Consider the following 57,671-nt stretch of genomic DNA (forward strand, 5'->3'; position numbering starts at 1 on the left):
TATTTATCTCATTTTCGTATTGATCCTTCTCTTCCAGATCCTTTACTTTGGCCTGCTGCTCTTTATACTTGCCATATCCCAAATTTAGCTTAAGGCCACCAGCTCTTGAAACATTAGGTTTACCTTTATAATCATCCGCCTCAACCCTTTTAAATTCTTTAGCCTCAGGATCCGGAGCTAAAATTGTAGGATTTATTTTTGCACTTAAGATCTTTACCTCCTTTAAACTGGTTGAACTGCCAGGAAGGAATACTGTTTTTGGAGAAAGGTTGGTAAGATAAAGTGTGTCTTTATGGTAACCATTTAAAGAAAACTCCAATACATCCCCAATCTTAGCTGCAAGCGAAAAATTACCCGAAGCTTTCGTTTTTGTGCTTTGGTTATTATTAAAATTCTTAACATTTACCTCCTGAAGCGGCAAAGTCTTTATCTCAAAATCATAAACAGTTCCCGAAACAACATCTTGCGCCCAAAGTGATAGAGGAGCCATTAAAATCAATGCAAACAAAAGTTTCTTAAGCATATTCAAATATAACGCTGTTTAAGTGTCACGTTAACTATTTAACAAACATTAACAGCAAAATGTTCCTTTATTAAGATGATTTTTTCGAAATACTATTTTAAAGCGTTTTGGTAATTTTCTTCACTAAAGCTAATTAAAATGGGCTTTCCATCAACTTCTATTATTGGACGTTTAATGGCACTAGTATAAATCATTAAAACTTTAATAGCACTTTCTTTACTGTTTACCTCTTGTTGTTCCTCGGTACTTAGTTTTTTCCAGGTAGTACCTTTTTTGTTAAGTACATTTTCCCAACCAAATGTATCACACCAGGTATTTAGTTTTTCGGCACTGATTCCCTTTTTTTTAAAGTCATGAAATTCAGGTTTAAATCCATTTTCAGTTAACCAGGTCATGGCTTTTTTAACAGTATTGCAATTTGGTATTCCGTATACGATCATAATGGCAAACTTAAAAAAAAGATTTCAAATCATAATTCGTCACATTTTTTAAAGGTTTCATCACATTTTAAATTTTGTAACCCATAGTCGTTGTACTATTGCATCAACAAAGTGTATTGAAAATTTAAAAGTATTAATCAACAACAAATGAAATTATCAGAACTAACGAAGGTTGAATTTTGGATAGCTACCAGCCTTTATGGGTTTGCCATCCTTTTACTGGTTTCAAATTCGGGAGACAGCACTCCAAGTCACCTGGAGTATTTAGCCAAAGGTGCCAATATGCAGTATTCATATGTTTCGAATTATCTTATTCCGGAACTGTTCCGTTTTTCAATACTATATTTTAGTTTTCTCTTATTGAATTTCTGCATTATACCTGCTCTTTTTAAACCAAATAACAGAGCCTTGTCGCTGGTTATTTTAGCAGGCCTGTTTCTGGGGATCGGATTAATCACCAGCATCACCTATACCTATAGCAAGGTATATATGTTCCCCGATTTCAATAGCACTCAGGATGCCTACAACCACTTCTTTTTTAAAGGATTTACGTACTCTGCATGGTTGATATTAGTCATTACCATCTATGTAGCTCTTAAAAAACTGATTATTAGTATTAAGGAAAATGAAAATACAGGTAATGATCCGTATAACCGTACTAAGTTAGAGGCAGTTTTCGGAGCAGCATTTTGGTTTGTGGGCCTGTTGTTACTAATAGCTACATCATCGCCGTTTGAGGTTATAGTATGCTGGACACTTGTGATTTGTTCAACAATAGCTCTTGTTATCTTTTCATTATACTATCTTATCCCCCAGGTCAAAGAATCTGGAAAGCGCTTTTGGAACTACTTCTGGAAGATATTTTTCATTACCATCGCATCTTGTCTTCCACTAGCGCTTATTGCACTAATGTTTAGCAACCATGCCGAAATGGCTGGTGTTGTAATAGCCTTCCATATCCCTACCCAACTCATTATAAGCGCACCACTATCTTGGTATATTTATAAAAAAAGGAATGATTCTAACATAGAGCTTAACAGCTTAAAAACTGAACTTGGAAAGTCTGATGCGAGCTTAAGTTTCCTGCGATCGCAAATTAATCCACACTTTTTATTTAATGCACTAAACACGTTGTACGGAACTGCTTTGCAAGAAAAAGCAGAACGTACCGGCGAGGGTATTCAGAAATTAGGCGATATGATGCGGTTTATGCTTCAAGAGAACCTACAGGACAAAATTTCCCTGACCAGAGATGTGGATTACCTTAATAACTACATTGCTTTGCAGAAGTTAAGAACTTCCCGTTCAGCTTCGATTTCAATAGAAACTCAAATTGAAGAGCAACTAAACAGTCAGCAGATTGCTCCCATGTTACTCATCCCTTTTGTAGAAAATGCCTTTAAACATGGGGTTAGTTTACAGCATCCATCGCATATAAAAATCACATTGCAGACCAAAGAGAACACCCTGTATTTTGATGTAAATAACAGCATCCACATTAAACCGGATAATGACCCCGAGAAACTTAAAAGTGGTATCGGCTTACAAAATGTAAAACAAAGACTTGCACTGCTGTATCCTCGGAAGCATGAATTGATCATTAGGGAAAGTGCCAATGAGTTTTTTATTCATTTAACATTACAATTATAATAATTACACCAAGGCAAACTTATTAAAGATGTGTTATATTGTGCCAACAAAAGCTCTACTATTAGATAACAAATGATATTAAAAAATGCTGGCAATAGCAATTGATGACGAACCGATAGCACTGGATATAATAGAATCGCATGCGTCTAAAGTTCCGTTTATTGAACTCAAAGCTACATTTGTAAATGCTTTTGAGGCTATCTCCTATCTGCAAAACAATAAAATCGATTTAATTTTTCTAGATATAAAGATGCCCGATATTAGTGGCATTGATTTTTTGAATAGCCTAACGAACCCTCCAATGGTTATTTTTACAACCGCATATTCTGAACATGCGGTTAAGGGTTTTGAACTAGACGCTGTAGATTATTTATTAAAGCCATTTTCACTTGCCCGCTTTTTAAAAGGATGCAACAAAGCTCAAGAATTCTATAACCTTAGAAATAAGACAGAAAATGAAGAGCAACCTGCTGCCATTTTTATTAAAGACGGCTATGAGCAAATAAAGGTACAAATTGAAGACATATTATATATAGAGGCTTCGGGTAACTATACCCTTATTCACCTTGCAAACAAGCCACTTCTTAGTACTCGGATCCCTATAGGTGAAATGCTCCTGTTGCTTCCTGCAAAATCATTTATTAGAACACACCGCGCTTTTATAGTTTCAAAGGACAAGATTAGTAAGTATGATCGCACTCAAATCTGGATTGGCGAGCAAATTATCCCAATTGGGGTAACTTATAATCAATGTTTAAGGGAATTACATTAAATTTATCTTACAATAGTTAGTCAACTTGTCTTAACAAGTACTATCATTGTATTTATTTTTTAAGAGCTTCAATATTTATTAACTTAATATATGTTTAAATTATCTTTTAAACAACAAGTGTTAACAGGATTTGCTGTATCCTTGTTATTTGTTTTGGTATCAGCAATCACATCCTATCTAAGTATTGATAAGCTAAATCAAGATACAAAATGGCAGGGCCATACTTACGATGTGATCAATCTGATAAAAGACGTCGAGTTTCAGGTTTTAAACTCAGAAACCAGCATCAGGGGGTTTGTTTTGTCTGGCGACAAACAATACCTTAAGCCTTACAATGCCAATGCATCAAAGATTCTACCTACAATAGCCGAATTAAAGAGGTTAACAAATGACAACGCTGAGCAACAGATCAGAATTGATTCTCTAAACCAATATGCGCACGCTAAAACTGAAGAGATGAAAGGGGTGCTTAGCGCTTATGAATCAAATGGGAAAGAAGCTGCCGTATCCCGTGTAATGGCAGGGCTAGGCCAGCTTTATAAAACTCAAATCTTAAAAACAGGCAACAAAATAATTGAAACCGAGCTTAACCTCCTTGCCAAAAGAAAAGCCGCCATTGTAAATAGCAGCAAGCAAAGCGAAGGAGTGGTTATGATAAGTGCGGTAGTCATTTTTTGTTTAATCTTGTTTCTATTCTCCTATATCAGAAGAACTTTTGACCAGCAAAAACTAACAGAAAATCACATCAGAGACTCTAATATAGAACTGGAACGGATTTCGGCTGAAAACGAACAAAAAAACTGGTTGCTATCTGGCGCAACAGCTGTAAATGAGGCTATGCGTGGAGAGCAGGGGGCTGATGAGCTATGCACAAAAATAATAACCTCAATATGTAATTATATACATGCACCTGTTGGTTCAGTATTTCTGGTTAATCGTTCAAAAAAAACCATCAAATTTATTGGTGGTTATGCATTTGAAAATACAAAAGGAACCATAAAGGAATATCAATTTGGTGAAGGATTGGTTGGACAGGCAGCTCTTGAGCAGCAATCCAAACTGCTTAACAAAGTTCCTTCAGATTATATAAAGATTCAATCGGGATTAGGCAGCACCCCTCCAAGCCATATCTTTCTGCTTCCAATACTCTTCGAAAACGAAACGCTGGCGGTAATAGAGTTAGGTTTAAATAAAGAACCAGATTCATCTACGCTAGTGTTTTTAAACACAATTGCCGAAAGCATTGGTGTAGGAATAAACAGTGCAGTAGCACGTGTTAAATTAAGGGCCTTGTTTGAACAAACTCAACAGCAGGCCGAAGAGTTGGAAAGTCAGCAGGAAGAGCTTCGCACAACAAATGAAGAACTGGTGTATAAATCAGAACAGCTACAGGCATCAGAAGAAGAACTTAGGGTACAACAAGAGGAACTGCGCCAAACCAATGCCGAACTGGAAGAAAAAGCTCAATTGCTTGAAGAACGTAATATTCTGGTAAACCAGGCCCGGGAAGCAATGAGCTTAAAGGCTGAAGAGCTGGAAGTTTCAAGCAAATACAAATCTGAGTTTTTGGCCAATATGAGTCACGAGTTAAGAACTCCTTTGAATAGCATATTGATTCTGGCAAGAATATTAAAAGAGAACAGACCTGAAAATTTAAACGAAGATCAGATTAAATATGCAGGGGTTATACATAATGCGGGCTCCGACCTGTTAACGCTTATTAACGATATTCTTGATCTTTCGAAAATTGAATCAGGCAAAATAGATCTGACAATAGAACACGTCTCGCCTAATGCCATTCAACAAGATATGGATGCATTGTTTAGCGAATTGGCCAGAAGTAAGAAAATCACTTTTAAAACCACTCTTGAACAAAACTTACCCGAATCTATATTTACTGATCAGGCAAGGCTGGAACAAATTGTAAAGAACCTCCTTTCAAATGCCTTTAAATTTACTCCAGAGCATGGAGAGATATCTTTAAATCTAAGCAGTGCGGCAAAAGGGACGAAGTTCTACTCTGAGCAGTTGAGAAACTTAAATAAAAATATAATAGCTATAACGGTAAAGGATTCTGGAATTGGAATACCGGAAGATAAGCAGAAGCTAATATTTGAGGCATTCCAACAGGCCGATGGATCGACAAGCAGAAAATATGGTGGCACGGGCTTGGGCTTATCTATTAGCAAGGAACTTGCATATATACTGGGCGGCGAAATTCAGGTAATAAGTAATCCTGGTTTAGGAAGCACCTTCACACTTTTTATCCCTGAGGAAAATACCTCAAATAATCCGAAAGAGATAATTAACCAAATAAATGAAGAGGCTAAAATTATTCCTTTAATTCCTGAGCCTGTACTACTTCCAGTCAAGAACGGCACAGTTCAAACATTACTAATAGTGGAAGATGACGTTGTCTTTGCAGACGTACTGAATGATTACGCTATAGAAAAGGGTTTTAAACCTCTTCTTGCTCATAGTGGAGATGTTGGATTGGAAATGGCTATATCTGAACTTCCAGATGCTATTGTTTTGGATATTATGCTGCCCGTTATGGACGGATGGACAATACTTAAAAAGCTAAAAGAAAACCCCAAAACAAAACATATCCCTGTACACATGATGTCGGCAGGTAATGAAAAGGAAAGTAAGGCAAAAAAAGAAGGCGCAATAGGCTTCCTCAAAAAACCTATTGAAAAGGATAGACTTGACGAGGCGTTTGAACTATTGAGTTCAGCGTACATAAAATATAATTTTAATACAGTCTTAGTAATTGAAGACCAGGAGCTTCATAGTAAAGTTTTAACCCAGCAGCTTACCGATAAAGGTGTTGATGTAAAACAAGCCTTTACAGGTAAAGAGGCATTAGCCCTGCTGGAAGAACATACATTTGATTGTATTATCCTCGACCTAAAGCTTCCAGATATTTCCGGATTCGATCTGCTGGATACGATTAAATCGCAACCGGCCCTTGCCCACGTGCCTGTAATCATAAATACAGCGATGGAATTAAGCGATGAAAAAATGGCTCATATCATGAGATATACAGAAGCCATGGTTCTGAAATCAAACAAATCAAATGACAGATTAATTGATGAGGTCAGTCTTTTCATGAACAAGCTTAAACAAAGCGACCGATCCACGATTCAAACACAAAATAAAAGTAAGGGCCTATCCACTATTGAAAAAGCATTAAAAGACAAAACCATTCTAATTACCGATGATGATATGCGTAATATTTTTGCTCTTTCCAGTGCCTTGCAACTCTACGATATAAATATTGTAATTGCAAACAACGGAAGAGAGGCGCTTGAACGATTGGCCGAGAACGAACAGATTGATTTGGTTCTAATGGATATTATGATGCCCGAAATGGATGGATACGAAGCGATGAAAGCAATTAGAAGCGAGAAGCGCTTTTCGAAACTTCCAATTATTGCTTTAACAGCAAAAGCCATGAAAAACGATAGGGAGAAATGTATTGAGGCGGGTGCCAATGATTACATATCTAAACCGGTAGATATGGATAAACTGCTATCAATGCTAAGAGTTTGGTTAAGCTAATATGGATCAATCATCAGACACAATAACATACGAGCAACTAACCGATCTGGTAGATTTTATCAGAAATGTTCATGGTTTTGATTTTGGAGATTATTCTGCTGCTTCTCTAAAAAGAAGGGTTACCAGAATTATGCAACTTCAAAGGCTATCGCTGTTTGACCTGCGCATATTATTAACAAATGATCCTGATTATTTTGAGAATTTTTTAGTCGAAGTGACGGTAAACGTAACTGAAATGTTTAGGGATCCTTTATTTTTCAAATCAGTAGCTACTAATGTAATTCCTTATTTAAGATCTTATCAAAGAATCAAAGTTTGGAATGCTGGATGCTCTACCGGAGAAGAACTTTATTCTTACGCCATACTTTTCTCTGAAGAAAACTTGTACGAACGATGCTTTTTTTATGGGACAGACATCAATGTAGATGTTCTGGAATATGCCCGGAATGGAATCTATGATTTGCAAAAAATGAAGCAATATTCTGAAAATTTCCATAAAACCGGCACAATACATACACTGTCTGATTATTATACGGCAAAATATGATGCTGCAAAAATTAATCATTCTTTAAAGAAAAATGTGCTATTCTCTGTTCATAATTTGGCTTCTGATGGGGTATTCAACGAATTTCAAGTAATATCCTGCCGGAATGTACTTATCTACTTTAATACAGACTTACAAAAAAGAGTAATTGAATTATTTTACAATAGTTTAGCTAATTTTGGCTTTTTATGTTTAGGATCCAAGGAAACATTGAGAAGCACTGAAATAGGCAGATTTAAAATCATAGACAAAAAAAACAACATTTACCAGAAAATAGGTTAACATTAACACTCAGATAAGATAAAACATGGAGAAGATTAATATATTGATTGTTGATGACAGGCCTGAAAACATAATAGCGCTTGAGGCACTACTACAGAGAAATGATATTAATATAATTAGTACCACAAACCCAAATGAAGCACTTAGAATTTCCTGGGAAATGGATATTGCAATTGCTTTGGTTGATGTTCAAATGCCAGAAATGGATGGATTTGAACTTGTTGAAATACTAAAAAGTAATCCTCGAACAAAAGACATATTAATCATATTTGTAACAGCAATTTCTAAAGAAACAAAATATGCGGTGAAAGGATTAAATTCCGGCGCTGTTGACTATTTATATAAACCATTAGATCCGTTTATCACTTCAGCTAAAGTTGATTCTTTTATACAATTTATAAGAAACCAACGTGAGATAAAAACAAAGAACAAAGAACTGGAAGCTTATCAAAAGGAACTTATAAAAGCTAAAGAAGAAGCTGAGCAGGGCAAAAGAATAAAAGAAAATTTTCTTGCCAATATGAGCCATGAAATCCGCACTCCTATAAACGGGATCATTGGTCTTGCCCATCTGCTGGAAAGAACCACTTTAACCGAGGAACAAAGAGAGATGATTTCATTACTTGAAATATCTTCTAGTTCATTGTTGGGCGTTATTAATGACATATTGGATTTATCAAAAATTGAGGCTGGCAAATTTAGAATTAATAGAACTCCAACTGATATCCAAAACGTTTGCAATTCAGTTATTAATCTTTTACGTATAAGGGCAAAAGAGAAGAAACTGAATTTAGAAATGGAATTAGCCCCTGAACTTCCAGTCCATGTACTTGCAGATTCATTGCGTTTAAACCAGATTTTAATGAATCTGATAGGTAATGCAATTAAATTTACATCTCAAGGCAGTGTTACATTAAGGGTAGAAATTCTTAATAGCAAAGGGAATAATATTCAGGTTAAATTTTCTGTAATTGATACAGGCATTGGAATAGCTTCGGAAAACATTGAGAAAATATTCGAGACGTTTGAACAAGCCGATGAGCAAACTACGGTAAAGTTTGGCGGCACAGGTTTGGGGTTATCTATAGTAAAAAACCTTGCCAAACTCAAAGGTGGCTACCTTGAAGTATTTAGTGAAGAAAATAAAGGAAGCACATTCTGTTTTACAAACTGGTACGAAATTGTAAAAGAAACACTACCCATTCAGAAAGTAGCTAAAGAAAATTTCACTCCTTTCGATAATGTCAAAATTCTTGTAGCAGAAGATAATCCAATCAATAAATTTCTTATTGTGAAGATATTAAAGGATTGGATGATTGATGCAGACGTTGTAGAAAACGGGAAAGATGCAATAAACAAGCTAAAAGAGAATCATTATGACCTTATCTTGATGGATACCTTTATGCCTGTTTTAAATGGCTTAGACGCAATCAGGATGATTAGAAATGGTTATGCCAAAGGGAAAGAAAACATCCCAATAATTACATTTTCGGCTGCAGTTATGGAAACGGATACTAAAACTGCTATGGATGCGGGGGCAAATGATGTAATAAGCAAACCCTTTGAACTTGCCACCCTACATGAAAAAATAACCAAATATACTACAGTTACTTATTAAAGGCTGTCATAGTTTTTGCCGGGCCAATGGTTACAAAGCTTTTAATTAGTTCTACGCTTGTATCTATCAGTGCTGGCAATTCCGGCTGCTCTTCTTTATAAAAGTTTGAAAGGACATAATCGGCTTGTCTACCTTTGGGAAAATCATCACCAATCCCAAAGCGTAAACGAGGATATCCTTGTCCACCGCACAAACCTTCAATGCTTCTTAAGCCATTGTGTCCTGCGCTGCTGCCCTGCATCTTTAATCGCAGCTTGCCAAGTGGCAAGGCAAGATCATCTACAATAACCAGAACATTTTCTAAGGGGATACGCAGCTCCTGCATCCAATAATTTACTGCCTTACCACTTAAATTCATAAAAGTAGTTGGCTTTATTACGTGTAGCTTCTTGCCTTTAAACGAAACTTCAGAATAATAGGCAAGCCGTAAATTAGAAAAAGTACCACCGAGCTGCTTAACTAACTCATCAGCTATATTAAATCCAATGTTATGCCTTGTATAAGCATATTCAGGTCCTATATTTCCTAAACCAACTATTAAGTATTTCATTGCTGCAAAGATAATAGTTTACGCGACATGCATTTTCTGTAATTCTATTTTCACAAAAAAGCAGCACTAATTATCTTAGTGCTGCTTTTTTATATTTAGCTAATTCGAATTATTTCTTGTTAGCTTCTTGCTCTGCTTGTTTTAATGCTCTTGACATACCTACGGAAACGATAGTATCTTCAGGAGTGTTAGTAATAACGTATGCGCCTTTTTGAAGGTCACGAACACGGAATAAATTACCCACTTCTAATTTCGCAATACTTACTTCAACTGTTTGCGGCATATCTTTAGGCAATGCTTTAACACGAAGTTTACGTAATTTTTGAACTAATTTACCACCCATTTTAACACCTGGAGAAGTGCCGGTTAATTTAACAGGGATTTCCATTAGAATTTCTTTGTCATCAAATAACTGAAGAAAATCTACGTGTAATAATAAATCAGTTAATGGGTGAAATTGTAATTCTTTGATAATAGCTTTGATTTTCTTACCACCTAAGGTAATCTCAACAAAGTTAGCTTCTGGCGTATAAATAGCATCCTTTAATTCAGTTGTTACTACAGCAAAATGTGCTTGTTCTTTACCACCATACAATACTGCAGGAACTTTGCCTTCATAGCGAAGCTCTTTAGCATCGCGTTTCCCTACGTTCTCTCTTGGAGAACCGCTAATTGCGATTGTTTTCATTTTTTTGTTTTTTAAATGTTTTGAAACCTTAACGGCTTCATTATATATAGTTATTAATATTAAACGTTAAAAAGATCACTAATTGATCCATGCTCATTCACATTAGCAATTGCTTTTGCAAACAATGGAGCTGTTGAAAGCACCCTTATTTTTGGGCTATCTTGTTTCAAAGGAATCGTATCTGTTACAATCAATTCGGTTAGCATCGAATTTTCAACAGTTTCATATGCCTTACCTGATAATACCGGATGTGTACAAACCGCTCTTACACTTTTCGCACCCTTTTCCATAATTAAAGCTGCAGCCTTAGCTAATGTACCTGCAGTATCACAAATATCATCAATAAGCACAACATCTAACCCTACTACATCTCCAATTATAGACATAGATTCTATTTCATTAGCACGCTTACGGCGCTTATCGCAAATCACTACCTCAGCATTAAAGAACTTAGCAAAAGTACGCGCACGGTAAGATCCACCCATATCTGGTGATGCTATGGTTAAGTTTTCAAGCCCTAAACTCTTTATGTAAGGAACAAAAATTACTGAACCATCAAGGTGATCAACCGGAATATCAAAAAATCCCTGAATCTGAGCTGCATGTAAGTCCATGGTCATGATCCTGTGGATACCTGCAGATTTTAAAAGATTTGCTACTAATTTAGCTCCGATTGCAACCCTTGGTTTATCTTTCCTATCTTGTCTGGCTAATCCATAATAAGGAACAACCGCAGTTATATAATGTGCAGATGCTCTTTTTGCAGCATCAATCATTAATAACAGTTCCATTAAATTATCAGAAGGCTGATAGGTAGATTGGATAAGAAATACATCACACCCCCTTACAGTTTCATCATAAGAAGGCTGAAACTCACCATCGCTAAACTTGCTTAAGGTTACATTACCAAGAGGCTTGCCGTAACTTTCGGCAATTTTATGTGCTAAATCTTTAGTGCCGGTTCCGGCAAAAAGTTTAACTGGGTTAAATTGCAATGGCATTATTGAAAAGTTTCAATACTGGTTAAAAAAAATCGGATTGCGGTTTAATTCACAATCCGAATATTGTTTAGTTGTCCGACCTGGATTCGAACCAAGACAAACGGTACCAAAAACCGTTGTACTACCCTTATACTATCGGACAATCTTCCATTAAAAAGGTTGCTTTGAAATGGAATGCAAATCTACGCACATTTTTCAATTTTGCAAGGGGCAAATAAAAAAAATATAAAATATTTTATATCAAATAGCCCACCCTGCTTATTACTCCCAATAAATCAATCAGTTAATCTAATCATATTTTTATAATTATTTTTTCACCACATGAACGTTACTTAAATAATGTATACAGCATATACTAAGGAATAAAGCCATGTTTTAATCTAATCGTACATTTTTACAATAACTGAATTCATACAATATCGTCTATATTATATGTAGTGATTATCTTAAGCAGGAACGTTAAATTTGTTAAACACAGCTTTAGATTATACGATTATCAATCTTATTCTTTATTTTCGGACGCAATTAATTGCCTTTACATTAGTAACTACTTGATAACGAAATGAATTATTCAAAAATCAATAACATTACCGGTTGGTTCTGTTTTGCCATTGCTACCTTAACCTATATTTTAACTCTAGAGCCCTCTGTTAGTTTTTGGGACTGTGGCGAATTCATAGCTTCTGCTCTAAAAATGCAGGTGGTGCATCAACCAGGAGCCCCTTTATTTTTAATGATCCAGAGATTCTTCTCTTTACTTGCTCTTGGCGATGTTACTAAAGTAGCATATTTCATGAACGTGGGTTCTGCAGTTGCAAGTGGTGCTACTATATTATTTTTGTTCTGGACAATTACTGCCCTAGCCAAAAAGATCTTAATAAAAGATAAAGAAGAGATTTCTAAAGCCAACCTAATCTCTATTATGGGAGCTGGTGTTGTTGGAGCCCTTGCTTATACATTCTCTGATAGCTTCTGGTTTTCGGCAGTTGAATCTGAAGTATATGCGCTATCTTCACTATTTACAGCTATAGTTTTCTGGGCTATATTAAAATGGGAAGCACATGCCGACGAACCTCGTGCTGACAGGTGGTTGTTATTTATCGCCTACATTATGGGGCTTTCAATAGGCATCCACTTACTAAACTTGCTAACCATACCTGCAATTGCTTTTGTTTATTACTTTAGGAAAACTAAAAAAGCTACTACTTCAGGTATTGTAAAAACGGGATTAATTGGCATTCTAATTTTAGCCTTTATACAATACGGCATCATTCAATACCTGGTTTCTTTCGGTGCTTATTTTGACTTGTTCTTTGTAAACACCTTAGGTTTTGGTTTTGGGTCGGGTGTTATTTTCTTTGCAATATTATTAATAGGTGGTATTGTTTGGGGTATTAGATATTCGATAAAACACCAAAAGAAGATCCTCAACCTTGCGCTATTATCTACAGTATTAATCATATTCGGATATGGCTCTTTTGCAATGATCATTATTCGTGCGAAGGCAGATCCTAATCTAAATAATAGTGATCCCGATAATGCTTTTTCATTTCTGGGATACCTTAACAGGGAACAATATGGCGATAGACCATTACTATTTGGGCCTAACTATAACTCACAAAAGGTTGATATTAAACAGGGTAAAACCCTATACAGAAAAGGTGCTGAAAAATATGAAGTAGCTGGAAGAAAAACTGATTACGAGTACGACAGAACTACACCTTTTCCGAGAATGTATAGTGATGATGCGCGACATATAGGTTATTATAAGGATATGATGGGCTTTGATGATACCCATTTCCCTAATCTTATAGATAATATTGGATTCTTTTTTGGCTATCAGACCGGCCAGATGTACATGAGATACTTTATGTGGAACTTTGTTGGTCGTCAAAATGACGATCAGGGACAAGGAAGTTTGTACGAAGGTCAATGGTTAAGTGGGATTAAACCGATAGATGCTGCTCGCCTGGGCGATCAAACTCACCTCCCTCCAACTATAACCGACAATAATGCATACAATAGATTCTTCTTTTTGCCGCTTATATTAGGACTGCTGGGAGCAATATGGCATTTCCAACGTAATCAAAAAGATGCAGGTATAATAGCCTTGTTATTCTTCTTTACTGGTATGGCTATTGTATTGTATCTTAATCAAAAGCCTATGGAGCCAAGGGAGCGGGATTACGCCTATGCCGGATCCTTTTATGCCTTTGCTATATGGATAGGTCTGGGAGCATTGGCTTTAAAAGAGTGGCTATTTAAGAAGGTCACCCCTGCTACAGGTGCTGTTCTGGCAACAGTTGTTGGATTGTTTGCTGCACCCGTAATTATGGCGGCACAAGGATGGGATGATCATGATCGTTCTACTAAGCTTGTTGCTCATGATATAGCGGTTGATTATTTAGAGTCTTGTGCACCAAATGCAATTCTATTTACCTACGGTGATAATGATACCTATCCGCTTTGGTACATACAGGAAGTTGAAAATGTTAGACCAGATATCCGTCTGGTAAACCTAAGCTTATTTGATACTGATTGGTATATAAATGGAATGAAGCGTAAGCAAAATGAATCTGAGCCATTGCCGATAAGCATGAAAGAATCTCAATATGTACAAGGCAATAGAGATGTAATGTATTATCAGGATTATAAAATTGCAGGTTCAATTGAACTGAGTAAGATTTTTGAAGTATTAACTTCTGATAATGATGAAGATAAACTTCCCTTAAATGACGGTACAAAAGAAAACTTTATCCCAACCAAAAATTTTAAACTTACTGTAAACCGTGCTGACGTTATTAAAAACGGGGTAGTTAGTGCCGCAGACTCAGCTAAAATTGTTCCTGCTCTTGAATGGAAATTTAATAAGAACTACGTTACTAAAGGTACTTTAGCAATGTTTGACATCCTTGTTCACAATAACTGGAAAAGACCAATTTATTTTGCCAGTACAGTGCCTTCAGAGCAATACAATGGCCTGGACAACTATTTATATAACGAAGGGCTTGCGATACGACTAATGCCTTTAAAAATAGATAGCGCCGCTGGAAAAAGCGATTTGGTAAATACGCCTGTTCTATACAATAACCTGATGAATAAATTCAAATGGGGCAATGTAAAGAATGCGCGTTATCTTGACACGCAATCATCAGACGATATCTCTATTTTTACAAGCATGTTTAATAATGCTATTACCGGTCTTGTTAAAGAAGGAAAAATTGAAGATGCTAAAAAAGTTGCGAACCGTTATTTCGAAGTAATGCCTGATAAGTTCTATGGTATGCGTTCTATGATGGGGGCATATTTTATGGCTGAGAATCTGTATACTTTGAATGACAGCAAGAGAGCCAATGCTCTAATCGAAAAATCTGCAGCCTATATACAAAAGGAACTTACTTACCTTGCCGATGTATCTAAGAGCAAAAACAAATTTATTGGCGGACAGAACGTACAACTTGGTATGTCGTTCCTAAATCAAATGGCAAAAATAACTGAGGCAAATAAGGAGACTAAATTAAGTCAGAGTTTGACAAAACAATTCAATGAATTAGAAGGAAGGTTTTCACAATATTTTGCACAACAATAAGAGGTAAGCTCTCATTCTGCTCCCCGGCTGCATTAATTTGGCTCAGAAAAAGAGCCAAATGAACGCTAGGTCGGTTCACAGAAAACTCGCTTACTACCAAACAAAAACAAATCAGGAATGAGTGCTGATTAATTAGCCAGATCCCTTTCCAAAATTTAGAAAATTATTAAAAAACATAACAGAAAAAGGCCCCGAAATTTTATCGGGGCCTTTTTCTGTTATTACAAATTTAATTATATAATCCTTTGATTATTTTAGGCGGTAGTAAGCGAGTTTTCTGTGAACCGACCTAGCGTTCATTTGGCTCTTTTTCTGAGCCAAATTAATGCAGCCGGGGAGCAGAATGCGAGCTTACCCTTCTACAACAACTCCCATTGCGCAGAATTTATCAATCCTAGTGGCAATCATCTTCTCAGTTTTCTCCTTAGTAAGCGTTTTCAAATCATCGAGAATCTGCTTTTTAATAGTTCCAGCCATTTGTTCTGGGTTTTGATGTGCACCACCAAGTGGTTCTTTTATAATACCATCGATAAGTTTGTTTTCGAACATATCATCAGAAGTCAGCCTTAAACATTCTGCGGCTCTTTCTTTATAATCCCAGCTTCTCCATAGAATTGAAGAACAAGATTCCGGAGAGATTACCGAATACCAGGTATGCTCTAACATATACACTTTATCTCCAATACCAATACCCAAAGCTCCCCCAGAGGCACCTTCACCAACAACAAAACAAAGGATTGGTACTTTTAGCACAGACATCTCTAATAAGTTTCTGGCAATTGCCTCTCCCTGCCCGCGCTCTTCAGCCTCAAGCCCAGGATATGCACCCATCGTATCTATAAAAGAAATAACAGGTTTGTTGAACTTCTCAGCCAGTCTCATTAGGCGAAGTGCTTTTCTGTAGCCTTCAGGATTAGCCATTCCGAAATTACGGTATTGACGCTCTTTTGTGTTTTTCCCTTTCTGATGGCCGATAATCATCACCGTTTTACCATCAATAGTAGCAAATCCACCAATAATTGCTTTGTCGTCTCCTACAGTCCTGTCGCCATGCATTTCAATAAAATCATCGCAGATCATGCTGATGTAATCTAAAGTCTGAGGCCTTTCCGGATGACGAGACATTTGAACTTTTTGCCAGCCTGTTAAATGGCTGTAAAGTGTCTTCTGCGTTTGTTCCAATTTTTCTTCAAGCTCTGCCAAGGTAGCAGACATGTCTACTTTTGTCTTATCAGCAACCTGTTTAACCTTTTCAATTTGCTGAACAAGTTCAGCTAAAGGTTTTTCAAAATCAAATGATGTTTTTATCTGTTCCATAAGCGGGCTGTAAAAATAGGTATTTTATTTTACCTGTTCAACTCCTTTTTATTGTAGATACAAGTTTACGGTAAGTTTATAATCAGGTCAACCTTTATGTTATAAATCTGTACTTACATGTTTAATAACCTTTGGATCAGTAATCAGAAAATTAGCCAACCCTCCGATAATTAATGAAGTGCCTGCAAGTAACATGGCATTAATAGCTTCCTTACCAAAAATTAAATGATAAAGAAAATTTAACCCTCCAGTTGCCGCTATAATTTGTGGAATAACAATAAACATATTAAAGATCCCCATATACATCCCCATTTTCTTTGCATGTATCGCACTTGAAAGCATCGCATAAGGCATAGAAAGTATACTACCCCACGAAATTCCGATTAATATAAAAGAATAAATCAGATATTCCGGATCACGAATAAAGTACATCGAGATAAACCCAATGCCACCTGCAAGCAAGCTAATCATATGAATATATTTTCTATTGATATCCCGCTTTGCCGCATATAGTGTTAATATTAAGGCAAAAGCCATCGATGATAAGCCATACATCCCCATACAAGAACCTACAAGATCAGCCGCATTGTTATATGCCTTACTGGCATCAGCAAACAGTGCTTTTGATGCAACATTACTCATATTATAGGCTTGTTCCATAGGCAATGGTGCTTTAAAAACATGATCAGTTAATGCGGGCGTAGCCAAACTCCACATAGCAAAAAAAGCGAACCAGCTAAAGAACTGTATTATTCCAAGAAGTGCCATAGTTTTTGGCATATTGGATATACTTTGAAAAATTTCCTTAACTCCGTTTAAAAGTCCCCTACTCTCATGGTTTGACTTCTTTAGTTCTGCGAGATCTTCCGGAGGATATTCTGAGGTCGTAAAAATGGTGTATAATATTGATAAGAGAAAGACTGCTCCTCCTATAGCAAATGCTATTTTAATTGAAAGAGGAACTATGCCAGGATCAGCAACATTTGATACACCTAATTTATTCACTAACCAAGGTAAATTACTAGCGATCCATGTGCCTACCCCGATAATTAAAGTTTGCATTACAAAACCGTAAGACCGTTGAGATTCAGGCAACTTATCGGCTACAAGGGCTCTAAAAGGCTCCATACTTATATTTATAGATGCATCCAGAACCCACAAACATCCCGCTGCAACCCAAAGTACAGGTGAATGTGGTAAAAAGAATAAGGTTAAGGTGCTTAAAATGGCTCCTATTAGAAAGAAAGGTTTCCTGCGTCCCCACGTTGGGTGCCATGTCCTGTCGCTTAAATAACCAATTATTGGCTGCACAAGTAAACCTGTTAGCGGCGCAGCTACCCAAAGCATCGGAATTTCGCCTTCGCTTGCCCCCAGGGTTTGGAAAATTCTTGACATGAACCCACCTTGTAATGCAAATCCAAATTGTATTCCTAAAAATCCAAAGCTCATATTGAAGATATTCCAAAAGGATAATCTTGGTTTAGCTAGTTTAATGCTACTCTTTTCCATATTAAAATTCAATCATTTGTGCAGATGAAGACATAACTTTAACTCTTATCATACCACTGTTCCATTATAAGAAATCACCTTTTCACCTTTGGGAATACTATATAATTCATTGAATATAAGCACTTCAAGGGTTTGCTCTGAATTGTTGATGATGATAATTTGGCGTATAGTTATCTTTATTTTTAATTGTACTCCTCTAAAACCAATGGTAAACGAAAAAGAATCCCACTGTTTAGGTAAAAACGGACTGAACTTTAGTTGATTGTTTCTTACACGCATTCCTGCAAATCCTTCAACAATACTCATCCAGGTACCTGCCATAGAAGTGATGTGCAGGCCGTCTTCTGTATCATTATTATAATCATCCAAGTCCAAACGCGCTGTACGTAAGTAAAATTCATAAGCTCGTTGCTCGTCGTTAAGTTTTGCTGCTAATATGCTATGCACACAGGGTGAGAGCGAGCTTTCATGAACAGTTCTGCTTTCATAAAAATCGAAGTTCTTCCTTAAGGTTTCCAATTCATAATCATCTTCAAAGAAATACATTCCCTGTAGCACATCCGCCTGTTTAATGAAACCCGATCGTAATATTCTATCCCAACTCCATTTTTGATTAAGAGGCCGTTCTTCCGCCGCCAAGTCCTTAACCAGAATCTGCTCCTTATCCATAAAACCATCCTGTTGTAAAAATACTCCTGTATTTTCATCATAAGGATAATACATATTGGTAACTATTTTGGTCCAGTCGGCAAACTCCAGCTCCGCATTCAGATTTGCATTTAATATTACGTTCTGGTATTGCTCAGGGTATTTTTCCTTCACTATTTCCGCCACTTCAACAGTATATTTCAGGCACCACGCTGCTAGTGTATTGGTATACCAGTTGTTATTAACGTTATTCTCGTATTCGTTTGGCCCAGTTACCCCCAGCATTACATACTTATTCTTTTCTGTACTCCAATTAACCCTTTGTTTCCAAAAACGAGCAATGCCAATCAAAACTTCTAATCCATATTCACTTAAGTAACTTTCATCACCAGTATAACGGACATAGTTAAATATGGCAAAAGCTATGGCTCCATTTCTATGAATTTCTTCGAAAGTTATCTCCCATTCATTGTGGCACTCTTCTCCGTTCATTGTTACCATCGGATATAGCGCGGCCCCATCTTTAAAACCAAGCTTTGATGCGTTTTCAATTGCCTTTTGAAGATGTTTATAGCGATATACCAATAAGTTTTTAGCTACTTCCTGAGGAGCTGTTGATAAATAGAAAGGAATACAATAGGCTTCGGTATCCCAATAAGTTGAGCCACCATACTTTTCTCCCGTAAACCCTTTAGGTCCGATATTTAACCTTGCATCTTTACCCGTATAAGTTTGATTTAATTGAAATATGTTAAATCTAATTGCTTGCTGAGCAGCAACATCACCAGCAATGACAATATCGCTTTCCTGCCATTTAACTGCCCACGCATCTGAGTGTTCTTTCAGCAACTGTTCAAAACCCTTGGCAGAAGCTTGATCGATTACTTGTTTTGATCTTTCAATTAGCACCTGCTTCTCGTGATTCTCGGAAGTTAGATTGGATACAATTTTATAAACATCAATCACATCGCCCTGCTTAACATTTACCTTAACTGTTTGGCCAAGGTATTTTTCACTCACAACCGGACTTAAGCTTACACTTTCATTATTTATCAGTATGGTTGATCTTGCACTCGTGCAAACATCAAAATCAGTTTTTTTTGTTTTTAGTAATAAATAATCGGTATTCTTATCCTGCTCTTTACTTACCTCATTCCAGAACTTTTCATCATAATTGGAGTCTTCATTCTTTACATCTCCATCAATAAAAGAAGTAACAGATAATACAATGTTTTCAAAGTTTAGTGGCACCAATTGATAATGTAATGCTCCCACTTCATCATCTATAATACTGCAAAATCGTTTGGCAATAACTTTAACAGCTTTCCCATTTTTATTTTCGGCAATAAATGAGCGTGTAAGATACCCCTCCTTCATATTTAATACACGTTTGAAGGCTGTAACCTTACAGTTATTGAGGTCAAGGGTCTCATCCCCAATCCTAATGTCAATACCTACCCAGTTTGTGGCATTAAGAACTTTAGCAAAATATTCAGGATAGCCATTTTTCCACCATCCAACACGGGTTTTATCTGGATAATAGATTCCTGCCACATAATTTCCCTGAAGGGTTTCTCCTGAATAAGCTTCCTCAAAATTAGCACGCTGTCCCATCCGACCATTGCCGATGCTAAAAATGCTTTCTGATATTTTATTTAAATGTGGATCAAAGCCTTCCTCTATAATATTCCATTCATCTGGTTTTATATAATTCTTCATCGTCTATTCTTCTCTGGTAGTTAATGTTAATTGGCCTTATGCATTTTCAAATTAATTATTCCTTAGGGCAAGGATTTTACTAAGTGTAATCTCTGACAAGTCTTTTGCTATTAAGTGCGTTTCTTTCAGATGTTCTTCATCACCTATTCCAATAACTTTCATATTTCCAGCAAGTGCAGCCATTACCCCTGCTTGCGCATCTTCAAATACAACACAGTTTTCAGGTTCTGTATTTAACATTTCTGCCGCTTTCAAAAAAACTTCTGGATCTGGTTTGGAGGTTGTTACTGAATTACCATCCACAATTGCATCAAAGAAATGTGCAAGATTGGTACGCTGTAAAATAATAGATGAGTTTTTACTTGCCGATCCTAAAGCGATTTTTATACCTGAAGATTTTAATTCGGTTAATAATGTTAAAGAACCAGGCAGCACCTCATCTGTTGTCATTTTATTGATCATAGCTACATACCATGAATTTTTGAGACTTGCTAATTCTTCTTTTTCTTCAGCAGATTTCTGCATACCACCCCAATCCAAAATCATTTCTAATGAACGCATTCTGTTTACTCCTTTTAATTGCTCATTTTGCAATTGAGTAAAATCAAAGCCCAATGAATTGGCCAGCTGTTTCCATGCTTTATAATGATAAACTGCTGTATCTACCAATACTCCATCAAGATCGAATATGCAGGCTATTTGTTGTGTATGTTGCATCTAGTTTAATTCTAAAACAAGTGTTGTTTTTGCGGGAACTGAAATGGTTTTAATACTGCCTAATTTTTCTTTTGTGAGGACATTAGTGGCAGAAGTAAACTTTGAGAGACGCTGCTCAAAACGAGAGGTATCTAACTCTTTTACTTTATCTTCCGTGTTAACAACAATCATGACATCTTTTTTACCAACTTCAGTATATCTGAAATAAGTGTACAATCCATCTTCAGGTACAAATTGCATTAACTTACCTGTTTGCAATGCTATACTCCCTTTTCTATAGTTGGCAAGAATACTGATATGATTCCATGCTTCATTTTCCTGAACCGTGCGACCGTTCTTTGTAAATTTATCAGTCTTATCTCCCTCCCATCCACCTGGAAAATCAGAGCGCACCAATCCATCAGGGTTAGAAAAGTTTTTCATTAGTATTTCTGTGCCATAATAGATTTGAGGTATTCCGCGCATGGTTAATAAAATAGACATACCTGTTTTGAATTTATTAAGGTCTTCACCAACCATAGAATAAAACCTACTCATATCATGATTGTCAAGGAAGACTACATTCTGGTCTGCATCCTTATAAAGGAAGTCTTGAGCAATGGTGGTGTAAAGCCTAAAGATCCCATCAGTCCATCCCGACTTCCCATTCAAGGCTTCATAAATTGCATTTTTGATAACCGCATCGGTTATTCCTGGCAATTCGGTATCAAAGCCTGGCCTTACGGTGCTTCCCCCAGTAAAAAAAGCTTGAGCTGCAACAGAATTCACAAGCGTTTCACCAAAAATAGATAGGGTCGGGAATTCGGCCTTTAGTTTTTTAGCCCAATCTCTCATATATTCAGGTTCATTATACGGATAAGTATCTAATCTTAATCCATCAATACCTGCATATTCAATCCACCAGATGTGATTTTGAGTAATGTAATTTTGAACGTATAGGTTTTTCTGATTGAAATCTGGCATTGAAGGCACGAACCACCCGTCAAGCATTTTTTTCTTATCTGTTTCAGAAGCATGCGGATCCATTACAGGCTCATCACGATAGCTGGTTTGTGTATAAGTCGGCCATTGATTAACCCAATCTTTCATTGGCATATCATTATAGAACCAATGACCGGTTCCCATATGGTTATGCACAACATCCTTAATCACCTTTAGCCCTTTTTCGTGTGCTTTATTAACATATGTTTTGTAAAGCTCTAAGGTGCCATAGCGCGGATCAATTTTATAATGATTGGTAGCAGCATAGCCATGATATGAAGCAAGTGGCATATCATTTTCAATTTCCGGTGTCATCCAGATGGTGGTAATACCGAGGTCTTTTAAATAATCGAGTTTACCAATTAATCCTTGCAGGTCACCACCATGACGGTAATACATCGAATCGCGATTCAACTTAGTTTCGCGCATGCCCTTTATTACATCATTAGATTTATCACCATTTGCAAAACGGTCTGGCATTAACAGATAAATAAGATCTTTACTTGTTACTCCCTGAATTCGGGACGAAGATTGTTCTTTGTTTTTAAGTTCGTAAACATATTGCAGCTTCTTTTTGCCATTTTTATTAAATACAATCGGGAATTTACCTGCCTTAGCTTCTGCGGATATTTCAAGATCAAGGAAAAGATAATTTGGGTTTTCAACTTTATGAATTTCTGCAAGTTTCACTCCAGGATAGTTGATCTCTGCCTCTAAAGCAGCTATCTCAGTGCCATGTACAAGAAGTTGTAACTTGGGATTGTACATTCCAACCCACCAAAACATAGGTTCAACACGTTCTAGCTTTTGGGCATTAACCCTTGTCGTTAATAAGACTAGAAACAATAGAATAAATGATTTCCTCATTTTTTAAGTTTAATCGGTTATAAAAAATATGAGATTAGGCGATATATACCCCGCAAAGATTGAGCATTGCGGGGTAATATCTATATATGAAAGTTAGTTTTTAACCAGGGTATACTTCAAATTGTTTACGTCGAATGTAACGGTATAACTACCTCCCGAAGTAACTTTAATATTGCCTCCATTAAAAACTGCAGTTCCACCACTACCGCCATAGTTCACATCCCATTTATGATCTTGCCTGAATTTCATTTCACCAATTTTTAAATCAGCTGTAACTGTCCAAACGCCATGGGCATAGGCCATATCTGTATCTCCATCCCATCCTTTTGGTGTTGCATCTCCAATAAGTGCAAACACTATTGGAGTAATTTCTATTTGATTTTTGTTTAAATCAACAAAAAGCTGAAATGCACCTGCAGCAGGAGCTTTAAAATTATCACCTGCAGTCGGACTTATTTTACCACCCCCCGCATCTCCATAAGCAATATCCCATTTTTTAGCTGGCGTAATTTTAAATTCAAGATTACCCGGAGTAAATCCAATTACGCCCTTAAATTCACCATTCCCTGTAGGAGAAATTAGGCTGTCTGCTGTTTGTGGATTCCAGCCCTGATATGCACCAGGAACATAAATCCATGTAGTTAACGGGAACGGTCGTGCACTAAGTGTTAATGCATTACTGTAAACCGGCGCTACAGCACTGGAAATTGACGACTTAATCCTCATTTCTATTTCTGAATTTTCAGTAAATGATAAATTCAGTGCCAGCAACAAATTATTAAAATCAACACCCTTAAATACTTTAGAGAGTGCATTTGCTTCTAAGGCAACTTCTTTAGGTGTTTTAAAGTCCGTCCCTTTAACTGCCAATTGAAGCACATTTGTAATACCAGCCTGATATCCGAATGATGCATTAGTTAAATCAAGTGTAATTACATCGGTATTTAGCTTAGCCTTATCCAATACCAATGTAGATACAGATGACTTTAAAGTTCCCGGGGTACCCGAGGAGGCAACTACCTTTGTTTCCTCTTTTTTACAAGACCAAAGCCCTATGGTTATTAAACCTAAAGCAATGGATTTTATGATTAGTGATTTCATCTCAATAATTCTTCTTTATGTTAAATTAATAACCTGCGTTTTGGACTAAATTTGTATTAGCAATAAGATCTGCAGATGGTATCGGGAACAAATTCCTTGTATCAGATACTCCGGTACCAGCTTTAGCACCACCTTTAAATGGCCATACATACGAAGCATTTGTATATTTACCATAACGGATTAAATCTGTTCGACGAAAACCTTCCCAATACAACTCCCTGGCTCTTTCATCCAAGAAAAAAGGAATTGATAGAGAGGCCACATTTCCGGAAGTGTTACCATAAGCACGTTCACGTAGGTTATTTACATAAGTAAGGGCCTGAGCTGCATTACCGCCAGAGCCTCCTCTGGTAACAGCTTCGCTATAAATCAAATATTGTTCAGCCAGGCGGAATAATGGAAAATCAAGAGAAGAAAACTTGCCCTCAATCGAAGGAGCTGGAACCCCTGCTGAGTTTACATTTCTAAATTTAGTAACTCTTAAACCATCAGAGAAAACACCCATTTCATCGTTGGCAAGCTTTGTTCCAAAGAACATCGCTCTTTTATCAGTGTTACCGCTGTAATCTCCAAAAATCAGAGGAAGGGGGTTCTTAGTACGGTTGCCCGCCCACCCACCGGTTGGCACACCAAAAGAAGCGGGGTTCATATCTCCATTGATAGCTGCGTTGATAAGATATGTTGTTCCTCCATCATTCTGAGTATGAATGCCATCATAATTAATGGTTAGAATTAATTCATTTTTACTTGTAACGTTATTATCTGTTAGAAATAGGTTTTTATAAGTACTGGCAAGAGAATAACCGCCATTAATAACTTTACTCGAATAGGTAATTGCTTCTGTGTATTTTGCCGTGCCGGTGTATATTTCTGCATTTAGATATAGCCTTGCCAATAGGGCCCAATCAGCACCTTTATCAGCTCTGCCGTATTCATTCGTTTGGGCATCAGCAAGATCAGATTCAATTGCTTTTAGTTCTGATTCAACATAATTAAACAAGTCTGTACGCTTGATTTGTTTAGGCGGAACTTTACCAATAACATCGTTTTCAGTTATAAACGGAGGATTCCCAAAACCATCTAATAATACCCAATACTGAAATGCTCTTAAGAATCGGGCTTCGGCGCGGTATTTCTGAATAGCCGTAGCATCAGCCCCTGAAATCCCTCTTGATGAAAGTTTCTCTGGTGTACTTTCACGAAGGAATTCATTACAAACAGTAATCTGATAAATACTGCGTGAATATAACCCTCTTAAAAATGTAGTTTCTGAAGTCCAGGTCATCTGATTCAAATCAGGAATTCCAGTATCATTCCAAGAACAAATTGCTTCATCTGAAGTTAGCTCTTGCGACATCCAGAACAATCTTAAAAAATCGGTAAAACCAGGATTCAGGCCACCTATATCACTTTCAGCAGTTGCGCCACTTGAATGGGTTAAGGCATAGCTTGCATACAATTTCACCAATTCTTGCTTATAACCTGCCGGTGTTGAATAAACGCTGGACGCTATTTGATCATTGGTGGGTGTTAAGTTCAAATCACTCTTCTTACATGAAGAAACAGACAGCCATACAATGGTTGAAACTGCTAATACTTTATATAAATTTTTCATTCTATTTCTCTAATTAAAAACCAACATTAAAACCTAAAGTATATGTTCTTGGTCGTGGATACAGGTTATAATCAATCCCTAGAATTGATTCCGGATCCAGGCCTTTATACTTTGTAACTACGAATACGTTCTGACAATTAGCCGATATACGCAAAGTCATATTATTACTTTTGGATATTCTTCCTGCGTCGAAAGCAATCCCGGCATTATCCATCTTTAAAAAAGATGCATTTTTTATATAATAATCACTTAGGTACTGGTTATTAGTAAAGTTTGTATTATAGATATCGGTAGTGGCATTGTTTATCAAACCTGTAGGGCTTAGGATATTTCTTTTAACACCAAAATTTGAAGAAACATTATCATAGATGTAATTGCCTAGATTAGCTCTTAGAACTGTGCTTAAAGTCCATTTTTTGTAATTGAAAGAAGTATTAAAACCAAATGTGAATTTAGGATCAGGTGCTTTGTAGAAATACTGGTCACCCGTATTAATAATACCATCTCCATTTAAATCTGCATAAACACCCTCCAGTGGTTTATCATTTGAGTCGTAAACTTGTTTATACACATAAAAAGAACCCGGAATCTGGTTGATTGCATTGTATTTTAGGTTTATTCCTGTACCACCTGTGATACCACCCGCATCAATTATAAACTTAGGGTCAGGGTTTAGAGAAAGATTGGTTACCTTTCTTTTATTGTAGGCAGCATTTACTCCAAAATCCCAGTTGGCATTTTCACCTTTGATTACCGAAAAGTTCAAATTAACCTCTGCTCCTCTTACATCCATATTACCAACATTGGTTAACAACCTGTTGTTAAAATTGGTTCCAGAAGGAATATCAACAGTCGATAATAGATCTTTTGTTTTTTTATAATAAACATCAATCCCACCATAAATGCGTCCATCAAAGAAACCGTAGTCTAAACCAGCGTTATAGGTTGTAGTGGTTTCCCATCTTAAATCAGGATCGTAAGCTGCTGGTGTATAATAGTCGTAAAGAGTATCTCCAATCTGGTATTGTCCTTGCCCGGTATTTGAATAGTACTTTGACAAATAATTGTAGTTACCAATTCCATCTTTATTTCCGGTTTCTCCATAACTTAATCTCAATTTCAAGTCAGACAAAACTTTACTGTCTTTAAGAAAATCCTCGCCAATTATTCTCCAGGTAAAACCTACAGAAGGGAAATAACCCCAGCGATTTTCTTCTGCAAATCTCGAGGAACCATCGGCACGCATAGTTGCTGATAGAATATATTTATCTGCAAGGGTGTATACAAACCTGCCATAATATGAAAGCAATTTTTCACGCTCTACTGCAAACGGGAAAGTTGGCGTTGATATAACTTCTCCGGTACCTTTGTAACTAGCAAAGTTATATGTAGTAGATGAGTTGTCATAATATCCATAACCTGCAGTTACATCGAACTTGCTTTTAATACTTTCGACATATTTGGCATAATTTAAATAGAACTCGGAAACTTTATTTCTTTGAGTGCCTACTGATCGTGTAAAGGAGCCTTGTGTGGCTGCACTCTGAGCTGCATATATTGGCACACGAACGGTTCCATAACCTTTTGAAACATCATAGCCTAAATTAAGGTTAGCGTGTAATTCAGGTAAAAAATGAAAAGAGTAATCGAATTGCGCGTTACCAAAGCTTCTCTCAGTTTTTCCGTTATTATCTTTTAATCTGATCAATCCAACTGGATTTCTTGGCGCATTCGGATTAGGAACATCCCCCTGAATCCATTCAAAATAGTTACCGTACTTATTCTCTGCATAAACTGATTGGGTAGGATCAAATTGGATAGCATTTTGTATCGCATCCTGATTTGCAAAATGAGCTTCTGTTAATGATCCTTTTAAATTCAGGTCAATTTTCAGGTGGTCACCAAATAACTTTGGTGAAATTCCGAACCCACCAGTAGCGCGTTTTAATCTGTCTGTTATTAGCAATCCTTTTTGGTCTAAATAGCCCCCAGAAACCCTATATGGCACTCCATGGAAAGCTCCAGAAAGACTTAAATTATTATCTGTTGTGAATGAATTATTATAGATTTCATCTTGCCAATCCGTATTGGAATTCCCTAGCAAAGCTTTAAATGTATGATCAGGATTGTCATCATATTTAACATCTGGATTATCATTAACAACTGTTCTTATCTGATCGGCAGAAAGTACTCCTACTTTTTTTGCAATAGTTGCATATGAATTATTTGTGCTGAAATTAATTACCGGCGTACCTGCAGAACCCTTTTTAGTAGTGATCAAAACTACTCCATTAGAAGCCCTTGATCCATAAATTGCCGTTGCATTTGCATCTTTTAGTACAGTAAAGCTTTCAATCTCATTTGGGTTTATTAACGCAAGTGGACTTGGAGCATTACCAATAGTATTACCACTTAATGGCACCCCATCAATTACAATAAGGGGGTCATTACTTGCATTAAGAGATGCCCCCCCTCTAATCCTAATAACACTTCCAGCACCGGGTGCCCCACCATTTGAGGTAATGTTTACACCCGAAACCTTGCCTTGGATTAACTGCTCTGGGGTAGTAATTGCTCCTTTCTGGAAATCTTTGGCACTAACAGTGGTAATTGATCCTGTTAGGTTCTTCTTCTCCGAAGTACCATAACCGATTACAACCACTTCGCTAAGATTTTGAGCGTCTGGCTTTAAATTAAAATCTACATTCGTGTTTCCGCTGATAGTAACCTGCTGATTAAGGGTCTCATAACCTATGTAGGTAACAGTAACAATTACAACACCATTCTTTAGCCCACCTAGCTGAAAAATTCCAGTGGCCGGAGTAGTGGTACTTTTATTTAAACTTTTGATCTGTATTGATGCTCCTGGCAAAGGCAATCCAGTTTCATCGAGCACTTTTCCAGTTAGTGAACTGGTTTGTGCATTTGCTGCAAAAACAGCTAGTGTTAAAAGCACCAGAAGACAGTGCTTCGTAAGGTAAAATACTTTCATATTTGGGCTCGTTTTTTAGTGTAATATTTGGTTAATGTTAACAGTATGTAACAGTTATGGTAAATTTACAAGCGCACTTGACAAATCAAAATTTTATATCATATTTTTTTTTAACACCATATTTTATACTTCAAAACAATAAAAATAGCTTTATAAATTTGCAAGCTAATTTTCCATAAAACAACCTAAAAAATTAATAATTATTTGATTATAAATAATTTACAAATTAAAATAAAGCTATTTAGTGTATATTTTACACTTACATATTTTTGATCATTTCTTCGGGAACGTTACCGGGAACGTTCCCGAAGTTTTCAACATATTTTACTGCCGCTCCTTATGATTTGGAATGAAATTCTGCGTGAAATCAGAAAATCGCCATTTTTTTTTGAAAAAAAAAAGCAAAATAGACCATAAAAAGCAGCTCTGTTTTTTCGTTAAAAAGTATCGTTTTTTGGATGCTGGATCGTTACTCTTTTTATTCAGGTTTTACCTCAGATTTCGGTCGATCTTCTCTTGATTAGTTTTGAATTAAGGACGATCTTTTCATTTGGATTTACCGAGGATGGATCTTCTAGCATTTTAAACAAAAGCAAGGCTGCTTCGACACCAATTTTTGTAGCCGGCTGTGTAACTGTTGTTAATGAAGGGTTCAATAAAGGAGCAATCTCCAAACTAGAAAAGCCTATTACTTTGAGCTCCTCAGGAACAGAAATTTTTAAATCATAACAAGCGTAATAGGTTGCAAATGCAAGGCGCTCAACGGAAGTAAAAACACCGTCGGGTTTTAACTGTGTAAGTACCTTTTTCAAAATCACATTATTTTTTGGGTAGCTGTTTGTACAATCAATTATAAGGTCTTCATCGTAAGGTATCTTATATTTTACTAATGCATCTATATATCCCTGCATCCTAAATTTACCTATAGAAAGGTTTTTATTGATAACCAGATAAGCTATACGGGTACATCCTTGCTTAATCAAATGTTGGGTAGCAGAAAAACTACTGTCATAATCATTAGTAATTACTCTGGGTGTAATAATATCTTCGTAAACACGATCAAAGAAAACAAGAGGTAAACGTTTTTGCGTAAGCTCATTTAAATAATTATGGTCATTAGCCTCACCTGAAACAGACATTATAATTCCATCTGCCCTCCCATTATGTAAATGTCTGATAAAAGATACTTCTTTTTGGTAATCGTCATCTGTAGCATAGATCAGAATGTGGTAGCCCTTTTCTCTTGCTACACGCTCTATTCCATGTATAGCCTGAGAGAAAAAGTTATTTGCCATCTCAGGAACAATTACTGCAATAGTTCTGCTTCGCTGCTCTCTTAAATTGCTGGCATGGTGATTAGGCTGATAATTTAGCTCCTTTGCCATCGTTAATATCCGCTCTTTCGTCTCTTTACTAATATCGCTATTATCTCTAAAAGCTCTTGAAACTGTTGAAGTTGATAAATTTAGTGCCTTAGCTAATTGCTTTATATTAACGTTATCCATCCAATTTTAATGATTTATATAGAATCACTAATTCACGGTAAATATAGATGAAAATCTAAACTCATAGTATTAACGTAATTAAATAATATAACGTTTACACCATGTCTGCATATTTATGGTACATTAGCTGAATATCATAGGGATATAGACAATATTAAGAAGAGGGAGAACAATTCATGACGAAAAAGGTCAAGTTTACTAATGCCAATAAATCTGCATTTTATGCAACTGTACGTTCAAGAGTTGATGCTTACTTTACTGAAAACAATGTTTCTACCTATGCAAATGGACAAATGTGGTTTAAGGCGTATTTTTTTCTTACAGGTCTAATAGGTACATACTTATTAATTCTTACTGCAAGTTTAAGCCTCCCTATTATGCTTTTACTAGCTATTATTTTAGGTATGTTTGGTGCTTTTGTCGGGTTTAATGTTTGTCATGATGCCATCCACAAGGCACTTTCACCTCACTTGGCAGTTAATAAAATCTTCAGTTTTGTTTTTAATCTAATTGGTGCAAGCCCATATGTTTGGAATATATGCCACAATATTGTACATCATACCTATACCAATATTGCAGGACATGATGAAGATATTGATGTGGCGCCAGGTCTAATTCGTTTTTCAGATGCTGAAACTGTTAATAGAGTTCAGCGTTATCAACATTTTTATGCATTTGTACTTTACAGCTTTGCTATGCTATCTTGGGTATTTAGAAAGGACTATAAAAAATTCTTTCAAAAGAAAATAGGTGAGCATGTTTTAACACACCCAAAAATTGAATATTTTAAGCTTTTTTTTTACAAAGGAATCTATTATTTCCTATTTATAGTCCTACCGTTAATAATACTTGACGTCACCTGGTGGCAATTTCTAATTGGGTTTTTAGCAATGCAATTTTCACAGGGACTTGTATTAGGCCTTGTTTTTCAATTAGCGCATGTGGTTGAAGGCACAAGCTTTCCAAATCCGGATACCCATGGCAATATTGAAGAGGCCTGGGCTGAGCATCAAATGAGAACAACAGCCAACTTTGCAACAGACAGTAAATTAACTAGCTTTCTATGCGGAGGATTAAATAGACAAATAGAACACCATCTTTTTCCTAAAGTATGCCATATACATTATCCTGCCATTGGTGGGATTGTTAAGGAAACCGCAGCAGAATTTGGATTACCTTACATCGAAAGTTCCACTTTTGGAGCAGCATTGGTATCCCATTACAAGACACTTCGCAAATTGGGAAAAGAAACTTATGCTGAAAACAAATACATTAATAAATCTTCCTGCTTATTTACCCGGAAAGTGTCTGCAGCATATCTATAGCGTACTTTAATGTGGCTATCGTAACCTTTAGTTTTAAATAAGTGGGAATCGTCATTCCGAAGCAAATTCAGAATGACGATATTATCCTACAGTAAGTATACCTTAAACAGTTATTTCTTTCTTATACTCAGTTCCAAAACGATCCTTAACTACCACCCTAACCCTTTTTACAGATGGTTTAAAATGAGCAACAAATAAGTGATCAGTCTGGTTTGGTTCAACAAACTTTCTCGGATTCGGCAATTCAGGTCCCTTGTAAAGTTCAATTGCCATAGGATCAAGGCCCAATTGATGCTCCATTAAGCCTAGAGTCTCTCCATCAAGATAATAACTTACAGTCCATTGAGGATCCCAATTCCACACATTCACAATCAATCGCATCTGATCTGTAAGTTTATCCACATACAATCGCATTTGTTCGTTTCTATCTTCTCCGGTAGCTTTATAATACCACTTTAACTGATTCCCTTCAACATTGTATACCCCATACCCCCTGGGTGTTCCGTCTCCACAGATCGGGCCAGTCCACCATGCTCCGCATACGGCTCCATGATTATGTTCAAAGATGCCATTGGAAATGTTATTGGCATTCACATGGGTGTGCCCAGACATAATGTGTACATTATCATATTCTTTTAAAAGAGCATAAAAATCAGTATTATTTTTTACTTGGTTATAAACCGGTATATGGAGGTTGATAATTAACAAACTGTCTTTAGATACCTGTTTAAGATCTTTCTCTAACCAGTTGAGCTGATCTTCTGTTATGAAACCATCGTATTCCCTCTCATTGCCCAGATAACGCACATCGTCCAGTACAACGTAATGTGCCTGTCCCCGATTAAATGAATAATAGGTTGGCCCATACATTTCCTTGAAGGTTTTATCCGAAGTTTCATCTCCTCCCATACGGTAATCCATATCATGGTTTCCTAGTGCCTGAAAAAACGGAATGTTCATCTGGCTCACCGCTTCATTATAATTTTTGAACAGTGTGAGATCGTCCCATACCAGATCACCTACACCGATGCCATGAACTAGGGTATCTTTTGGAAAAGACGCAATCAGCTGCTGAACATCAGGCACAGTAGTGTTCATCATCTGCGCCACATCCTTTTTATTCTTAACCTGAGGATCTGCCCAAATGATAAAAGTATGTTTATCATCTTTTACCTTTAGCGGTTGCAACACGAAATCATATTCATTTTTGCTGCCCAACTTCTCATATTGTCTGGCAACATTATAATCAGTTTTAAATTCATATCCTGAAGGGGTACTCATAAAGATACTGCTGGCTCTTTCATGAGGTGTAATCGAATAATTTCCACTTGAATCTGTAAGCACCACCGAAAATCCATCAGAAACAGCAACATTAGCAATTCCCTTCTTTCCCGAACTTACTTTGCCGCTTATAGTTTTATTCCGCTTTAAATTATCAAAAGCGCTTGATTTTAGTGTAATAAAGGCACAGCCCGTAATTAAGCCAAAGCTTTGTATAAAGGATCTTCTATTCATCTTCTATTTCAATCATTATAATTCAATTGGCTATTTATTTGATTACTGTAGATGGATAACCTTCAGGATTTTCTTCCGAGGGTCCTGGAAACACTCCTTCAATTTCACTAAGTGCTGAAGTTTTGGTTAATTCTATTGCAACCTGACGTCTTGCTTTCATCCATTTTCCTAATGCAACATCATAAATACCCCCTAACTTATTAAAGTAACCCTTATCGGCTTCAGTATAAATAAAATTCATCGTGTTTGTGCCACTGAGGTAAAAAGGAGTAGGTTTCAGATTATCTGACAAAACATCTACCTTATCATATAGGTCAGTATTGGCTACACGATAACCCAAACCGGTTTCTGCATTGTATAAACTCCCTCCTGAACCAATAAATACAACATCTACAGGATCTGTATTCACGTCGATTTCTGTACCTTCAAAAATAGCAAAGCCTGAGGCATTGCCACTATTAGCAAATAAACCAGTGGTTTTTAGTCCGAAACCATCACCATCACTTTTTGTATAATCAAACGCCCGGATCCACTTACTACTGCTCATAGATGTAGACCCCGATCCATTAATCATTTTGCCGGCACCGCCTACATAAAAAAACTCTCCCTTGTTTACAGTTCCTGAGGTTAGGTTGAATTTAAATGTTCTTGAATTTCCAGTTGTAGCGCGACTACCAGTTGCCCAGCCTAAAGTTGGGAAGCCTGTTGGGTTCGTTGCACCTGCATTATTCGTAACAACTACAGAATAAGGTGTTACTGAAAAATCAATAAATTTAGTCGCCTTAAATTGCATATATTCATAATTTCCATCTCCACCTTTAACATCGGCCATGTAACCGGTAATAATCACCGGTGCAACCTCTGGCACTGAACTTAATGCTTTAACATCTTTTAAGGTACGTATCCGATGCTCAGGAGTAAGTTTTCCATTCACATCTTGTTTATTGAGAACAATACCGTAATAAACTGCATTAAAATTAAGATTCCCTGCATTGGCAAATGTCGCCGTAGCCTCGGTATGCAAGGTAATGTTATCAAAGCCATCATTAATAGGTTTATCCCCAGCATATGTTGCAGTGCTTTCTACTGCCGGGTCAAAACTTGCCTTTACAATAGCTACAAATGTACTTTCATAATCATTTGGATTTTCTTTGATTTTGCTACTTGCTACTCTGTTTTTTGGAATTGGTCTACCAGTTGCAATTTTCGTTATCGCACTAGAACTCACCCCGGTAATTTGCAATATACCATCTAAGCGTTTAAGCACACTACCAGCAATATTTATCTGGACCGAATCTCCAGGTGCATACTCTGCAGCTGCTGCTCCTATGGGTATAGAAATACCTCGTACCAAGCCTAGACGTCTGTATTGTTCTATCACTAAAAGCCCCGAAGGTAGGTTATGTCCGGAGTGATCCGAGATCACAATCCCTTCTACACTTGTTGATCCAAACATATTATCTGCATTAAGGGTAAGATCTACTCCCTTATATAGATTTCTAAGATCATATATAGGAAGGTAAGAACTAACTGCTCCGCCCGGATAATTCTCTTTTTTGCATCCTAACCAGCCCAGGGTTACCGCGAGTAAAATGATGCTGTTAAATATTATTTTCTTCATGTGAGTATCTTTGATTTTTAGATGGTCTATGGTTTTTGCCACCATACATTAGTAAATATTTCGTCTTGTCCTTGTGCAGCCACGGCAGCCTGATAATTGGTTGGATTAGCCGATTGCACATACACCGGATAAGTCATTCTGGCTGGCATTACACCTCCATTTTTCAATCCTGGTCCTTTAGGTAATACCGGATGACCTGTACGACGATATTCAAACCATTGTTGCATATCTACCAAAAACAAAGCATAATATTTTTGGATATGGATCTGCTCCATTTTTTCATCTTCCGATAGGCCGGTATTCCAGTCTATATCCGCCTCAGTTACATATTTTTTAAAAACAGCTGTCGATGGATCTGCGATGAATGTAGGTACCCAATAATTAATTGCATTAGCTATTCCTTTATTATAATAGGTCTCCGCAGATCCGCTGATCCATCCTTTCAATGCCGCTTCTGATAAGATAAATTGCAATTCAGCATAGTTCATTATTATTCCCGCTAATGGCGATTGTTGCAACGACCTTGCCCCTGCAGCCTTACCGCCTACTTCTTGATCGCTCGAGTAAAAATACGAGCGTTTAACAGCCCCGGTACCTATAGAATAACCACTTGGTACACCCGACATACCAGACCCTGTAGGGTTAATACCCAAACGGCAAACACTGTTATCACCATACGTTGAAATATCAACACGTGGATCCTGCCAATCACGAAGCCTGTTAATAAAGAAGCTGCACATAGCAGGGGTTCTGAAATCTTGAACCCTAATGCCGTTTACATAAGGGTTTACATAAGCACCTACTCCCGCTTCTCCCGTCCATTTTAATACCGCAGACTCATTATTATTACTCATAATTGGGTATTTAGCTGCGTTAGTATCTACAATCTCTTTTATCTTAGCTATACTAGTAGGCGCAACATCAGCTTTTCCCGAAACACGGAGCAAAAGTCTTAGATATAGTGAATTTCCAAACTTGCGCCATTTGTCTATGTTTCCGTTATATACCGGATCACTTAAATTTTCAATTGAAGTGTTTTTAGCAAGCAAAATGTTAGCCTCCTCAAGTTTCTTAAACAGATCTAGGTAAATATCCTTTTGCTTATCAAAAGCAGGTTCAACAATACCATTTCTTCCTTCTCCTGCTTGTACATAAGGTACATCGCCATAAGTATCTGTAAGCATTGAAAATACCCATGCCTGACAAATAAGTGAGATACCCTGATATGATGGATTTAAATTTTCAGGTTCGCCTGCCAGATTGTATATGTCTTTAAAGTTGTTTATCTGTATGTACCAGCTGTTCCATAGGTAGTCAGACCAGGTACGTCCAAATTCATACCGCATTACGGTAGCATCCCCATCACTTATGCTCACAGTCACCTGCATTAACTCGTTATTAAAATTACGATTGCGTATCATGTTTGCGCTCAAAGTATTCACAAGTGACGGTGCAAGAAGCTTTTCAGGTATAGTATTGATAATGTTAATAGGATCTGTATTTATCCCTTCAAAGTCTTTATCGCATGACGAAAGGGTAATAGTCGATAACAACAACAAACCTCCAAAAACTTTATATATGATATTTTTCATTTTTTAATAATTAAATTCCAACAACTAAATTAAATCCAAAAGTTCTGGTTGATGGAAATTGCCCAATCTCAAAACCCGTCACAATATCTGATCCGCTAAGGGTACCAAACTCCGGATCAAACATCGGCCATGGCGACCAAATAAATAGGTTACGACCATAAATGCCCAATGTTACCGAGGATAATCCTGTATTTACTAACCATTTCGGATGAAATGAGTAGTTAAGGCTGGCTTCTCTGAATTTAATAAAATCTGTACTGAAAGTGCTACCCTCTGCATTCTCTGACCCCATGTGCGAACGATAATAATCATCAATATCATAAGCAATTACATCATTTGGCCGATAAGTCCCATCAGGATTCTGAATTACTCCTTTACCAATAATACCACTATACCTACCAGGAAGAGTACTGGCTAATTTGCCTTGCTCCACCATTTTATAGTTTAGCAAAGAATGCCCTACTGCACCTACCTGTGCATCAAATAGCACATTTAAACTAAATCTTTTGTAATTAAAATTATTACCAAAACTAAATTTAAATTTAGGTGTCGTATTTCCAATATAAACTACATCAGAAGTAATCTTTGCATTACCTGTTACCGGGTCATATACGATCTGCCCATCTGGCGAACGCACGTATCCTCTTCCGTAAAGGTCACCCATACTTCCACCAACCTTTGCTACAATCTGTCCCCCGGCAATCGGGCCCGTCCTTAGAATAATAGAACTGTCAGGCAAGGAAACAATTTTATTCCTATTCGCAGCAAAAGTCATATAGGTACTCCACATAAATCCACTCTGGTGTTTTATTGGAATAGCATTAAGTGCCACCTCAATACCCGAATTATTGATTTGTCCGGCGTTGATAATAGCAGTATTGTATCCCGAAGAACGGTCTACTGTACGGGTTAGGATCTGATTTTTAGTATTGCCTGCATAATATGCCACATCTAATCCCAAACGGTCACCAAAAAACCGCAAATCTGTTCCGAACTCATAAGTTGTGGTTTTTAACGGTTTCAAATTCGGATTGGGTAAAGTTGATGGATTTACAAGGGCGCTATCAGGATATGTCCCGTTTGATGCCAGCGAGTAGGTATATGAGGTTCGGTAAGGTGTAGTACCTCCGCTACCCACTTGCGAAACTGACGCTCTTAACTTCGCCAGACTCACAGCTTCAGGCAATTTAAAGTAATCAGATAAAGAGAAGCTTAAGCTAGCTGACGGATAGAAAAAGCCAACATTATCTGTCCTGTTTGGTGTGGCAAGTACACTGCTCCAATCCTTACGACCAGTGATATCCAAGTAAAGATAGTTCTTATAGCTTGTAGACAATACTCCGTAAAAGCTGTTAATTCTATACCTGCTGGTATCTGGGATTGAAACCAAGGGATACAAGTTATTTTCAAGGGTATATTCACCAGGTATCTTAAGTCCATCAGCTCTAAGATCTGTTTTGTTATACTTATTTCTTAACTGGCTCCCACCTACAGTTGCAATCATTTTCACATCCTTACTGATATTTTTATCGTACTTCAGTAAAAAATCTATATTGGTTTCCTGACCATAGATCTTCTGCTCACGATACGATCCAGTTGGAAGCCTGCTTCCCGCATCATATGGACGTTCCTGAGCACGACGCTCCGATGCCAAGTCCATTGTTGTACGCAACTGAAGGCTTAATTCATTCGTAAATTGATAACTCGCCTGCACGTTTCCAGTTAAACCATTACGACCACTTCTGTTAATGAATTCATGCGATATCGCATAAGGATTTTCAGGAAAACTGCTGAATGGATATTCAATTAACTTATTTTCGCTGCCATTAACCCAGTAGTTCTTTAACCAGTTCAGGTCCGCACTTGGCTGCCAGAAAATGAACCAATACATTAAAGATTGGTTCCCATAACCATTACCTGGCAAATTATCACTAAACCTATTGTTGTAATTGACCTTGGCAGATATATTTAATTTAGATGTAATTTTTGAATTCAAAGACAAGGCTACTGAAGTTCGCTCCATGCCAGTTTCAGGAACAATCCAAGTATTATTCTGATTCGTAATAGATAACCGGGCTGCAGTATTTTTATAAGCACCATCCAGCGTCAATGAATTGGTTAAATTGGTACCTGTCTGGAAAAAATCACGTATCTGATTTTTGTATGGAACCCATGGTGTTCTTATTAATCCTTGTGTTTGAGTAACCGGATCATATTGATAGAACATCTGGCCATCAAAACGCGGTCCATATGCAGAGCTTGTACCACTGGTGCTTGCACCATCAGAGCTCGCTCCATAAGAATAATGAGCTGCACCATCAAGTCCCTGCCCATATTCGTATTGCAGATCAGGCCAACGATTTGGCGATTCTACCGAACCGTTAGAGGTAAATTTAATCCCTAGTCTTTTTTTCTTACTATTTCCAGATTTTGTGGTAATAATGATGGCACCATTTGCACCCCGCTGACCATACAAGGCTGCTGCGCCCGGGCCTTTTAATACCGTTACACTCTCTATGTCTTCAGGGTTAATGTCATTTACACTACTTCCATAATCCGCTGGCATGTTATCGCTTCCTGTCCCATAAACAACGTCAGATGCGTTTGCTGTTCGCCTGCCCCCACTATTATTAATTACAACCCCATCAAGTACAATTAGGGCCTCGTTATCTCCTGTAAGATTATTTTCGCCACGAAGAATAATTTTATTGGAACCCGCCGGACCTCCGTTTGACCGTACCAGGTTTAATCCAGCAACTTTACCCGACAAAGCATCACTCCAGTTTGAAGAAACAGCATCAGTCAATTGATTACTGTCAATCTTAGTAACTGCATAACCTAAAGATTTCTCTTCTCTTTTGATTCCTAAAGCAGTAACTACAACTTCCGACAAATCATTTGAAGATGGCTTTAATGTTGCGTTTAAAGTAGTTAGTGAATTCGCTTTAATCGTAACGCTCTGTGCAATAAATTTTTCATAAGAAATAAAGCTTATTTCAACTGAATAAATACCCGGAGCAACATTTAGGGCATATTTACCATTATCTTCTGTCTGTCCTACTACCCCGCCTATTATTCGTATAACAGCTCCCGGAAGTGCAGCGCCTGATTCATCAACCACCTTACCTGTTAACTTTCCATTAGTTTGAGGCTTAGGTATGATAAGTATATTACTGGCACTGGATTGTTTGAAAGTAAAGGATGTACCATTTAGAAGAACGTTTAAAGTTTCTTTTACAGAACGATTTGCTTTATTGATCCTCACAATACGCTGATCATTTAATTGCGTATTGCTGTAGTTTATAGATAATCCACTTAATTTCTCCACTTGCAAGAAAGCATCTTTTAGTGTAATTCCTTGGGCTTCGAAGAAGATAGTCCTATCTATATTTGTTTGCGCCTGGGCTTTAAATATGCTGAACGAAAATTGTAAAAGCACCAGTATGGTCAACAACCATAACTTTTTCATATATTTACTTTGTTTATACTTATTTATTCTTGAGTTTAAATTTTGACTTGAATGCCTGGAATTGTTACCAGCAATTCCGGGCTATCTTTACTATACTTCAGGTAGATCTAATTCATAGTTTTTCCTCCTTTTTGATTAGCACGATATATATAAATGTTCCCGTTTTTCTTAGTATAAGTTAGGCCAGATAATACCATTAACTCGTCCATAACATTATTCAAAGGCATGTTTTTAAACTTCGCAGTTACCCTGGCATTTCCAATACCAGAATCAATAAACTCAATCCTAACACCGTAACGATGCTCCAACGATGACATAACTTCATGTATGGGTACATCATAAAAAACAAAGTGATTTTTGATCCATGAACTTACGTCTGTAGCTTCTGTAGCGTCAAAAGCATAAAGCCCGGTTATTGTGTTGATTTCAATCTGTTCATTAGGGGTCAGGTATTTAACTAAATGACTCTTTCCCTCAATGGTATTCATCACGCCCACTTTCCCACTGTTTACTGTTACAGTCACTTTATGATCAGAAGCAAATGCCTTTATATTAAAAGACGTTCCTAGTACAACTGTTGAAATCTCACCACTTTGTATAACAAAGGGCCTTCTATGGTGCTTTACATCAAAAAATGCCTCGCCGTTCAATGAAACCGATCGCTTGTTGCCACTAAAATTCTTTCTATATTTTATTTTACTCCCCCCTGCGAGATAAATCACCGAACTATCTGGTAAAAGAATCTTAGACTGCTGACCTTCAGGATTGATAATCTCAGTATACTCTACTGCAGTACTTTCTTTATAAGAAGCGTGTTTATACCACCATAAAGACATAGAACCGATAATTAATATCGATGCAGCGTAAGCTAACCAATGTATTTTTCGGCCAACATTAACAATGTTACCTTTTTCTTCCTTTTGAATATGGGCACTGATGAGCTTCCAACTAGTTGGCTCTATCTCATCAGCTTTTTTAAAGTAAGATTTTGAAGCTTCTAATATTTGCATGGTTTCCCTGAACTGCTCCTGATGATTTGGATGCAGTTCAAGCCACTCATGCAATTCGGTTAGCTCCTCATCACTGATTGTTTTTTCAAAGTATGCAATTATTAACTGATAGCTATTGTCTTCCATTATACCTGTCTCTAAAATGAAAGACAGATTTTAAGCACGCAGTTACGTAGCGAAGTATATTAAAGTTATGTTAATAAATGATTAACCCCGGGAAGTAAGATTAGTAGAATCCTTTAGCATTCTTCTTAATTCTTTTATTGATTGATATAGAGTGGTTTCTACCGTTCTTATAGAAATACCCAATACCTCTGAAATTTTCCTTTTATCAACCTGATCAATCCTGCTCATTAGCAAGATCTCCCTTTGTCTTTCAGGCAGTTTATCAATCAAACGTAGTATCTTGCTTACCGACTCCGTGCCAGACAGTATTCGAAAAGGCGTGTGGGTGTCCTCAAAAATGTGATTTTGAAAAGAAATATCTTCAATGGAATCAACCGGATCCTTTTTCTTCTGATTATAGTTTATAGAGAGGTTCCTTGCTGAAGTAAAAAGATAATTTTTAATGTTCAGGATAGAGCTATCACTTCGTCCGTCCCAAATTTTAATGAACAAGTCGGCAATGATCTCTTCTGCTGCTTCATAATCTTTAGTATAGACAGCACAAAAATGACATAATGGTTTATAATACCTATTAAAAAGAGTTTCAAGGGCTACCGAATCATTTTTTCTCAAAAGATCGGTCAATTCTTCATCTGTAAGTTTTAGATACATCCCTGGTTCTTCATTTTGCAAACAAAATTAAAGATGTAATGTTAGCCTAATGTTAAATAATCACTACTCACAGTGCGATCCAAATAGGGAATTTATTTTGAATGTGCTACTAAAGCAAATTTGGATAGTCAGAAATGATCCCATCAACATTTAAAAGTTTTAGTTTGGCAATATCCTCTTTAGTGTTAGCAGTCCAGGGAATCACCTTGATATTTGCAGCATGACATTTCTGTACAAGATCTTTATCAACTAATCTATATTCAGGGCTTAGGATAAATGGATTAAATCCAAGTTCTGCAATATTTTCCTCAAAAGTTTTCTTATTTGCTATCAGGTAAGAGGTTTTTATCTTTGGATATTTTTGATGCAAAATCTGCAGAGTTCTCTTATCAAAAGATTGAATAACTACATAGCTAGATATTCCCTTATTCTCTATCACGTCCATTAATAACTTTACAAATTTCTCGGGTTCAGGGTTTGAGATGTTATCACCCGCAGGACTGCATTTGGTTTCAATGTTATAGAACATTTGTTTTTTCCCCTTTGAATACTGTTGAACAGAATCAACCAAATCTGCTAACCGAGGGATATAAGATTTGATCTTTTTTTGTTCAGGGAAACCTGTATGCGGCTTGGTCCCCAAATCAAATACTTTAATCAAATCATAATCCATTTGATATACAACATACTTTTTCGAATCTGCCGAAGGTATTTCCTTACCTTCAGGAGTTAGCATAAACCCTGGGCTTAAATAATCGTCGTGAGTTACCACAACTTCACCATCTTTAGTTATATGCGTATCCATTTCTAAGGTTGTAACCCCAATATCTATAGCATTATGCATTGCAATAATTGTATTCTCAGGCATTAAGCCTCTGCCACCTCTATGTGCTTCAGTGCTAAATGCGGGAAATTCAGAAATTTTGTCAGAGCTGTTATTTTTGATGGTTTTACATCCAAGCAAGCACAGTAATGCTAAAGAGCTCATACAAATTATATTCTTCATTTTATCTATTTTAAAATGTTAAGGACCTCAGCAAATTTATTAATAAAGCAATTAAGCCTCTGTTAAGTATTCATTAAGCCAGAGCCCACTTTACATATTAAGATTCAATCTCACTCAATAAATATTGTTTCACCAGATTTTTGAACTCTAGGATCTGAGTTTCCACCCATTGCGTATCTCTTCCTAATTCTTCAGCCATCAAGCTGGCCACCTCTGGGGCAAGCAGTAACGCGCCTTTTGCATCAAGAAACAACAGCCGCATTCTACGAGAAAGTACATCCTCTATAGAGCGTGCCATTTCATTCCTCACCATCCAGATCACTTCTGCTTTTACGTAATCGTATCCCTTATATACAGGAACATTTAATTCTGGTTCATCTACCATCAACGTCCTTATCCCTTCCGCATCTGCGCCATAAATCCCTAAAGCACCTTCATCAATTCCCGGAAGATAACCGTGAATCTTAACGCCTTCAGTAATACATTTGGCCGCCGGCAGCTTACCAAGCTCAATAGCCTTATTTACCACATCCATAGCCATTCTCCGATAAGTAGTCCATTTACCCCCGGTTATGGTAACGAGCCCCGATTTACTGATTATAAGCTTATGGCTTCTGGATATTTCCTTTGTACTATTGGTGTTTTTGCCTGGAGCGGCTAAAGGACGTAATCCGGCAAATGCAGCCAGCACATCAGACCGAGATGGTACCTTTTTCAGATATTTACCTGCCGTACTTAATATAAAATCAATTTCCTCGTCCAGTGGTTTAGGCTCCAAACTGTGCTCATCCAATGGCGTGTCTGTAGTACCTACAAGCACTTTCCCATGCCATGGAACAGCAAACAACACACGTCCGTCTGATGTCTTTGGAATCATTAAGGCGCTACTGCCTTGCAGAAACGACTTGTCGAGCACCACATGAGCACCCTGACTTGGTCGCACTATTGGATTACCAGAAGGCACATCCATCTTTAAAATCTCATCAACAAACACACCGGTAGCATTCACCACCACCTTAGCTTTTAACGAATAAGATTTCCTGCTTTCAAGATCAGTGAACGAAACGCCATTAACCAATTCCCCTTCCTTCACCAAACCAGTTACCTTCATGTAGTTAAGGAGAACACCTCCATACTCCGCAGTAGTCTGAGCCAAATTTAAAGCTAACCTTGCATCATCAAACTGACCGTCACTGTAACTAATACCTCCAATTAACCCATCCCGTTTTAAACCAGGAATTGCCTGCAAAACCTTATCAACAGATAGAAATGATGATTTTTTAAACCCACTTTTACCAGCAAGCAAGTCATAAAATTTTAATCCAACTAAATATTTGTATTTAGAAAACCATGAATAACATGGTATAATAAAATCCTGATCTTTCACCAAATGAGCAGCATTCTTTAAAAGCAGGCCGCGTTCATGCAGGGCCTCGTAAACTAAGGCAATATCACCTTGAGCCAAGTACCTCACACCGCCGTGGACTAACTTCGTGCTTCTGCTTGATGTTCCCTTTGCAAAATCAGACTGTTCCAAAAGCAAAGTACTGTATCCTCTGGAGGCTGCATCCAGAGCAGTTCCTAATCCCGTTGCGCCCCCACCTATAATGATAACATCCCAATCGCTTTTCCTATCAATGCGTTCAATAAATGCTGCTCTATTAAAAATCATTTCGTTTATTTTCTATTTAAGCCGTTATTATTTCATAAACTTTCGTTTAAACACACAATAACAACAAAACGAAACTAAACATAATTATTTTATAATGAAAACAAAATAATTAAAAAATTCAGACAACTATTTCTATTGCTTAGCTAACTTTACAGTTGAAAAATATCATTATATTAATAGCTCTTTATATTTTAGCTCTAATGATTAACATTGCAGAAAGACACCAATATATTTTAAATAAGATTCAAATAAACGGATCCCTCGATGTTCAAAGCTTATGCAAAGAACTCGATGTTTCGTCTGTTACAATACGGAAGGATCTGAAACTACTTGAAGATAAAAGTCTTCTTTTTAGAACCCATGGAGGGGCAACCTTAAACAATCCGTATACAGTAGATAAACCTGTAAATGAAAAAGAGCATCTTCAATCTGCAGAAAAAATCAGAATCGGAACACGCGCTGCCGAACTCATAGAAGATAACGATTCTATCATTATAGCATCTGGCACTACTGTCCTTGCACTAGCCAGATGCATTAAACCAAAAGGTTCATTAACGGTAATTACCTCAGCATTAAATGTTGCCCTTGAGCTTGTTCATCATTCAAACATAGAAGTAATTCAGCTGGGTGGATTACTAAGAAAAAGCTCATCATCCGTTACAGGCCCTTATTCTGATAATGTATTAGGAAATGTATTTTGCAGCAAATTGTTTTTAGGTGTTGATGGAATAGACCTGGAGTTTGGCCTAACTACAACAAACGCTTTTGAAGCTCACTTAAACCGACAAATGATAGATTCATCTCAAAAAATAATTGTCCTTGCCGATTCAACCAAATTTGGCAAACGTGGCTTCGGCAGAATATGCGGCATCGAAGAAGTAGATCATATCATTACTGACAGCGGTGTGTCCGAGCACACCATAAAATCAATTGAGAGTATGGGAATTAAAATATCAATAATTTAAAACACCTAATTTAAAGTTCACAATAGGTTAATATAGCTGATGTACATTTACTATATACATCATCCATATGAACAGCGTTTTCAAATTCTTTATCCCGCCCGACAAAAAATTCCAGCCCTTATTTGAGCAATCAGGCAAAAATCTGATCAGTATTTCCGAAACACTTTTACTCGCCCTTAGCACCAATGATCTTGATCAGCGGAATAAGCACATCAAAAAAATTGAACAGCTGGAGCGTAACGGAAATAAAATAAGGCATGCCGTTTTTCTAGGTTTAAGCAAAAGCATGATCACCCCATTCAGTAGGGAAGATATTCATACCCTGATTAGTGCGCTTTATGATATTGCAGACCATATCCGGGCCGCAGCCATTAGCATAGAAATGTTCAATATTCTTCAGCTCGATAAAACAATGATCAAGCTCGCCAACCTGCTCACAGAAATGTGCAGAGACCTCGATAGCGCCCTTAAAGAGCTAAGGAACTTCAAGAATAAAACCATTATATCAGATGTTTGTTTGAGGATATACAAAGGTGAAAGTAAAGCAGATCAGCTATGCAACCTTGCAGTCGCAGGCCTCTTTAAAACCGAATCCAACCCAATAGAGCTCATCAAGCAGAAAGAGCTATTGCAGACATTAGAAATGGCGACGGATAAGTGTGATGACGCCGCCAACGCCCTTGAAGCTATTCTCGTAAAAAACTCTTAACTGCTATCTTACTACCATCTCCATTCACCGGCAATCTTTAGTGGAACTTCCAGATTATTCTGTTTCAAGAACCCTTTTAGTTCATCGTCAGTTTGTTTTTTAACGGGTAATGCAGGCGTATTTGCAAGACCATACACCAGCATAGCACTAAAACGTACCGTATTTTTCAATTGCTGCTCATCAACTAACTTAAAAACGTCTCCATCCGAATGATAGAAAGGCCCCGAATTATTAGGTAACTCGCCTCCTGTTCCTCCACCAATAGGAATCCCCTGTAGCATAAAAGGCTGATGATCACTATGTAACCATGCTCCAGAATAAAATAAGTTTTTAAATCCTGTATCAATCTTAGTAATCTGGCTGCCCCACGAAGAAAATAGATCCTTCATCTCAACTCTGCTGGTGGCAAATCCTTTCGGATTATTGGTCATGTCGTAATTCAACATAAATTTTACCTGATCAAGCGTATTTAAATGCCTTGCAGCTTCAACGTAGGCTTTTGAGCCCAGCAACCCTTGTTCCTCTCCCATAAACAGCACGAACTCAATTGTTCTTTTATTTTCTAGCTTTAGTGCTTTGTACGTTCTGGCCATGTCTATCACCGCGAAAGAACCTATACCATTGTCAATTGCGCCTGTAGCCAAATCCCAACTATCAAGGTGACCGCCAACAACAATTTTCTCTCCCAATGTATCTGTACCTTTTAAAGTAGCTATTACATTTCTGGCTTTAATTATACCAGAGAAATTGGTCATATCTATGCTTGCAAACTGTTTCTGGTTTTTTAGTTTTTCCTTAATACGCATCCCATTTTCAAAACCAATGCAAACAGCAGGTATCGGAATTAATTTTCCCGTTACAGAGGCTGTACCGGTAAGCAATACACCCCCTTTTACGCCATTAATAATGATAATTCCAGCAGCGCCGTACTTTGTAGCAATAGCCGTTTTTTCTGAACGATGAAGCGATGGAGTACCTTCGGGAGACCCAGGAAGCACACCTAAAAATACCAATGCTATTTTCCCCTTCACTTTGCCCGAGTCCTGTTTATAATCTTCTTCAAGACCGTTGCCTAAATCAACCAGCTCCGCCTTTACATTTGCTTTTACAGGGGAATGAGCAAGGGTTACCGATGTTATTGTAATTAGGCTGTCTGCCGAATCACCAACTTTAGTTTCATTGGTTAAGCGGCTCCAGCTTTCTACTTCAAACCCTTGGAATTTTACATCATAGCCATAAGATTTCAACAATTTATAGGCGTACTCTTCGGCCTTCGCGCCGTTAGCAGATCCTGTTAACCTGTGCCCTATTGATTCAGTGGCATTTTTTAAATTTATATACGCTTTAGATCCACTCTGAACTTCTTTATTGATTTTATCGAAAGCGGATCCAAAATCATCCTGCGCCTGAACTTTAATAAAGGCACAAAAAACAAGTAAAAAGAGAGAAATTCTCATAAAGGATATTTATAGTTTATGATAATATCATAACAGAAAAAAACGAAAATTATTTCTTACGCTCGGTAGTATATCTTACCAGTTGCTCCAATCCGGTCCGTGCCTCGCCAGGCTCAAAGCTGTGCAGAATATCGAAAGCTTCCTGCTGATACTGCATCATTTTCTGATTGGCATAATGTACGCCGTCTTTTGCATTTACAAAATCGATAATCTCCTGAATTTTCACAGGATCATCCTGATGGTTCTTTACAAGACTAACGATTCGTTTCTTTTCAGCTTTTTCAGCCCGGTTTAAAGCGTAGATCAAAGGCAGTGTAACCTTTTTTTCCTTGATGTCTATTCCTAGCGGCTTTCCAACATCATCAGTTCCAAAATCAAAAGTATCGTCCTTAATCTGAAAAGCTATTCCAACCTTCTCACCAAATAGCCTCATCTTTTCTATGGTCTCATCATCAGCACCTGCAGAAGCTGCTCCACAAGCGCAACATGAAGCGATTAAAGATGCCGTCTTCTGTCTGATAACATCAAAATACAACGCCTCACTGATATCCATGCGCCTTACCTTCTCAATCTGCAGCAACTCACCCTCACTCATCTGTTTTACCGCCTCAGATACTATTTGCAGCAATCGGAACTCACCATTATTTACTGATAGCAATAAACCCTTAGCCAGCAAATAATCGCCAACTAATACGGCTATTTTATTTTTCCATAATGCATTAATAGAAAAGAACCCTCTTCTTTCATAAGCATTGTCAACTACATCATCATGAACCAGTGTGGCAGTATGAAGTAACTCTACTAATGCAGCCCCACGATGAGTAGATTCGATAATACCACCACAAAGTTTTGCAGCAAAAAAAACGAACATCGGACGGATCTGCTTACCCTTTCTTTTTACAATATAATGGGTAATACGGTCTAATAATGGAGCATCGCTATGCATCGAGTCTTTGAATTTTTCTTCGAAGACATCAATATCTTTTGCTATTGGTAATTTTATCTGATCTATTCCAGGCATTCAGGTAAAAAATGTGTGTGCAAACATAAATTAAATTCCTTTAAAACCGTACTTTTAGTAAAAAGTTTAAGGTGAAAATAACATTAATAGTACTATCCTCTCTGCTAGCCCTGGCAATTGTGGTCTATCTGTTAGGCCCAAAACCTCAGCATCCACTTTATTCAACAAATCTCCCCGCAATTCCCCCAGTTGATAAACTCGAAGATTATATTAAAAGTATAGAAAGTCGACATAAAATAAAACCAAATAATGAAGCTGAAATTGTTTGGGCTGATAATGCTGTCCATCAGCAAACGGAGTATGCAGTAGTCTATTTACATGGCTACTCGGCTTCAAAAGAAGAAGGAAATCCCGTTCATATAAATCTTGCTAAAAAAATAAAAGCAAATCTTTATCTCTCCCGACTAGCAGATCATGGTGTAGACACCGTTTCGGCAATGGAATACTCAACTGCCGATCGTTTATGGGAAAGCGCCAAACAAGCTCTTGAAATAGGAAAAAGATTAGGTAAAAAAGTGATTCTTGTTGGCACCTCTACTGGTGGTACACTGGCATTAAAGCTTGCAGCCACTTATCCGGATATTTATAGCGTTATTCTAATTTCGCCTAATGTAGCAATTAACGATAAGCTTGCTTTTCTTGCCAATAACCCATGGGGATTAGAAATGTCGAGATTGGTAGTTGGCGGGAAAGAAAAAATAGTAGAAGGCAAGTCTGAAGAATATAAAAAGTACTGGTATACCCAGTATCGTCTGGAATCTGTGGTACAACTGGAAGAGCTGGTTGAAACAAGCATGACCGAAGAAACTTTTAACAAGATTAAACAACCACTATTACTTTTATACTACTATAAAAATGAGCAGGAACAGGATCCTGTCGTAAAGGTCGATGCGATGTTAAAAATGTATGATGAATTAGGAACACCAGCCAGCTTAAAAGCCAAGGTAGCCATCCCTAACGGAGGAAGTCATGTTCTTGGCTCTCATATTACTTCCAAAGATATTGAAAGTGTACAGAGGGCTATTGACAACTTCATTACAAATACTTTAAAGATCAAAACAAACTAAAATCTCAGTCTTTCATGGCTTTAGATGGGCAGGCAAAATCTGTCCGCTTCAACCCGGTAGATTTGATGGCTCCATATCCTCCTGCAATATCCACAACATGATCAACCCCTCTCGCTTTTAGTATAGATGCCGCTATCATAGAACGGTAGCCACCGGCGCAATGAATATAATAGGTTTGCTTAGTATCAATTTCCTTTGTCCATTCATTAATATAATCCAAAGGACGGGCCAGCGTATTCTCTAAATGCTCTGCTTCATATTCTCCTGGCTTCCTTACATCAAGGGCGTTCACATCAGGATCCGCATTTACGATATCTTCAAACGCTTCAGCAGAAATAGAAGTAATGATGTCTATATCCTTACCACTTGCTTCCCATGCGGCAATGCCGCCTTTCAGGTATCCAATAGTATTATCATAACCTACACGAGATAAACGGGTAATCGCTTCTTCTTCTTTTCCATCCTCAACAATTAACAATAAAGCTTGCTTCAGATCTGTAATTAAGGCACCTACCCACGGAGCAAATTGCCCGTTAAGACCAATATTTACCGACGAAGGAATAAACCCCTTAGCAAAAACCTGTGGATCCCTCGTATCTAGAATCACAGCTCCCGCATGATTAACCATCGCTTCAAACTCATCTGGGTTTAAGGGATTAAAACCCTTTTCATAAACATCATCAAAGCTCTCGTAACCATGTTTATTCATCTCAGCATTCTTGGCAAAGTACTGGGGTGGTGGTAAAATACCATCGGTCACTTCTTTTATAAACTGCTCTTTTGTTGCCGCCTTAAGTGCATAGTTTACTTCCTTTTGATGCCCCAGAGTATCAAAAGTTTCCTTACTCATGTTTTTCCCACAGGCAGAACCAGCGCCGTGTGCAGGGTATACCAGCACATCATCTGGTAAGGTTAATATTTTATTATGCAATGAATCATATAGCGTAGCCGCCATGTCCTCAACAGTTAAAGAACCTTGCTGAGCCAGATCTGGCCTGCCTACATCACCAATAAACAAGGTATCACCTGTAAAAATGCAATAAGACTTACCTTCTTTATCGGTCAGCAAATAAGTTGTAGACTCCGGCGTATGTCCGGGTGTATGCAAAGCAGTAATCGTCAAATCCCCAACTTTAAACTGCTCTCCATCTTTGGCAATATGGGATTTAAAAGATGTTTTAGCAGTTGGCCCGTATACAATATCAGCACCAGATTTCTCTGCTAAATCTATGTGTCCGGATACAAAATCTGCATGAAAATGTGTTTCAAAAATATACTTAATCTTCGCTCTATCTTTCTCCGCTTTCTTTAAATATGGCTCAACTTCACGTAAAGGATCAATTATAGCAGCCTCGCCATTACTCTCAATATAGTAAGCCGCTTCTGCCAAACAACCCGTATAGATCTGTTCAATATTCATATACAAATTTAAGATTATAATCTTTCAGCATAAAACCTACGTCGCAAATTTACTTTAAACAGTTAATTCCCCTCTTAAAGGCTTTTCTATTAAGCGCACCAGTTCACTTTTTTCCAGACCCTGCCCCATAAGGTACATTAATTTGGTAGTGGTAGCCTCAAACGTCATATCATAACCGCTCACCACTCCCATCTGTTGCAGCTTTTTACTTGTTTGATACATTCCTAGCTCAACTGAGCCACGCTGACATTGAGTAATATCTATGATCACCTTACCCTTATTAATCGCTTTTTGCAGGCATTCAATAAACCAGTCGGCAGTAGTCGTATTTCCCGAACCAAAAGTTTCTAAAATAATAGCATCTACCGGAGAATCGGTTATTGCTTTAACTGCCTGAGGTGAAATCCCCGGATACAGTTTCAAAACACCAATATTTGGATTAAATTTCAAATTTACTTTTAACGGCTTCTCCGGCTGAGGTAAAATATAGTTCTTAAAAAAAGAAAGTGTTACTCCTGCTTCTGCCAGAATAGGATAATTTGGCGATCGAAAAGCTTCAAATTTTTCAGCGTTGTATTTTATTGACCTGTTTCCTCTGAACAACTGATAATCAAAATAGATACACACTTCAGGGATCATTGCCTTTCCGTTTGTTTTGGTAGCAGCTATTTCCAGTGCAGTAATTAAATTCTCTTTTGCATCGGTCCTGATTTCTCCAATAGGGAGCTGAGAACCTGTAAGCACTACCGGTTTCCCAAGGTTTTCGAGCATAAAACTTAAAGCAGATGCGGTAAAAGCCATTGTATCTGATCCATGCAAAATCACAAAACCATCAAACTCGTCATATTTATCATAAATCAACTGAGCAATATCAGCCCAGATCTCCGGTGTCATGTTAGAGGAATCGAGGATAGGATCAAACGAATACACATCAAGATCATAGTTCAACCGCTTTAGTTCAGGAACATTTTGTTGAATTTGCTTAAAATCAAAAGGAATCAGCGTCCCGGTTTTGGGATCATTAACCATTCCAATTGTACCACCGGTATAAATAATAAGTATTCTGGTCATTACTAAACTTTAAAAATGCTGATGGAATTGGCTGTAGTTACTGAAGCAATCTCTTCTACACTTGTATTATAGATTTCAGCCAGCTTTTCTGCAATATGAATAAGGTAACTACTTTCGTTAGGCTTTCCTCTAAAAGGAACAGGGGCTAAATACGGAGAATCAGTTTCTAACACAATATTAGCAAGCGGGATATCTTTTAACACTTCGTCAAGTCCCGATTTTTTATACGTAACCACACCTCCTATACCTAAGTAAAACCCAAGTTCTATAGCATGTTTAGCCTGTTCCAGGTTCCCTGTAAAACAATGAAAAATCCCTCTTAGCTTTTTGTCCTTCTCTTGCTCCAATACTTCAAAAACCTCATTAAAGGCTTCCCTGCAATGAATAACGATAGGCAAATCAAGATCCTTAGCCCAATTAATCTGTTCTATAAAAGCAATTTTCTGAATCTCTAAAGTTGCTTTATCCCAGTAAAGATCAATCCCTATTTCGCCTATAGCATAAATCTCTCTATCCACAATACTTTGGCAAATTTCATCCAATACCAGTTCGTAATCCTCCTTCACCTCACAAGGATGCAGGCCTGCCATCGCAAAACAATTTTTAGGGTATTTCTTCACCATGGCATCTATACTTGCAATCGAAGCAATATCAACATTGGGCAGAAACAATCGCTCTATATTATTATCAAAGCAACGCTGCATAAGCAATGCTTGTTTCTCTTCGTCTGTTTCGTAATACAGGTGTGTATGGGTATCTGTTAAAAGCATGAGCAAAGTTAACAAAAAACCACAGTAAGCTGATAATAACAAAAAGGGGGTGTATCATAAAAATGACACACCCCTTTTAATCTCGCTGTATATACAGCTAAAATATTATTTTTTCACTGGAGCTGCAGGAGTTATTGGAGCAATAGTTGCACCAGCCTGAGCTGTTGGTTTTTTAATATCTACAATCTCAATGTCAAAGCAAAGAGGAGAGAAAGGAGTAATTCCAGCTTGTGGCTGACCGCCTTCTCCGTAACCTAATGCAGAAGGAATAATTACAGTGATTTTTCCACCTTTACCAATTAATTGATAAGCCTCATCAAATCCTGGGATTGCTGCACCGATAGTAAACGGACGTGGAGCATATTTTGCCATAGCATTGTATTTTCCAGCTGCTTTAGCAACAGATTCAACCGAAGTGTCAAAAATATTGTCTTTACCGTCTGCTTTTTTATTAAGCAATTTACCAGTGTAGTTTAACATAATTGTATCACCCGCAACTGGTTTTTGAGCATTACCCGGAGCATTAATTACATACTGTAACCCTGATGCAGTAGTTTGCGTTTTAAGGTTATTGTCAGCAATGAATTTTTTGATTTTACCAGCTTCAGAATCTTTCAATTTAGCTATAGTAGCTTGATAATCTTTTTGGAAAAACTCCTGAGCTTTCTTTTGGAAAGTTGTATCTGCCTCGCCAGCAGCCTTTTTCAATACTTTTTCTATTTTAACAGTAAACACCATATAGGTATCTTTTGCATTTGCTGGTGGTTTTGGCTGACCAGAGTGCTTAGCCATAGTATCAAGGTTTAACTTAAACGTTGCACTATCACCTTCACCAAATAAATAAAGTACATCGTTCATATCGCCATCATAAGCTTTTTTCCCAACAGGAAATACTTGTGGCTGACCTAAATCGAACGTGCTTACAATTGTCGAATCTTTTTCAGTTTTTTGGATAAAGTTGATTTTAACAATATCACCTTCTTTAATTTTTTCGTTTCCTCCAGATTTGTGTATCTGATACATCAAACCTCCCGGTCCTTTTTTGTAGTTGTTACAAGCAGCTAACCCAAGTGTTGCTGCGAAAAGAATTACTATACCTTTCTTCATGTGGTTGTTTATAAATTATTTTTTGGTTTTTATTTATTGTAATAATTGTGTTTTATATTCTATCAATACCGATTTAAATTGCGCTATTGTATCCTCTAAATTCTTATCCGAAAATCCTCCTGCCGCATTCCTGTGTCCACCACCATTAAAATATTTCTTGCAAATTTCATTAGCAGGAAAATCCCCGGTGGAGCGCAAAGATAATTTAACTTTATCAGTTCTTTCAATAATAAATGCGGCAAGCCTGATCCCGTTTATAGATAAGGCATAGTTTACTATCCCCTCTGTATCTCCTGTAGCTATATTATATTCGTTTAATTCTTCTTTAGTAACAGAAATAATTGCGGTATTAAACTCTCGTAGTATCTCTAACTTGTTACTTATACAGTGGCCTAAAAATCTTAACCTGTTTTCAGTAGCATTATCATAAACCAACTGATGGATCTTCCAATGCTCCGCTCCCAGATCTATCAGATCAGCTGCCATGCGGTATACTGCAGATGTTGCTGATGGGAATCTGAAAGAACCAGAATCTGTCATTAAACCGGTATAAAGGCAGGTAGCAATGTCTTTGTTCATCCTTGCTCCATCTCCAAGCTCATCTACAATAAACTCATAAACCAACTGAGCCGCAGCACATGCACTAATACTCCAATGACGATAGTCGTCAAAATCTTCAGGCTCCAGATGATGATCTATCATTAATTTATAAGCACTTGAAGCTCTAACCAACTCGCCAAGTTCATTAATTCTGGTAAGGCTATTAAAATCCAGACAAAAGATCATTGCAGCATCGGCAACTAATTCTGCTGAGTGCTCAGGCTGTTCCGTATAAATGATTACATCAGAGTTATTAGGAAGCCAATGCAAAAAATATGGGTAATCAGTAGGTGTAATCACCTTAACGTGATGCCCCAATTGAATCAAATAAGCATATAAGCCCAAAGAAGAGCCCATTGCATCACCATCAGGTTTATGATGGGTAGTGATCACTATTTTTTGCGGCGTAGCCAGCAACGACTTTATTTCTGAAATGGATAACATAATTTTCGGTCGCAAAGCTAACGAATTAATATTTAATGATTAATTGAACCTATTATATTTCCTCTATAATCCAATTTATTTACAAGATAGAGGTAATATCGAATTGTTTTGTTTTATGCAACGGCAAGTATATATAAATTTCAAACTTTAATATTAACAGTATAAAACGTAATTTTGCAAAAAATTTGAAATAAAAAAATGACAACGAACAGAACTTTTACCATGATCAAGCCTGATGCTGTTGCAAACGGGCATATCGGCGCAATTATTAATGATATAACTACAGCTGGTTTTAAAATCATCGCACTAAAATACACTCAATTAACGCCTGAAACTGCTGGTAAATTTTATGAAGTACATAAAGAACGTCCTTTTTACGCAGATTTAGTAAGCTTTATGTCGTCTGGACCTATCGTTGCTGCTATTTTAGAAAAGGATAATGCAATTGAAGATTTCAGAAGACTTATCGGAGCTACCAACCCTGCAGAAGCAGCTGAAGGTACTATCCGCAGAAAATATGCAAAATCTATCGATGCAAATGCTGTTCACGGTTCAGATTCAAATGAAAACGCTGCTATAGAAGGCGATTTCTTCTTTACCGCTGCTGAGCGTTTCTAGTAAGATCTTTTATTATCCTGCATGTTCAAAATTTTATTAACATGCAGGGTAATAATCATAAGTTTGTACCTTTCGGAACAAATTTATTAAAATGAAGAAGATCGCTATCGCACTTTTATTACCACTATGCTCAGTTGCAGCACTTGCTCAGACAAGCAAAAAGCCTACCACCACTACCAAAAAAGCTACCGCTACTAAAAGCGTACAAAAACCAATCGCCCAACCTGCATTTAAAACTACGCTAGACTCGGCAAGTTATTCTTTCGGAATAACAATGGCTAGCAGCATGAAAAAAGACGGTTTAAATGCCCTTAATTACGACTTATTAGTTCAAGGTCTGAAAGACGCCTTTAATGATAAGCCTTTCGCTTTAACAACACAAGGTTCACAATCTGCCATCAACAATCTATTTGCAACCTTAAGTAAAAAGAAGTTCGGACCAGCAATTGCCGAAGGCACAGCATTTCTGGAAAACAACAAAAAACAACCCGGAGTTCAGGTTACAGCAACTGGATTACAATACCAGGTAATTACAAAAGGCACAGGTATTATGCCCAAAGCTACAGACTCAGTTCTTGTACATTATAAAGGTACCCTATTAAACGGAAAACAGTTTGATAGCTCGTACGATAGAGGTGAGCCTATTTCATTCCCGCTTAACAACGTTATTGCCGGATGGACAGAAGGAGTACAATTAATGCCGGCTGGTTCAAAATATAAATTCTTTATACCATACAACCTTGCCTATGGCGAACGTGGGGCTGGTCAGGACATTCCTCCTTACAGCACACTGGTTTTTGAAATTGAGCTTCTTAAGGTAAACGGCAAGTAAATCTAAAACCATTATCATAAGATTTTGTTACATACATTAAAAACATAAAGCTTATGATGACCAAAAGATTTTTCCCACTCGCAATTATTGCATTTCTATCAACCACATTAGCCAGCTGTGAATTAATTCAAGGAATTTTTAAAGCAGGCGTTTGGACCGGAGTAATCGTTGTTGTTCTGGTACTGGCGCTAATCATTTGGTTGATCAGCAGAATATTTTAAGTTAAGTAAAAACACTACAGAAACACAATATCTGTAATCACCTCAGTGCCGGCATGTTCATTTATCTTTTGAATAATGCCGGCTCTAACCATCAGCAATTCATTTTTAACAACCGACGATTCGATTCTCACAAACAATTTCTTGTGTGCAATGTAAATCTGCGTAGTTCGGTTCGCCACAGCTTTACCCATTAATTCTGGCCAAAAAGCAACTACAGAGGTTTCATCAAACCGGCCTTTTAGTCTGTATACATTCAGTAATTTACCAATACCTTCTTTTAAGGTAATATCATTAGGTTTACGCATGATTTACTGATCCGTTATTTACTTCAAATAATGTTACCGGCACGTTTATCTTATTAAACAAAGCCAAAACTCTCTCTCTTCCTGTATCGGTTATAAAAATCTGTCCAAAGTCCTGATGAGAAACCATTTCCATTAATTTATGCATCCTGTTGTCATCAAGTTTATCAAAAATATCGTCTAACAACAGCAAGGGCTTAAACCCTTTATGTTTCTGAAGATAAGCATATTGCGCCAATTTTAATGCAATTAAAAACGATTTTTGTTGCCCTTGCGAACCAAACTTCTTTAAAGGCATTTCTGTAATGGTAAATATCAGATCATCTTTATGAATTCCGGTGGTAGTTCTCTCTAAAATCTTATCCTTTTCTATAGATTGTGCAAGCAACTGTTCAAAAGGAGTATCACTTAACTGGCTCTGGTATTGCAAACTTACCTGCTCATTATCATCTGTTAAAAACTGATAATACTTATCAAACAGTGGAATAAAATCAAGCATAAATTGTTTCCGCTTGGCAAAAATCTTTAGTCCCGACTGAACCAGTTGCTCATTATAAATCTCCAACAAAGTTGGATCATAGCTTCTTGTTATTCCTATCTGCTTAAATAGCGCATTGCGATTCAACAGATGGCGGTTATATAAAATAAGTTCATCTAAATAGTGGGTATCCGTTTGCGAGATCACATTATCCATAAAACGTCTCCGTTCCTCACTCCCATCAGTAATAATATTGGTATCGTAAGGAGAAATCATCACCAAAGGGAACAGCCCAATATGATCAGCTAATTTATCGTACTCTTTTTTATTTCTTTTAAACTGTTTCTTCTGGTTTCGTTTAACACCGCAGGTTATTTTCTCATTCTTTTCTTTGCGGTCAAAATCACCCT

The 57,671-nt window shown here is 37.2% G+C and carries 44 protein-coding genes (2 of these 44 only partly in view); 13 read left to right on the plus strand and 31 right to left on the minus strand.

Annotated features, from left to right (window positions below):
* A protein-coding gene (locus tag HQN86_RS13950) for a hypothetical protein (protein WP_172661523.1) crosses the window boundary here: on the minus strand, positions 1 to 523 show its 5' portion. 215 nt of this gene lie to the left of the window's left edge; 523 of the gene's 738 nt are visible here — the first part of the coding sequence; its start codon is at positions 521 to 523; its stop codon lies beyond the left edge, outside the window.
* A 92-nt stretch (positions 524 to 615) separates the two neighbouring features.
* Positions 616 to 963 carry a Spx/MgsR family RNA polymerase-binding regulatory protein gene (locus HQN86_RS13955; protein WP_172661524.1) on the minus strand — a complete coding sequence of 116 codons (348 nt, stop codon included), beginning with the start codon at positions 961 to 963 and terminating at the stop codon, positions 616 to 618.
* A gap of 147 nt (positions 964 to 1,110) precedes the next feature.
* Here HQN86_RS13955 and HQN86_RS13960 point away from each other — a divergent pair, with 147 nt between their 5' ends.
* The 5 genes from HQN86_RS13960 to HQN86_RS13980 all read left to right on the plus strand — a co-directional run bounded on the left by HQN86_RS13960 (position 1,111) and on the right by HQN86_RS13980 (position 9,393).
* Positions 1,111 to 2,613, plus strand: coding sequence for a sensor histidine kinase (locus tag HQN86_RS13960; RefSeq protein WP_172661525.1), 1,503 nt, complete (start codon positions 1,111 to 1,113; stop codon positions 2,611 to 2,613).
* Positions 2,614 to 2,698: 85 nt separating this feature from the next.
* Entirely contained in the window at positions 2,699 to 3,385 is a 687-nt protein-coding gene (locus HQN86_RS13965; protein WP_172661526.1) for a LytR/AlgR family response regulator transcription factor, read from the plus strand.
* Positions 3,386 to 3,475: 90 nt separating this feature from the next.
* Positions 3,476 to 6,949 carry a hybrid sensor histidine kinase/response regulator gene (locus HQN86_RS13970; protein WP_172661527.1) on the plus strand — a complete coding sequence of 1,158 codons (3,474 nt, stop codon included), beginning with the start codon at positions 3,476 to 3,478 and terminating at the stop codon, positions 6,947 to 6,949.
* Position 6,950: 1 nt separating this feature from the next.
* Complete coding sequence (locus tag HQN86_RS13975; RefSeq protein ID WP_172661528.1) at positions 6,951 to 7,775, plus strand: CheR family methyltransferase; 825 nt, start codon at positions 6,951 to 6,953, stop codon at positions 7,773 to 7,775.
* Between the two features lie 25 nt (positions 7,776 to 7,800).
* Positions 7,801 to 9,393: a response regulator gene (locus HQN86_RS13980; protein WP_172661529.1), complete on the plus strand. Its 1,593-nt coding sequence runs from the start codon at positions 7,801 to 7,803 to the stop codon at positions 9,391 to 9,393.
* On the opposite strand, the gene pth is transcribed toward HQN86_RS13980, so the two are convergent.
* The 3 genes from pth to HQN86_RS13995 all read right to left on the minus strand — a co-directional run bounded on the left by pth (position 9,383) and on the right by HQN86_RS13995 (position 11,632).
* Complete coding sequence (pth, locus tag HQN86_RS13985; protein WP_172661530.1) at positions 9,383 to 9,943, minus strand: aminoacyl-tRNA hydrolase; 561 nt, start codon at positions 9,941 to 9,943, stop codon at positions 9,383 to 9,385. The genes HQN86_RS13980 and pth overlap by 11 nt on opposite strands.
* Before the next feature lie 109 nt (positions 9,944 to 10,052).
* Entirely contained in the window at positions 10,053 to 10,631 is a 579-nt protein-coding gene (locus tag HQN86_RS13990) for a 50S ribosomal protein L25/general stress protein Ctc (protein ID WP_172661531.1), read from the minus strand.
* Between the two features lie 59 nt (positions 10,632 to 10,690).
* Complete coding sequence (locus HQN86_RS13995) at positions 10,691 to 11,632, minus strand: ribose-phosphate pyrophosphokinase (RefSeq protein ID WP_172661532.1); 942 nt, start codon at positions 11,630 to 11,632, stop codon at positions 10,691 to 10,693.
* A gap of 562 nt (positions 11,633 to 12,194) precedes the next feature.
* Here HQN86_RS13995 and HQN86_RS14000 point away from each other — a divergent pair.
* Entirely contained in the window at positions 12,195 to 15,221 is a 3,027-nt protein-coding gene (locus HQN86_RS14000; RefSeq protein WP_172661533.1) for a glycosyltransferase family 117 protein, read from the plus strand.
* A 351-nt stretch (positions 15,222 to 15,572) separates the two neighbouring features.
* On the opposite strand, the gene HQN86_RS14005 is transcribed toward HQN86_RS14000, so the two are convergent.
* From HQN86_RS14005 to HQN86_RS14045, 9 genes are all read right to left on the minus strand, one after another.
* Positions 15,573 to 16,538 carry an acetyl-CoA carboxylase carboxyltransferase subunit alpha gene (locus HQN86_RS14005; protein ID WP_172661534.1) on the minus strand — a complete coding sequence of 322 codons (966 nt, stop codon included), beginning with the start codon at positions 16,536 to 16,538 and terminating at the stop codon, positions 15,573 to 15,575.
* A gap of 99 nt (positions 16,539 to 16,637) precedes the next feature.
* Positions 16,638 to 18,047 carry an MFS transporter gene (locus HQN86_RS14010; protein WP_172661535.1) on the minus strand — a complete coding sequence of 470 codons (1,410 nt, stop codon included), beginning with the start codon at positions 18,045 to 18,047 and terminating at the stop codon, positions 16,638 to 16,640.
* Between the two features lie 48 nt (positions 18,048 to 18,095).
* Positions 18,096 to 20,414 carry a glycoside hydrolase family 65 protein gene (locus HQN86_RS14015; RefSeq protein WP_172661536.1) on the minus strand — a complete coding sequence of 773 codons (2,319 nt, stop codon included), beginning with the start codon at positions 20,412 to 20,414 and terminating at the stop codon, positions 18,096 to 18,098.
* A gap of 51 nt (positions 20,415 to 20,465) precedes the next feature.
* Complete coding sequence (pgmB, locus tag HQN86_RS14020) at positions 20,466 to 21,131, minus strand: beta-phosphoglucomutase (RefSeq protein WP_172661537.1); 666 nt, start codon at positions 21,129 to 21,131, stop codon at positions 20,466 to 20,468.
* Positions 21,132 to 22,979, minus strand: coding sequence for a glycoside hydrolase family 13 protein (locus tag HQN86_RS14025; protein WP_172661538.1), 1,848 nt, complete (start codon positions 22,977 to 22,979; stop codon positions 21,132 to 21,134).
* 93 nt (positions 22,980 to 23,072) lie between these two features.
* A complete protein-coding gene (locus tag HQN86_RS14030) occupies positions 23,073 to 24,080 on the minus strand; it encodes a SusE domain-containing protein (RefSeq protein ID WP_172661539.1) in 1,008 nt (335 codons plus the stop codon).
* A gap of 25 nt (positions 24,081 to 24,105) precedes the next feature.
* Complete coding sequence (locus HQN86_RS14035) at positions 24,106 to 25,695, minus strand: RagB/SusD family nutrient uptake outer membrane protein (RefSeq protein WP_172661540.1); 1,590 nt, start codon at positions 25,693 to 25,695, stop codon at positions 24,106 to 24,108.
* A gap of 13 nt (positions 25,696 to 25,708) precedes the next feature.
* Positions 25,709 to 28,687 (minus strand): SusC/RagA family TonB-linked outer membrane protein, encoded by a 2,979-nt coding sequence (locus tag HQN86_RS14040; protein WP_172661541.1) that lies wholly within the window; start codon positions 28,685 to 28,687, stop codon positions 25,709 to 25,711.
* Between the two features lie 494 nt (positions 28,688 to 29,181).
* Positions 29,182 to 30,192, minus strand: coding sequence for a LacI family DNA-binding transcriptional regulator (locus HQN86_RS14045; protein WP_172661542.1), 1,011 nt, complete (start codon positions 30,190 to 30,192; stop codon positions 29,182 to 29,184).
* 176 nt (positions 30,193 to 30,368) lie between these two features.
* On the opposite strand from HQN86_RS14045, the gene HQN86_RS14050 reads away from it, so the two are divergent.
* Entirely contained in the window at positions 30,369 to 31,517 is a 1,149-nt protein-coding gene (locus HQN86_RS14050) for a fatty acid desaturase family protein (protein WP_172661543.1), read from the plus strand.
* A gap of 102 nt (positions 31,518 to 31,619) precedes the next feature.
* Here the strand turns inward: HQN86_RS14050 and HQN86_RS14055 are convergent, their stop codons facing one another.
* From HQN86_RS14055 to HQN86_RS14090, 8 genes are all read right to left on the minus strand, one after another.
* Entirely contained in the window at positions 31,620 to 33,032 is a 1,413-nt protein-coding gene (locus HQN86_RS14055; RefSeq protein WP_172661544.1) for a calcineurin-like phosphoesterase C-terminal domain-containing protein, read from the minus strand.
* Between the two features lie 34 nt (positions 33,033 to 33,066).
* Positions 33,067 to 34,653 carry a DUF5689 domain-containing protein gene (locus tag HQN86_RS14060; protein ID WP_172661545.1) on the minus strand — a complete coding sequence of 529 codons (1,587 nt, stop codon included), beginning with the start codon at positions 34,651 to 34,653 and terminating at the stop codon, positions 33,067 to 33,069.
* Between the two features lie 26 nt (positions 34,654 to 34,679).
* Positions 34,680 to 36,245: a SusD/RagB family nutrient-binding outer membrane lipoprotein gene (locus tag HQN86_RS14065; protein ID WP_172661546.1), complete on the minus strand. Its 1,566-nt coding sequence runs from the start codon at positions 36,243 to 36,245 to the stop codon at positions 34,680 to 34,682.
* A 10-nt stretch (positions 36,246 to 36,255) separates the two neighbouring features.
* Positions 36,256 to 39,714, minus strand: a complete 3,459-nt coding sequence (locus tag HQN86_RS14070; protein ID WP_172661547.1) for a SusC/RagA family TonB-linked outer membrane protein — start codon at positions 39,712 to 39,714, stop codon at positions 36,256 to 36,258.
* 107 nt (positions 39,715 to 39,821) lie between these two features.
* Positions 39,822 to 40,850: a FecR family protein gene (locus HQN86_RS14075; protein ID WP_172661548.1), complete on the minus strand. Its 1,029-nt coding sequence runs from the start codon at positions 40,848 to 40,850 to the stop codon at positions 39,822 to 39,824.
* Positions 40,851 to 40,931: 81 nt separating this feature from the next.
* On the minus strand, positions 40,932 to 41,501 hold the full coding sequence (locus HQN86_RS14080) for an RNA polymerase sigma factor (RefSeq protein ID WP_172661549.1): 570 nt from the start codon (positions 41,499 to 41,501) through the stop codon (positions 40,932 to 40,934).
* A gap of 109 nt (positions 41,502 to 41,610) precedes the next feature.
* A complete protein-coding gene (locus HQN86_RS14085) occupies positions 41,611 to 42,507 on the minus strand; it encodes a glycerophosphodiester phosphodiesterase family protein (RefSeq protein ID WP_172661550.1) in 897 nt (298 codons plus the stop codon).
* Between the two features lie 97 nt (positions 42,508 to 42,604).
* Positions 42,605 to 44,179, minus strand: coding sequence for a glycerol-3-phosphate dehydrogenase/oxidase (locus HQN86_RS14090; RefSeq protein WP_172661551.1), 1,575 nt, complete (start codon positions 44,177 to 44,179; stop codon positions 42,605 to 42,607).
* Between the two features lie 200 nt (positions 44,180 to 44,379).
* Here HQN86_RS14090 and HQN86_RS14095 point away from each other — a divergent pair, with 200 nt between their 5' ends.
* Both HQN86_RS14095 and HQN86_RS14100 read left to right on the plus strand, forming a co-directional pair.
* Positions 44,380 to 45,144: a DeoR/GlpR family DNA-binding transcription regulator gene (locus HQN86_RS14095; RefSeq protein ID WP_172661552.1), complete on the plus strand. Its 765-nt coding sequence runs from the start codon at positions 44,380 to 44,382 to the stop codon at positions 45,142 to 45,144.
* A gap of 67 nt (positions 45,145 to 45,211) precedes the next feature.
* The gene (locus HQN86_RS14100; protein WP_172661553.1) at positions 45,212 to 45,853 is read left to right on the plus strand and encodes a DUF47 domain-containing protein; all 642 of its coding nucleotides are present in this window, start codon (positions 45,212 to 45,214) and stop codon (positions 45,851 to 45,853) included.
* An 11-nt stretch (positions 45,854 to 45,864) separates the two neighbouring features.
* Here HQN86_RS14100 and HQN86_RS14105 read toward each other — a convergent pair whose 3' ends face one another.
* Positions 45,865 to 47,310, minus strand: a complete 1,446-nt coding sequence (locus HQN86_RS14105; RefSeq protein ID WP_172661554.1) for a M28 family peptidase — start codon at positions 47,308 to 47,310, stop codon at positions 45,865 to 45,867.
* Between the two features lie 49 nt (positions 47,311 to 47,359).
* Positions 47,360 to 48,331, minus strand: a complete 972-nt coding sequence (locus HQN86_RS14110; RefSeq protein ID WP_172661555.1) for a polyprenyl synthetase family protein — start codon at positions 48,329 to 48,331, stop codon at positions 47,360 to 47,362.
* A 71-nt stretch (positions 48,332 to 48,402) separates the two neighbouring features.
* Between HQN86_RS14110 and HQN86_RS14115 the strand changes: the two genes are divergently transcribed.
* Positions 48,403 to 49,398: an alpha/beta hydrolase gene (locus HQN86_RS14115; RefSeq protein WP_172661556.1), complete on the plus strand. Its 996-nt coding sequence runs from the start codon at positions 48,403 to 48,405 to the stop codon at positions 49,396 to 49,398.
* A 4-nt stretch (positions 49,399 to 49,402) separates the two neighbouring features.
* Here HQN86_RS14115 and HQN86_RS14120 read toward each other — a convergent pair whose 3' ends face one another.
* The 5 genes from HQN86_RS14120 to HQN86_RS14140 all read right to left on the minus strand — a co-directional run bounded on the left by HQN86_RS14120 (position 49,403) and on the right by HQN86_RS14140 (position 54,810).
* Positions 49,403 to 50,818, minus strand: coding sequence for an MBL fold metallo-hydrolase (locus HQN86_RS14120; protein WP_172661557.1), 1,416 nt, complete (start codon positions 50,816 to 50,818; stop codon positions 49,403 to 49,405).
* A 54-nt stretch (positions 50,819 to 50,872) separates the two neighbouring features.
* The gene (locus HQN86_RS14125; protein WP_172661558.1) at positions 50,873 to 51,889 is read right to left on the minus strand and encodes an asparaginase; all 1,017 of its coding nucleotides are present in this window, start codon (positions 51,887 to 51,889) and stop codon (positions 50,873 to 50,875) included.
* A 2-nt stretch (positions 51,890 to 51,891) separates the two neighbouring features.
* A complete protein-coding gene (locus HQN86_RS14130) occupies positions 51,892 to 52,659 on the minus strand; it encodes a TatD family hydrolase (RefSeq protein WP_172661559.1) in 768 nt (255 codons plus the stop codon).
* 105 nt (positions 52,660 to 52,764) lie between these two features.
* A complete protein-coding gene (locus tag HQN86_RS14135) occupies positions 52,765 to 53,766 on the minus strand; it encodes an FKBP-type peptidyl-prolyl cis-trans isomerase (RefSeq protein ID WP_172661560.1) in 1,002 nt (333 codons plus the stop codon).
* 33 nt (positions 53,767 to 53,799) lie between these two features.
* Positions 53,800 to 54,810, minus strand: coding sequence for a DHH family phosphoesterase (locus tag HQN86_RS14140; protein ID WP_172661561.1), 1,011 nt, complete (start codon positions 54,808 to 54,810; stop codon positions 53,800 to 53,802).
* A gap of 198 nt (positions 54,811 to 55,008) precedes the next feature.
* Here HQN86_RS14140 and HQN86_RS14145 point away from each other — a divergent pair, with 198 nt between their 5' ends.
* The 3 genes from HQN86_RS14145 to HQN86_RS14155 all read left to right on the plus strand — a co-directional run bounded on the left by HQN86_RS14145 (position 55,009) and on the right by HQN86_RS14155 (position 56,481).
* Positions 55,009 to 55,428, plus strand: coding sequence for a nucleoside-diphosphate kinase (locus HQN86_RS14145; RefSeq protein ID WP_172661562.1), 420 nt, complete (start codon positions 55,009 to 55,011; stop codon positions 55,426 to 55,428).
* Between the two features lie 91 nt (positions 55,429 to 55,519).
* Complete coding sequence (locus HQN86_RS14150; RefSeq protein ID WP_172661563.1) at positions 55,520 to 56,260, plus strand: FKBP-type peptidyl-prolyl cis-trans isomerase; 741 nt, start codon at positions 55,520 to 55,522, stop codon at positions 56,258 to 56,260.
* A gap of 53 nt (positions 56,261 to 56,313) precedes the next feature.
* Entirely contained in the window at positions 56,314 to 56,481 is a 168-nt protein-coding gene (locus HQN86_RS14155; protein WP_172661564.1) for a hypothetical protein, read from the plus strand.
* 14 nt (positions 56,482 to 56,495) lie between these two features.
* Here the strand turns inward: HQN86_RS14155 and HQN86_RS14160 are convergent, their stop codons facing one another.
* Both HQN86_RS14160 and recF read right to left on the minus strand, forming a co-directional pair.
* Positions 56,496 to 56,786 carry a DUF721 domain-containing protein gene (locus HQN86_RS14160; RefSeq protein ID WP_068891393.1) on the minus strand — a complete coding sequence of 97 codons (291 nt, stop codon included), beginning with the start codon at positions 56,784 to 56,786 and terminating at the stop codon, positions 56,496 to 56,498.
* On the minus strand, positions 56,779 to 57,671 hold the 3' portion of the coding sequence (gene recF, locus HQN86_RS14165; RefSeq protein ID WP_172661876.1) for a DNA replication/repair protein RecF. 211 nt of this gene lie beyond the right edge of the window; only the last 893 of its 1,104 coding nucleotides appear in the window; the start codon falls outside the window, past its right edge; the stop codon is at positions 56,779 to 56,781. Before recF ends, HQN86_RS14160 begins: the two co-directional genes overlap by 8 nt.

The sequence above is a fragment of the Pedobacter panaciterrae genome (assembly GCF_013204795.1).
GTDB classification, from domain to species: domain Bacteria; phylum Bacteroidota; class Bacteroidia; order Sphingobacteriales; family Sphingobacteriaceae; genus Pedobacter; species Pedobacter panaciterrae.

What these genes read in the sequence shown, in the direction of transcription:
- HQN86_RS14000 (WP_172661533.1), top strand. Translation starts at nt 12,195, where the DNA reads ATGAATTATTCAAAAATCAATAACATTACCGGTTGGTTCTGTTTTGCC.
- HQN86_RS14085 (WP_172661550.1), bottom strand. Translation starts at nt 42,507, where the DNA reads ATGAAGAATATAATTTGTATGAGCTCTTTAGCATTACTGTGCTTGCTT.
- HQN86_RS13975 (WP_172661528.1), top strand. Translation starts at nt 6,951, where the DNA reads ATGGATCAATCATCAGACACAATAACATACGAGCAACTAACCGATCTG.
- HQN86_RS14025 (WP_172661538.1), bottom strand. Translation starts at nt 22,979, where the DNA reads ATGAGGAAATCATTTATTCTATTGTTTCTAGTCTTATTAACGACAAGG.
- HQN86_RS14035 (WP_172661540.1), bottom strand. Translation starts at nt 25,695, where the DNA reads ATGAAAAATTTATATAAAGTATTAGCAGTTTCAACCATTGTATGGCTG.
- HQN86_RS13980 (WP_172661529.1), top strand. Translation starts at nt 7,801, where the DNA reads ATGGAGAAGATTAATATATTGATTGTTGATGACAGGCCTGAAAACATA.
- HQN86_RS14125 (WP_172661558.1), bottom strand. Translation starts at nt 51,889, where the DNA reads ATGACCAGAATACTTATTATTTATACCGGTGGTACAATTGGAATGGTT.
- HQN86_RS13960 (WP_172661525.1), top strand. Translation starts at nt 1,111, where the DNA reads ATGAAATTATCAGAACTAACGAAGGTTGAATTTTGGATAGCTACCAGC.
- HQN86_RS14065 (WP_172661546.1), bottom strand. Translation starts at nt 36,245, where the DNA reads ATGAAAAATATCATATATAAAGTTTTTGGAGGTTTGTTGTTGTTATCG.
- pgmB (WP_172661537.1), bottom strand. Translation starts at nt 21,131, where the DNA reads ATGCAACATACACAACAAATAGCCTGCATATTCGATCTTGATGGAGTA.
- HQN86_RS14005 (WP_172661534.1), bottom strand. Translation starts at nt 16,538, where the DNA reads ATGGAACAGATAAAAACATCATTTGATTTTGAAAAACCTTTAGCTGAA.
- HQN86_RS13965 (WP_172661526.1), top strand. Translation starts at nt 2,699, where the DNA reads ATGCTGGCAATAGCAATTGATGACGAACCGATAGCACTGGATATAATA.
- HQN86_RS14135 (WP_172661560.1), bottom strand. Translation starts at nt 53,766, where the DNA reads ATGAAGAAAGGTATAGTAATTCTTTTCGCAGCAACACTTGGGTTAGCT.
- HQN86_RS14045 (WP_172661542.1), bottom strand. Translation starts at nt 30,192, where the DNA reads ATGGATAACGTTAATATAAAGCAATTAGCTAAGGCACTAAATTTATCA.
- HQN86_RS14140 (WP_172661561.1), bottom strand. Translation starts at nt 54,810, where the DNA reads ATGTTATCCATTTCAGAAATAAAGTCGTTGCTGGCTACGCCGCAAAAA.
- HQN86_RS14130 (WP_172661559.1), bottom strand. Translation starts at nt 52,659, where the DNA reads ATGCTTTTAACAGATACCCATACACACCTGTATTACGAAACAGACGAA.
- HQN86_RS14145 (WP_172661562.1), top strand. Translation starts at nt 55,009, where the DNA reads ATGACAACGAACAGAACTTTTACCATGATCAAGCCTGATGCTGTTGCA.
- HQN86_RS14090 (WP_172661551.1), bottom strand. Translation starts at nt 44,179, where the DNA reads ATGATTTTTAATAGAGCAGCATTTATTGAACGCATTGATAGGAAAAGC.
- HQN86_RS14160 (WP_068891393.1), bottom strand. Translation starts at nt 56,786, where the DNA reads ATGCGTAAACCTAATGATATTACCTTAAAAGAAGGTATTGGTAAATTA.
- HQN86_RS14015 (WP_172661536.1), bottom strand. Translation starts at nt 20,414, where the DNA reads ATGAAGAATTATATAAAACCAGATGAATGGAATATTATAGAGGAAGGC.
- HQN86_RS14010 (WP_172661535.1), bottom strand. Translation starts at nt 18,047, where the DNA reads ATGGAAAAGAGTAGCATTAAACTAGCTAAACCAAGATTATCCTTTTGG.
- HQN86_RS14040 (WP_172661541.1), bottom strand. Translation starts at nt 28,687, where the DNA reads ATGAAAGTATTTTACCTTACGAAGCACTGTCTTCTGGTGCTTTTAACA.
- HQN86_RS14075 (WP_172661548.1), bottom strand. Translation starts at nt 40,850, where the DNA reads ATGGAAGACAATAGCTATCAGTTAATAATTGCATACTTTGAAAAAACA.
- HQN86_RS14120 (WP_172661557.1), bottom strand. Translation starts at nt 50,818, where the DNA reads ATGAATATTGAACAGATCTATACGGGTTGTTTGGCAGAAGCGGCTTAC.
- HQN86_RS14150 (WP_172661563.1), top strand. Translation starts at nt 55,520, where the DNA reads ATGAAGAAGATCGCTATCGCACTTTTATTACCACTATGCTCAGTTGCA.
- pth (WP_172661530.1), bottom strand. Translation starts at nt 9,943, where the DNA reads ATGAAATACTTAATAGTTGGTTTAGGAAATATAGGACCTGAATATGCT.
- HQN86_RS14110 (WP_172661555.1), bottom strand. Translation starts at nt 48,331, where the DNA reads ATGCCTGGAATAGATCAGATAAAATTACCAATAGCAAAAGATATTGAT.
- HQN86_RS13955 (WP_172661524.1), bottom strand. Translation starts at nt 963, where the DNA reads ATGATCGTATACGGAATACCAAATTGCAATACTGTTAAAAAAGCCATG.
- HQN86_RS13970 (WP_172661527.1), top strand. Translation starts at nt 3,476, where the DNA reads ATGTTTAAATTATCTTTTAAACAACAAGTGTTAACAGGATTTGCTGTA.
- HQN86_RS14070 (WP_172661547.1), bottom strand. Translation starts at nt 39,714, where the DNA reads ATGAAAAAGTTATGGTTGTTGACCATACTGGTGCTTTTACAATTTTCG.
- HQN86_RS14095 (WP_172661552.1), top strand. Translation starts at nt 44,380, where the DNA reads ATGATTAACATTGCAGAAAGACACCAATATATTTTAAATAAGATTCAA.
- HQN86_RS14080 (WP_172661549.1), bottom strand. Translation starts at nt 41,501, where the DNA reads ATGTATCTAAAACTTACAGATGAAGAATTGACCGATCTTTTGAGAAAA.
- HQN86_RS14030 (WP_172661539.1), bottom strand. Translation starts at nt 24,080, where the DNA reads ATGAAATCACTAATCATAAAATCCATTGCTTTAGGTTTAATAACCATA.
- HQN86_RS14055 (WP_172661544.1), bottom strand. Translation starts at nt 33,032, where the DNA reads ATGAATAGAAGATCCTTTATACAAAGCTTTGGCTTAATTACGGGCTGT.
- HQN86_RS13995 (WP_172661532.1), bottom strand. Translation starts at nt 11,632, where the DNA reads ATGCCATTGCAATTTAACCCAGTTAAACTTTTTGCCGGAACCGGCACT.
- HQN86_RS14060 (WP_172661545.1), bottom strand. Translation starts at nt 34,653, where the DNA reads ATGAAGAAAATAATATTTAACAGCATCATTTTACTCGCGGTAACCCTG.
- HQN86_RS14050 (WP_172661543.1), top strand. Translation starts at nt 30,369, where the DNA reads ATGACGAAAAAGGTCAAGTTTACTAATGCCAATAAATCTGCATTTTAT.
- HQN86_RS14155 (WP_172661564.1), top strand. Translation starts at nt 56,314, where the DNA reads ATGATGACCAAAAGATTTTTCCCACTCGCAATTATTGCATTTCTATCA.
- HQN86_RS14100 (WP_172661553.1), top strand. Translation starts at nt 45,212, where the DNA reads ATGAACAGCGTTTTCAAATTCTTTATCCCGCCCGACAAAAAATTCCAG.
- HQN86_RS14105 (WP_172661554.1), bottom strand. Translation starts at nt 47,310, where the DNA reads ATGAGAATTTCTCTCTTTTTACTTGTTTTTTGTGCCTTTATTAAAGTT.
- HQN86_RS13990 (WP_172661531.1), bottom strand. Translation starts at nt 10,631, where the DNA reads ATGAAAACAATCGCAATTAGCGGTTCTCCAAGAGAGAACGTAGGGAAA.